Source organism: Sinomonas terrae, assembly GCF_022539255.1.
GTDB classification, from domain to species: Bacteria; Actinomycetota; Actinomycetes; order Actinomycetales; family Micrococcaceae; genus Sinomonas; species Sinomonas terrae.
On the sequence record NZ_JAKZBV010000001.1, the window covers coordinates 4,389,528 to 4,444,803 of the forward strand.

At 69.0% G+C, this 55,276-nt stretch carries 55 protein-coding genes and 2 pseudogenes (1 of these 57 running past the window's edge); 27 read left to right on the forward strand and 30 right to left on the reverse strand.

Annotation, left to right across the window (positions count from 1 at the left end; all coding sequences use genetic code 11):
* The 8 genes in view from L0M17_RS20405 to L0M17_RS20440 are tightly spaced (at most 10 nt apart) and all read right to left on the reverse strand, a layout consistent with a single transcriptional unit that may run on beyond the window.
* Positions 1-94 carry the beginning of a MarR family winged helix-turn-helix transcriptional regulator gene (locus L0M17_RS20405; protein ID WP_241056192.1) on the reverse strand. The gene continues 425 nt to the left of window position 1, outside the view, so only the first 94 of its 519 coding nucleotides appear in the window; the start codon lies at positions 92-94; the stop codon falls past the left edge of the window.
* 10 nt (positions 95-104) lie between these two features.
* Positions 105-1,514: a cryptochrome/photolyase family protein gene (locus tag L0M17_RS20410; RefSeq protein WP_241056193.1), complete on the reverse strand. Its 1,410-nt coding sequence runs from the start codon at positions 1,512-1,514 to the stop codon at positions 105-107.
* Positions 1,511-2,401 (reverse strand): prenyltransferase, encoded by an 891-nt coding sequence (locus tag L0M17_RS20415; RefSeq protein WP_241056194.1) that lies wholly within the window; start codon positions 2,399-2,401, stop codon positions 1,511-1,513. Before L0M17_RS20415 ends, L0M17_RS20410 begins: the two co-directional genes overlap by 4 nt.
* Positions 2,398-2,739: a lycopene cyclase domain-containing protein gene (locus tag L0M17_RS20420; protein WP_241056195.1), complete on the reverse strand. Its 342-nt coding sequence runs from the start codon at positions 2,737-2,739 to the stop codon at positions 2,398-2,400. Before L0M17_RS20420 ends, L0M17_RS20415 begins: the two co-directional genes overlap by 4 nt.
* Complete coding sequence (locus L0M17_RS20425) at positions 2,736-3,053, reverse strand: lycopene cyclase domain-containing protein (RefSeq protein ID WP_241056196.1); 318 nt, start codon at positions 3,051-3,053, stop codon at positions 2,736-2,738. The genes L0M17_RS20420 and L0M17_RS20425 overlap by 4 nt, the downstream gene beginning before the upstream one ends.
* Positions 3,041-4,657 (reverse strand): phytoene desaturase family protein, encoded by a 1,617-nt coding sequence (crtI, locus tag L0M17_RS20430; RefSeq protein WP_241056197.1) that lies wholly within the window; start codon positions 4,655-4,657, stop codon positions 3,041-3,043. Before crtI ends, L0M17_RS20425 begins: the two co-directional genes overlap by 13 nt.
* On the reverse strand, positions 4,654-5,541 hold the full coding sequence (locus L0M17_RS20435; protein WP_241056198.1) for a phytoene/squalene synthase family protein: 888 nt from the start codon (positions 5,539-5,541) through the stop codon (positions 4,654-4,656). Before L0M17_RS20435 ends, crtI begins: the two co-directional genes overlap by 4 nt.
* Positions 5,541-6,590 (reverse strand): polyprenyl synthetase family protein, encoded by a 1,050-nt coding sequence (locus L0M17_RS20440; RefSeq protein WP_241056199.1) that lies wholly within the window; start codon positions 6,588-6,590, stop codon positions 5,541-5,543. The genes L0M17_RS20435 and L0M17_RS20440 overlap by 1 nt, the downstream gene beginning before the upstream one ends.
* A gap of 74 nt (positions 6,591-6,664) precedes the next feature.
* Here L0M17_RS20440 and L0M17_RS20445 point away from each other — a divergent pair, with 74 nt between their 5' ends.
* Genes L0M17_RS20445 through L0M17_RS20460 form a run of 4 tightly spaced genes read left to right on the forward strand, consistent with a single transcriptional unit; the run spans position 6,665 to position 11,185 of the window.
* A complete protein-coding gene (locus L0M17_RS20445; protein WP_241056200.1) occupies positions 6,665-7,498 on the forward strand; it encodes a TspO-related membrane protein in 834 nt (277 codons plus the stop codon).
* Complete coding sequence (locus tag L0M17_RS20450; RefSeq protein WP_241056201.1) at positions 7,495-8,979, forward strand: SDR family oxidoreductase; 1,485 nt, start codon at positions 7,495-7,497, stop codon at positions 8,977-8,979. Before L0M17_RS20445 ends, L0M17_RS20450 begins: the two co-directional genes overlap by 4 nt.
* Positions 8,976-9,506, forward strand: coding sequence for an isopentenyl-diphosphate Delta-isomerase (gene idi / locus L0M17_RS20455; RefSeq protein ID WP_241056202.1), 531 nt, complete (start codon positions 8,976-8,978; stop codon positions 9,504-9,506). The genes L0M17_RS20450 and idi overlap by 4 nt, the downstream gene beginning before the upstream one ends.
* On the forward strand, positions 9,503-11,185 hold the full coding sequence (locus tag L0M17_RS20460; RefSeq protein ID WP_241056203.1) for a DHA2 family efflux MFS transporter permease subunit: 1,683 nt from the start codon (positions 9,503-9,505) through the stop codon (positions 11,183-11,185). The genes idi and L0M17_RS20460 overlap by 4 nt, the downstream gene beginning before the upstream one ends.
* On the opposite strand, the gene L0M17_RS20465 is transcribed toward L0M17_RS20460, so the two are convergent.
* On the reverse strand, positions 11,186-12,091 hold the full coding sequence (locus tag L0M17_RS20465) for a ribonuclease Z (RefSeq protein WP_241056204.1): 906 nt from the start codon (positions 12,089-12,091) through the stop codon (positions 11,186-11,188). It abuts the gene before it with no gap.
* Positions 12,092-12,125: 34 nt separating this feature from the next.
* Here L0M17_RS20465 and L0M17_RS20470 point away from each other — a divergent pair, with 34 nt between their 5' ends.
* Positions 12,126-12,815 (forward strand): histidine phosphatase family protein, encoded by a 690-nt coding sequence (locus L0M17_RS20470; protein WP_241056205.1) that lies wholly within the window; start codon positions 12,126-12,128, stop codon positions 12,813-12,815.
* Positions 12,816-12,976: 161 nt separating this feature from the next.
* On the opposite strand, the gene L0M17_RS20475 is transcribed toward L0M17_RS20470, so the two are convergent.
* Complete coding sequence (locus tag L0M17_RS20475; RefSeq protein ID WP_241056206.1) at positions 12,977-13,882, reverse strand: LysR family transcriptional regulator ArgP; 906 nt, start codon at positions 13,880-13,882, stop codon at positions 12,977-12,979.
* Between the two features lie 69 nt (positions 13,883-13,951).
* Between L0M17_RS20475 and L0M17_RS20480 the strand changes: the two genes are divergently transcribed.
* Positions 13,952-14,557, forward strand: a complete 606-nt coding sequence (locus L0M17_RS20480) for a LysE/ArgO family amino acid transporter (protein WP_241056207.1) — start codon at positions 13,952-13,954, stop codon at positions 14,555-14,557.
* A gap of 53 nt (positions 14,558-14,610) precedes the next feature.
* Entirely contained in the window at positions 14,611-15,825 is a 1,215-nt protein-coding gene (locus L0M17_RS20485) for an alcohol dehydrogenase catalytic domain-containing protein (RefSeq protein WP_241056208.1), read from the forward strand.
* A gap of 13 nt (positions 15,826-15,838) precedes the next feature.
* Here the strand turns inward: L0M17_RS20485 and L0M17_RS20490 are convergent, their stop codons facing one another.
* On the reverse strand, positions 15,839-16,327 hold the full coding sequence (locus L0M17_RS20490; protein ID WP_241056209.1) for a hypothetical protein: 489 nt from the start codon (positions 16,325-16,327) through the stop codon (positions 15,839-15,841).
* 199 nt (positions 16,328-16,526) lie between these two features.
* A complete protein-coding gene (locus L0M17_RS20495) occupies positions 16,527-17,009 on the reverse strand; it encodes a MarR family winged helix-turn-helix transcriptional regulator (protein ID WP_241056210.1) in 483 nt (160 codons plus the stop codon).
* A gap of 121 nt (positions 17,010-17,130) precedes the next feature.
* Between L0M17_RS20495 and L0M17_RS20500 the strand changes: the two genes are divergently transcribed.
* Positions 17,131-19,254: a transglycosylase domain-containing protein gene (locus L0M17_RS20500; RefSeq protein ID WP_308196905.1), complete on the forward strand. Its 2,124-nt coding sequence runs from the start codon at positions 17,131-17,133 to the stop codon at positions 19,252-19,254.
* A gap of 98 nt (positions 19,255-19,352) precedes the next feature.
* Positions 19,353-20,624: a chloride channel protein gene (locus tag L0M17_RS20505; protein WP_241056212.1), complete on the forward strand. Its 1,272-nt coding sequence runs from the start codon at positions 19,353-19,355 to the stop codon at positions 20,622-20,624.
* Positions 20,625-20,640: 16 nt separating this feature from the next.
* Here L0M17_RS20505 and L0M17_RS20510 read toward each other — a convergent pair whose 3' ends face one another.
* Both L0M17_RS20510 and L0M17_RS20515 read right to left on the reverse strand, forming a co-directional pair.
* Positions 20,641-22,293, reverse strand: coding sequence for a flavin monoamine oxidase family protein (locus L0M17_RS20510; protein ID WP_241056522.1), 1,653 nt, complete (start codon positions 22,291-22,293; stop codon positions 20,641-20,643).
* Between the two features lie 65 nt (positions 22,294-22,358).
* Positions 22,359-23,831 carry an APC family permease gene (locus tag L0M17_RS20515; protein WP_241056213.1) on the reverse strand — a complete coding sequence of 491 codons (1,473 nt, stop codon included), beginning with the start codon at positions 23,829-23,831 and terminating at the stop codon, positions 22,359-22,361.
* Between the two features lie 64 nt (positions 23,832-23,895).
* Here L0M17_RS20515 and L0M17_RS20520 point away from each other — a divergent pair, with 64 nt between their 5' ends.
* The gene (locus tag L0M17_RS20520; RefSeq protein WP_241056214.1) at positions 23,896-25,539 is read left to right on the forward strand and encodes a PucR family transcriptional regulator; all 1,644 of its coding nucleotides are present in this window, start codon (positions 23,896-23,898) and stop codon (positions 25,537-25,539) included.
* A 333-nt stretch (positions 25,540-25,872) separates the two neighbouring features.
* Here the strand turns inward: L0M17_RS20520 and L0M17_RS23065 are convergent.
* From L0M17_RS23065 to L0M17_RS20540, 4 genes and pseudogenes are all read right to left on the reverse strand, one after another.
* Positions 25,873-26,134 (reverse strand): annotated as a pseudogene (locus L0M17_RS23065) (HNH endonuclease); the annotation flags it as partial.
* Positions 26,135-26,327: 193 nt separating this feature from the next.
* Positions 26,328-27,683, reverse strand: a pseudogene (locus L0M17_RS20530) (DUF222 domain-containing protein); the annotation flags it as partial.
* A 159-nt stretch (positions 27,684-27,842) separates the two neighbouring features.
* Positions 27,843-28,688: a carbon-nitrogen hydrolase family protein gene (locus L0M17_RS20535; RefSeq protein ID WP_241056215.1), complete on the reverse strand. Its 846-nt coding sequence runs from the start codon at positions 28,686-28,688 to the stop codon at positions 27,843-27,845.
* A 113-nt stretch (positions 28,689-28,801) separates the two neighbouring features.
* Positions 28,802-29,272 carry a MarR family transcriptional regulator gene (locus L0M17_RS20540; protein ID WP_241056216.1) on the reverse strand — a complete coding sequence of 157 codons (471 nt, stop codon included), beginning with the start codon at positions 29,270-29,272 and terminating at the stop codon, positions 28,802-28,804.
* A 49-nt stretch (positions 29,273-29,321) separates the two neighbouring features.
* Between L0M17_RS20540 and L0M17_RS20545 the strand changes: the two genes are divergently transcribed.
* The 3 genes from L0M17_RS20545 (at position 29,322) to L0M17_RS20555 (ending at position 32,980) form a co-directional block, all read left to right on the forward strand.
* Positions 29,322-30,413: a substrate-binding domain-containing protein gene (locus L0M17_RS20545; RefSeq protein WP_241056217.1), complete on the forward strand. Its 1,092-nt coding sequence runs from the start codon at positions 29,322-29,324 to the stop codon at positions 30,411-30,413.
* An 82-nt stretch (positions 30,414-30,495) separates the two neighbouring features.
* Positions 30,496-31,974 (forward strand): APC family permease, encoded by a 1,479-nt coding sequence (locus L0M17_RS20550; protein WP_241056218.1) that lies wholly within the window; start codon positions 30,496-30,498, stop codon positions 31,972-31,974.
* Between the two features lies 1 nt (position 31,975).
* Positions 31,976-32,980 carry an acetamidase/formamidase family protein gene (locus L0M17_RS20555; protein ID WP_241056219.1) on the forward strand — a complete coding sequence of 335 codons (1,005 nt, stop codon included), beginning with the start codon at positions 31,976-31,978 and terminating at the stop codon, positions 32,978-32,980.
* Positions 32,981-32,985: 5 nt separating this feature from the next.
* On the opposite strand, the gene L0M17_RS20560 is transcribed toward L0M17_RS20555, so the two are convergent.
* Complete coding sequence (locus L0M17_RS20560) at positions 32,986-34,071, reverse strand: lactonase family protein (RefSeq protein ID WP_241056220.1); 1,086 nt, start codon at positions 34,069-34,071, stop codon at positions 32,986-32,988.
* A 197-nt stretch (positions 34,072-34,268) separates the two neighbouring features.
* On the opposite strand from L0M17_RS20560, the gene L0M17_RS20565 reads away from it, so the two are divergent.
* The 3 genes from L0M17_RS20565 (at position 34,269) to L0M17_RS20575 (ending at position 35,274) form a co-directional block, all read left to right on the forward strand.
* Positions 34,269-34,475: a twin-arginine translocase TatA/TatE family subunit gene (locus L0M17_RS20565; RefSeq protein WP_241056221.1), complete on the forward strand. Its 207-nt coding sequence runs from the start codon at positions 34,269-34,271 to the stop codon at positions 34,473-34,475.
* 269 nt (positions 34,476-34,744) lie between these two features.
* Positions 34,745-34,954: an antitoxin MazE family protein gene (locus tag L0M17_RS20570; RefSeq protein WP_241056222.1), complete on the forward strand. Its 210-nt coding sequence runs from the start codon at positions 34,745-34,747 to the stop codon at positions 34,952-34,954.
* Positions 34,951-35,274: a type II toxin-antitoxin system PemK/MazF family toxin gene (locus L0M17_RS20575; RefSeq protein WP_241056223.1), complete on the forward strand. Its 324-nt coding sequence runs from the start codon at positions 34,951-34,953 to the stop codon at positions 35,272-35,274. Before L0M17_RS20570 ends, L0M17_RS20575 begins: the two co-directional genes overlap by 4 nt.
* 291 nt (positions 35,275-35,565) lie before the next feature.
* Here the strand turns inward: L0M17_RS20575 and L0M17_RS20580 are convergent, their stop codons facing one another.
* From L0M17_RS20580 to L0M17_RS20590, 3 genes are read right to left on the reverse strand one after another with little or no spacing between them, the layout of a single operon-like run.
* On the reverse strand, positions 35,566-36,360 hold the full coding sequence (locus L0M17_RS20580; protein WP_241056224.1) for a carbon-nitrogen hydrolase family protein: 795 nt from the start codon (positions 36,358-36,360) through the stop codon (positions 35,566-35,568).
* 17 nt (positions 36,361-36,377) lie between these two features.
* Complete coding sequence (locus tag L0M17_RS20585) at positions 36,378-37,724, reverse strand: APC family permease (protein WP_241056225.1); 1,347 nt, start codon at positions 37,722-37,724, stop codon at positions 36,378-36,380.
* Positions 37,721-38,647 (reverse strand): carbon-nitrogen hydrolase family protein, encoded by a 927-nt coding sequence (locus L0M17_RS20590; RefSeq protein ID WP_241056226.1) that lies wholly within the window; start codon positions 38,645-38,647, stop codon positions 37,721-37,723. The genes L0M17_RS20585 and L0M17_RS20590 overlap by 4 nt, the downstream gene beginning before the upstream one ends.
* 114 nt (positions 38,648-38,761) lie before the next feature.
* Between L0M17_RS20590 and L0M17_RS20595 the strand changes: the two genes are divergently transcribed.
* A complete protein-coding gene (locus L0M17_RS20595) occupies positions 38,762-39,475 on the forward strand; it encodes a FadR/GntR family transcriptional regulator (protein ID WP_241056227.1) in 714 nt (237 codons plus the stop codon).
* Between the two features lie 10 nt (positions 39,476-39,485).
* Here L0M17_RS20595 and L0M17_RS20600 read toward each other — a convergent pair whose 3' ends face one another.
* On the reverse strand, positions 39,486-41,213 hold the full coding sequence (locus tag L0M17_RS20600; protein WP_241056228.1) for a cytochrome c biogenesis protein CcdA: 1,728 nt from the start codon (positions 41,211-41,213) through the stop codon (positions 39,486-39,488).
* Between the two features lie 127 nt (positions 41,214-41,340).
* Here L0M17_RS20600 and L0M17_RS20605 point away from each other — a divergent pair, with 127 nt between their 5' ends.
* The 3 genes from L0M17_RS20605 (at position 41,341) to L0M17_RS20615 (ending at position 43,563) form a co-directional block, all read left to right on the forward strand.
* On the forward strand, positions 41,341-42,021 hold the full coding sequence (locus L0M17_RS20605) for a fasciclin domain-containing protein (RefSeq protein WP_241056229.1): 681 nt from the start codon (positions 41,341-41,343) through the stop codon (positions 42,019-42,021).
* Positions 42,022-42,137: 116 nt separating this feature from the next.
* Positions 42,138-42,716 carry an ECF RNA polymerase sigma factor SigK gene (sigK, locus tag L0M17_RS20610; protein WP_241056230.1) on the forward strand — a complete coding sequence of 193 codons (579 nt, stop codon included), beginning with the start codon at positions 42,138-42,140 and terminating at the stop codon, positions 42,714-42,716.
* The gene (locus L0M17_RS20615) at positions 42,709-43,563 is read left to right on the forward strand and encodes an anti-sigma factor (protein ID WP_241056231.1); all 855 of its coding nucleotides are present in this window, start codon (positions 42,709-42,711) and stop codon (positions 43,561-43,563) included. Before sigK ends, L0M17_RS20615 begins: the two co-directional genes overlap by 8 nt.
* Before the next feature lie 10 nt (positions 43,564-43,573).
* Here L0M17_RS20615 and L0M17_RS20620 read toward each other — a convergent pair whose 3' ends face one another.
* From L0M17_RS20620 to L0M17_RS22805, 3 genes are read right to left on the reverse strand one after another with little or no spacing between them, the layout of a single operon-like run.
* Complete coding sequence (locus L0M17_RS20620; protein ID WP_241056232.1) at positions 43,574-43,888, reverse strand: hypothetical protein; 315 nt, start codon at positions 43,886-43,888, stop codon at positions 43,574-43,576.
* Positions 43,889-43,896: 8 nt separating this feature from the next.
* Positions 43,897-44,616 (reverse strand): GAF and ANTAR domain-containing protein, encoded by a 720-nt coding sequence (locus L0M17_RS20625; protein ID WP_241056233.1) that lies wholly within the window; start codon positions 44,614-44,616, stop codon positions 43,897-43,899.
* 9 nt (positions 44,617-44,625) lie between these two features.
* Positions 44,626-45,216, reverse strand: a complete 591-nt coding sequence (locus L0M17_RS22805) for an ANTAR domain-containing protein (protein ID WP_372498079.1) — start codon at positions 45,214-45,216, stop codon at positions 44,626-44,628.
* A 436-nt stretch (positions 45,217-45,652) separates the two neighbouring features.
* On the opposite strand from L0M17_RS22805, the gene L0M17_RS20635 reads away from it, so the two are divergent.
* The 6 genes from L0M17_RS20635 (at position 45,653) to L0M17_RS20660 (ending at position 50,735) form a co-directional block, all read left to right on the forward strand.
* On the forward strand, positions 45,653-46,219 hold the full coding sequence (locus L0M17_RS20635) for a TetR/AcrR family transcriptional regulator (protein WP_241056235.1): 567 nt from the start codon (positions 45,653-45,655) through the stop codon (positions 46,217-46,219).
* Between the two features lie 184 nt (positions 46,220-46,403).
* Positions 46,404-47,753 (forward strand): aldehyde dehydrogenase family protein, encoded by a 1,350-nt coding sequence (locus L0M17_RS20640; protein WP_372498080.1) that lies wholly within the window; start codon positions 46,404-46,406, stop codon positions 47,751-47,753.
* A 359-nt stretch (positions 47,754-48,112) separates the two neighbouring features.
* Positions 48,113-48,571 carry a DUF6789 family protein gene (locus L0M17_RS20645; protein ID WP_241056236.1) on the forward strand — a complete coding sequence of 153 codons (459 nt, stop codon included), beginning with the start codon at positions 48,113-48,115 and terminating at the stop codon, positions 48,569-48,571.
* Positions 48,572-48,656: 85 nt separating this feature from the next.
* The gene (locus L0M17_RS20650; protein ID WP_241056237.1) at positions 48,657-49,070 is read left to right on the forward strand and encodes an SRPBCC family protein; all 414 of its coding nucleotides are present in this window, start codon (positions 48,657-48,659) and stop codon (positions 49,068-49,070) included.
* Positions 49,071-49,095: 25 nt separating this feature from the next.
* Positions 49,096-50,304, forward strand: a complete 1,209-nt coding sequence (locus L0M17_RS20655) for a serine/threonine-protein kinase (RefSeq protein WP_241056238.1) — start codon at positions 49,096-49,098, stop codon at positions 50,302-50,304.
* Positions 50,301-50,735: a hypothetical protein gene (locus L0M17_RS20660; protein WP_241056239.1), complete on the forward strand. Its 435-nt coding sequence runs from the start codon at positions 50,301-50,303 to the stop codon at positions 50,733-50,735. The genes L0M17_RS20655 and L0M17_RS20660 overlap by 4 nt, the downstream gene beginning before the upstream one ends.
* Before the next feature lie 3 nt (positions 50,736-50,738).
* Here the strand turns inward: L0M17_RS20660 and L0M17_RS20665 are convergent, their stop codons facing one another.
* The gene (locus L0M17_RS20665) at positions 50,739-51,257 is read right to left on the reverse strand and encodes an SRPBCC domain-containing protein (protein WP_241056240.1); all 519 of its coding nucleotides are present in this window, start codon (positions 51,255-51,257) and stop codon (positions 50,739-50,741) included.
* 34 nt (positions 51,258-51,291) lie between these two features.
* Positions 51,292-52,113 (reverse strand): oxidoreductase, encoded by an 822-nt coding sequence (locus L0M17_RS20670; protein WP_241056241.1) that lies wholly within the window; start codon positions 52,111-52,113, stop codon positions 51,292-51,294.
* Positions 52,114-52,174: 61 nt separating this feature from the next.
* On the opposite strand from L0M17_RS20670, the gene L0M17_RS20675 reads away from it, so the two are divergent.
* Positions 52,175-53,404 carry an aminotransferase class I/II-fold pyridoxal phosphate-dependent enzyme gene (locus L0M17_RS20675; protein ID WP_241056242.1) on the forward strand — a complete coding sequence of 410 codons (1,230 nt, stop codon included), beginning with the start codon at positions 52,175-52,177 and terminating at the stop codon, positions 53,402-53,404.
* On the opposite strand, the gene L0M17_RS20680 is transcribed toward L0M17_RS20675, so the two are convergent.
* Together L0M17_RS20680 and L0M17_RS20685 are read right to left on the reverse strand one after the other, a co-directional pair.
* Positions 53,401-53,811 carry an RNA-binding S4 domain-containing protein gene (locus tag L0M17_RS20680; RefSeq protein WP_241056243.1) on the reverse strand — a complete coding sequence of 137 codons (411 nt, stop codon included), beginning with the start codon at positions 53,809-53,811 and terminating at the stop codon, positions 53,401-53,403. The genes L0M17_RS20675 and L0M17_RS20680 overlap by 4 nt on opposite strands.
* Before the next feature lie 268 nt (positions 53,812-54,079).
* Positions 54,080-54,706, reverse strand: coding sequence for a uracil-DNA glycosylase (locus L0M17_RS20685; protein ID WP_372498081.1), 627 nt, complete (start codon positions 54,704-54,706; stop codon positions 54,080-54,082).
* Positions 54,707-55,276 lie beyond the last annotated feature (570 nt).

Sequence of the window (55,276 nt, forward strand, 5' to 3'; positions counted from 1 at the left end):
TCGTGAACTTCTGGAGCAGGAACAGCAGCTCGAAACCCGGCGATGAGCGCAATGCATCGCGGTTCTCGGGGTCGGGGCGCGGCTCGTCTGGCACGCCGAACATTCTAGGGCCGCCCACTCGATGAACCGTTCCGAGGCAGGGACCGGAAGGCCTCGAGCGCGGCTGCGCGCGACTTCTTGAGGTCCACGCACGCCTCCGGGTACTCCGGCGTTCCGAGCTCGGGGATCCAGCGCCGCGTATACGTCCCGTCCGGATCGTGCACCTTCTCCTGGGTGAGCGGGTTGAAGATCCGGAAGAACGGCGAGGCGTCCGCTCCGCAGCCCGCCGCCCACTGCCAGTTGAACGGATTGGATGCCGGATCGGCGTCGACGAGCGTGTCCCAGAACCACTGCTCGCCCAGCCTCCAGTCGATGCCGAGGTTCTTCACGAGCAGGCTCGCCGAGACCATGCGAACGCGGTTGTGCATCCATCCCGTCGCCCAGAGCTCGCGCTGGCCTGCGTCCACGAGGGGCAAGCCAGTCGTCCCGCGCCGCCAGCGCGCCAGGAGCGCGGCTTGCTCCCCGCCGTCGCCCATCGACCCGCCGTCGCCCGCCGACCACCACGGGTACGCGTCGAATTCCCGCCGCAGGTTGACGGTCGCAAGATCCGGATGGTGGTAGAGCTGGTGCCAAGCGAACTCACGCCAGCCCAGCTCCGACGCGAAGGCTGCGCTGCCCTCGGGAGCCTCGCGGCGCCGTCGTCCGATCGCGTGCCACACCTCGAACGGGCTCACATGGCCCCAGCGCAGATACGGCGAGAGGCGGCTCGTCCCGGCCAGTCCCGGCCGCTCGCGGTCCTCCGAGTAGTCGGTCAGGGCGGCGTCCGCGAACTCCTCGAGCAGCTCATGCGCGGCGTGCGGCCCCGGGGTCCACGCCTCGGTGAGGGGGCCAGACCAGTCAGGGTCCCCGGGGAGAAGGCCCCACTGCTCGAGACTGTCTCCCCGGGGAGTCTCCTCCGGCGCCCGCTGCCCCTCGGGAGCGGGCAGGGGGTGACGGAATTCGCGGGAGCTGAGCTCCTTCCAGAATGGCGTGAAGACTTTGTAGGGTCCACCTTGGCGCGTGGTGAGTTCCCACGGCTCGTGCAGGAGCGAGGCCTGATGGCTCTCGGCCCGCCGTCCCGAAGAGCGGGCAATCTGCTTCACTGCCGCGTCGGCGCGCCGCTCCCCTGCCCCGTAGCGGCGGTTCCAGAAGAGTCCCCCGGCCCCGGCTTCCGCTGCGACGGCGGGGACGACGGCGGCCGCGGGCCCGCGTCGCAAGACCAGCGGCACGCCGATCCGGCCGAGCTCCTCCCGGAGGGCCACGAGCGCGTAGTGGAGCCACCAGCGGGCGGCTCCGCCCAGCGGACGGATGCCCGGGGACTCCTCGTCGAGCACGTAGAGCGCGAACGTGGGCCCGGCGTCCATCGCGGCATGGAGCGCCGGGTTGTCGGCGGTCCGCAGGTCGTCGCGGAACCAGACCACGGAAGGTGAGCTCATAGGCCCAGCCCGATCGCGATGAGGACGAGAGTCACGAGGAATCCTGTCAGGTAGTTGAGCCAGAGGAAGCGGCGCCATCCAGCACGAGCGCGGCCGGATTCCGCGTCACTCACCTTCAGGAACGGAGCCGCGTTCGCGGCGTAGGGGAGCACAAGCAGGCCGGCCCATCTGCCCAGCCCTTCCGAGCCGAGCAGCAGAAGCGCGCCTGCCGCAAGGTAGCAGACGACGGCGAAACGCACCGTCGCGCGGGCGCCGAACAGGGTCGCGACCGAGGCGATGCGGGCCTCGCGGTCGGGAACGATGTCCTGCACCGCGCCAAAGGCATGGCTCGCAACGCCCCACGCGAAGAACGCACCGAGGGCCGCGAGCACGCCGGACGAGGGCCGGGCCCCCGCGAGGGCGAGCCCGTATACGGCGGGCGAGACGAAGTGCGTACTCGACGTGAGCGAATCCAGGACCGGCCGCTCCTTGAACCGGAGCACGGGCACGCTGTAGGCGGCGACGGCGAAGAGCGAGAGCGCGAGCGCCGCCCAACTGCCCGGCGACCCGCCGAGCACCAGCAGAGCAACGAACGGCACGCACGATCCCCACACGAGCCAGAGCGTGGCGAGGTGCAGCGACGGGTCGAGCACGCCGCCCTCGGCGCCGCCCTTGCGGGGGTTCCGGAGATCTGACTCGTAGTCGAAGACGTCGTTGGTGCCGTACATCGCCGCGTTGTACGGTACGAGGAAGAACACCGTCCCCACGAGCAGGCGCCAGTCGAGGCTCCGGCTCGAGAGGAAGTAGGCGGCCGCGAAGGGATACGCCGTGTTGACCCACGAGAGCGGGCGGGACGAGACCACGACGGCGGCGATCAGGCCGCGCGGTGCGGGCAGGGCGAGAGTCATCCGACCTCCTTTCTGAGCCAGCGCCAGAGCGCCGGGAGCACGACGGCGGCCGCGAGCGGGTACGCGAAATCCTCGATCGGCGCGAGACCGACGAGGACCCCGCTGAACGTCCCAGACCGATAGCCGAAGAGTCCGACGGCGATCATGACGCTGTCGAAGACCGCCGTGAGCACCATGAGGGCGGCGCCGGCGGCGAGCAGGGGGCGCCAGAAGGGTCTGCGCCGGAGGGGGTGGGTCGCCTGGAGTTTCTGTACCCGAAACTTCCCGGCCCTGAGCATCGCGGCGAGCGCGAGCAACGCGAGCGCGAGGAAGACGACGTCGACGAGAGGGTACGTCACGAGCCCCGCCTTCCCGGCAGGACGCGCTCGGCCCCCGTGAACAGCAGCATGGTCGCGTAGCAGAAGAACGCGAGGAAGAAGGGTTCCTCGAGGGGGAGTTCGGGCGCGAGCATGACGCCGGTCGCGAGGGGCGAGGGAGCGTGCTCGAAGACGCCCGCGGCGATTCCGGCAGCGTCCCACGCGAGGAAGAAGACGACACCGGCCGCGAGCACGAGGGCGCCCGCGCGTGGGGCGCGCCAGAGGAAGAGTCGGAAGCGGCGGTCGAGGACGGCAAGGCAGGCGGCCCCGACCAGCAGGCAGCTCAGGTAGGCCATGGCACCTCCAGCGACTTGGCCTCCACGAGACCCGCAGGCCCCGGCAGGCGGTCTCCCCGGACCCGCTTCAGGACGAGCTCGGCACTGATGAGGCACATCGGGACGCCGATCCCGGGCCGCACGGACGCACCGGCATAGAGCAGCCCCGAGACGGTCCGGCTCGCGTTTGCCGGCCGGAACATCGCGCTCTGCCCGAGGGTGTGGGCGAGTCCGAGGGCGCCGCCGCGCCAGGCGTTGAAATCGGCCGCGAAGTCTGCAGGGCCAATGGTCCGCCGAACCACCACGCGACGAGCGAGGTCGGGAATGCGGGCCCACTCGGACACTTGTCGGATCGCGGCGTCCCCGACGGCCTCCACGGCTGGGGAGCCGGAACCGTCCACGCCCCCGCGCCCCCACTCGGGCTTCGCGGGCGCGGGCACGAGGACGAACAGGCTCTCGTCTCCGGCCGGGGCCGCGTGCGGATCGGTTGCGCTCGTCCGCGACACGTAGAGCGAGGTCGCCTCCGCGAGGTGCAGGCCGGCGGTGATGCGGCGGAAGTTGTCCCGCCAGTCCCTCACGAAGAACAGGTTGTGATGGGCAAGCTCAGGCAGCCGGCCGCGGATGCCGAGGCACGCGAGGACCGCGGCCGGCCCGGGGTCGCGGCGCGACCACGCCTCCTCCGAGTGCGAGCGGAGAGCGGCCGGAAGGAGCTCAGTCTCGAGGTGGTGGAGGTCGGCCGCCCCCACCACGACGTCAGCGTCCAGACGACGCCCGCGCCCGCCGTCGTCCGTCCATTCGACGCCCGCGACCCGGACTCCGCCCGCAAACTCCCCCGTGACGATCCGCCGGGCCCGCGCCCCGAGGCAGACGTCGACGCCGGCCCCGCGCGCGAGCCGCTCCATCGCGTCCACGAGCGCCGCAAAGCCGCCCCTTGGATACAGGACGCCTTGCCCGAGGTCGAGGTGGCTCATGAGCTGGTACAACGCGGGGGCGCGGAACGGCGTCGTGCCCAGGAAGACCGCGGGATAGCCGAGGATCTGCCGCTCCCGCGGGTCGCGGAACCGGCGCGCGATGCGTCCGTCGAGCGTCTGGGTGAGGAGAGCGGCGAGCCGGGGCAGCCGGCGGAGGATGTCAGGACTCGCGAGGCCCCGGAGCGAGGAGAAGTCGTCGTAGAGGAAGCGTTGGGTGGCGACGCGATAGGCGTCCTCCGCCTCGTCGAGATATTGCGCGAGCCGAGCACCCGAGCCTGGGTCGAGAGACTCGAAGAGTGCGACGGCGCCCTCACGGCTCGCGGGAACGTCCACCGGGCTTGCCTCGCCCTCGAAGAACGTCCGGTACCCCGGATCCAAGCGCACGAGGTCGAGTTCGGCGGCCGCGCTCGTGCCCATGAGGCGGAACCAGTGGTCGATGACCTCGGGCATGAGGTACCAGGAGGGCCCGGTATCGAACCGGAAACCTCCCGCCTCCCACCGGCCCGCACGCCCACCGAGGGAATCCTGCTGCTCGAGCAGGTGAACAGCGTGGCCGTCCCTGGCGAGCAGGGCGGCCGTCGCGAGCCCCGCGATGCCCCCGCCGATGACGACGACGGTGCGCGCCTTCCCGGACCGTCCGGCGGGCCGCGTCATGCCGCCCTCCCCGGCACCCTGCCGAGCAGCGCCGCGGCTGCGAGGCGTGCCTTGGTGGCCGTCGGAACGCTCACGCGCGTCGTCGGGAGCAGCTCGGCTGGGCAGGCGTCGATCCGGTCGGCGAGCTCGGAGAAGATCGCGTGGGCGAGCGCGACGGCTCGCCGCGACGAATCGGGGAGCAGGCGAACCCCGGGAAGCGAGGCCGCAAGATCTGCCCTCAGGTCCGCGACAAGGGCCGCCTTCTGCAGCTCGTGCAGGTGCCCCGGGTCTACCCCAGGGAAGTACTGGCGTCCCAGCTGCGCGGCGTCCTGGCCGAGGTCCCGCAGGAAGTTGACCTTCTGGAACGCGGCCCCGAGGCGGCGGGCGGACTCTGCCATGACCGCGCGTTCGGCCGGCGTCGAAGCGGCGTCGGCGAGGAAGGCGCGCAGGCACATCAGCCCCACGACTTCGGCGGAACCGTAGATGTACTCGCCCAGGGAATCGCCAGAGTGGGCGTGCGGATCGCAGTCGCGCCGCATCGAGGCGAAGAACGGTGTGACGAGGTCGCGGCCGATCCCGGCTCGTCTGGCCGTCTGGACGAAGGCGTGGACCACGAGGTTCGTGCTGTAGCCGAGCGTGAGCGCGGCGTAGGTCTCCCCCTCGAGGGTGTCGAGCTGTTCGAGCACCGCGGGGGCCGCGAGCCCGGCTCCCGTCGCCGCGCCGTCGACCACCTCGTCCGCAAGGCGGACGAGCGCGTAGATGTTCTCGATCTCCGGCCTCAGCTGCGGGGCGAGGAGCCGGCACGCGAGCCCGAAGGAGGTCGAATAGCGGCGGATGACGACGGCGGAGCTCGCCGTCGCGGCGGCCGTGTAGCGGCTGAGCGGGGAGGCAATCGCGTAGGACATCAGCTCTCCCGGTGGAGGACGTGGTTGCAGATGCGCGTGAGCTCGGAACGGAGGGCCGGGGGCAGGTCTGCCCGCGCGGCCTCGTCGAGGGCCTCCGTGACGAGGGAGTGGGCGAGGTTCAGGGCGTGACCCCGCGCCCCCGCCTTGTCGAGGATCTCGCGGACGCGTTCGGGCTGCTGGCCGATGAGCGCCTCGTCGCGGGCGAACGCAGTCAGGACCGTGAGCTTTCCCTCTCGAAGGTCTGAGGTCGTCGGCTTGCCTGTCTGCCGTTCGTCGCCGAAGGTCCCGAGGACGTCGTCGATGACCTGATAGGCGACGCCGATGAGCGTCCCGACGCGTCCGACGGCGTCGACCTCCTCCCGCGCCGCGCCCGCCAGGATCGCTCCCGCCCGGAGCGGCGCTTCGAAGGAGTAGACGGCGGTTTTCAGGCGCTCCATTTCGAGGACCTCGTCGACGCTGCCGTCCCCGCTCGACAGGCCGGCGCCCCCCGACAGGAGGACGTCGGCAAGTTCGCCCGCCGCGGCATCGGCGATGGCCCGGTGGAAGACTCCGGCGAGGCTGTCGCGGACGGACGCGACCGTCGTCGCCCGCTCGAGCACACGGAGCGACGCGGCGAGGAGCAGGTCCCCGGCGATGAGCGCGACGGACGCGCCGATGTGCTCGGCCTCGGAAGGCGGCAGGCCGCGGCGGAGGCCGTGTTCCCGGTAGATGCCGGCGACGTTGGGGCGGCCTCGGCGCACGAAGTCGCGGTCGATGACGTCGTCGTGCAGGAGAAGCGCCGCATGCAGGAACTCGAAGGCGGCGCCCACGGCGGCGCAGGCCTCGGCGGAGTCGCCTCCGAATGACGTGTAGGCGACGCAGGCCAGCTGAGGCCGGACCCGCTTCCCGCCATCGAGTGACCGGGCAACGTGGAACCACAGCTCCTGGGCACGGCCCCTGGGCGCCGCCGCCCGCTCGGAGGCGCAGAATTCCGCGAGCAACTCCTCGACGCGCGGCGCCACGCTTGCCCACCTCGGCTTCGCAGCTGTCTGGGTGGCTGTTGCGATCATCGTCGCCTCCTTGATATCTCGATAATCGAGAAATATGATGATCGAGAAATCTAGGCCTGTCTAGAGGGGACAGCGTGAAAGCCCAAGAGACCCACCCGCACTCGGCCGTGCTCCCGGCCGTGCTGACCGCCGCTTCGGCTGGCGTCGCCCTTGTGCTGGCCGCCGTCGGGAGCGGCGCCTTCGGCGGAACCCCCGTCAACGACGCCGCTGGAGGCTACTTCTCAAGCACCGCGACGCCCGTTGCGCCCGGCGTTCCCGCCTTCTCGATCTGGAGCGTCATCTACGCGGGCCTCCTCGCCTATGGCGTGTGGCAACTGCTGCCCGCCGCGCGCATCAGCCGGCGTCAGGCCTCGATCCGCCCCTGGGCCGCCGCATCCATGCTCCTGAACGCGGCATGGCTCTGGGTGGTCCAGCTCGGCTCGGTCCCCGCTAGTCTCGGAGTCATGGTGGCTCTCCTGGCCGTCCTGTGCCGGATCTTCGAGGTCGCACGGGCGCACGCCCCGGAGTCGAGAACCGAGGCTATCGTGAGCGACGGAACGTTCGGCCTGTACCTCGGGTGGATCTGCGTGGCCACGATCGCGAACGTGGCCGCCGTCCTCGCGTGGGCGGGTCTCGTGCTGCCCGCCGAGCCGACGTCCGTCGTCGTCCTCTGCCTCGGCGCGCTCGTCGGGATAGCGCTGGCCTTCCGGGGCGCGTGGGCCGCGCTCCTGGCGATCGCGTGGGGCCTCGCGTGGATCGCCGTCGCGCGCGCCGCCGGCCCGCTCGTCCTTCCCGCGACCGCGCTCACGGCCGGGACCGCTGCGGTGGCCGTGCTCGCGGCGGGGCTGCTCCTCGCCGGCCGCGGCAAGATGAGGATGCGCAGGATGAGAATGCGCAGGATGAGAATGCGCAGAATGGAGCACGCATGAGCCGCCTCATTGCCGTCACCGGCGCCACCGGCTACATCGGCGGCCGCCTCGTTCCGCGCCTCCTCGAGGCGGGCCACCGGATCCGCGTTTTGGCCCGCAACCCGAAGAAGCTGCGCGACGTCCCCTGGGGGGACGAGGTCGACGTCGTCGAAGGGAGCCTCGAAGACCGCGGCGCCGTCGAGGCGCTGTGCGAGGGGGCCGACGTCGTCTACTACCTGGTGCACTCCATGGGCGCGAACAGCGGCGCCAAGGGAAGCGGCGACTTCGCCCGGACCGAGCAGGCCGGGGCCAAGGCCCTCGCGCGCGCCGCCGCGAAGGCCGGGGTCTCGCGCCTCGTGTACCTGAGCGGCCTCAACCCGGGCGAGCGGCTGAGCCGACACCTGCAGTCCCGGTCCGAGGTGGGGCGCATCCTCCTCGAATCGGGGGTGCCGACCGTGGTCCTCCAGGCCGGGCTCGTGATCGGCTCCGGCTCGGCCAGCTTCGAAATGGTGCGGCATCTCACCGACGTCCTCCCCGTCATGCCAGCGCCGCGCTGGGTCCTCAACCGCGTCCAGCCCATCGCGGTCCGCGACGCTCTGTACTACCTCGAGAAGGCTGCCGAGCTCCCGGAGGACGTGAACCGGACCTTCGACATCGGCGGCCCGGATGTCCTCACGTACGCGGACATGATGCGGGGCTACGCGCGCGTGGCCGGGATCCGCGCGCCGCTCATTCTGCCGCTGCCCGTCCTCACCCCGTGGCTCGCTGCGCAGTGGGTCAACCTCGTGACCCCCATCCCGAGGGCCCTCGCGATCCCGCTCATCGAGTCGCTCCAGAACGACTGCGTCGTGCGCGATGCGGGCATCAGCGAGCACATCCCGGAGCCCGAGAGCGGGCTGACGGGCTACAAACGGGCGGTCGAGCTCGCGCTCGCGAAGATCAAGCGCGGCGAGGTCGAGACGACGTGGGCCGGCTCGACGGCGGTCGAGGCACCCTCCGACCCCCTCCCGAGCGACCCCGAATGGGCCGGGAGCACAGTCTTCAAGGACACCCGGACGCACTACACGTCCGCACCCCCGGAGCGACTGTGGGAGGTCATCGAAAGCATCGGCGGGGAGAACGGCTGGTACTCGTTCCCCCTCGCGTGGGCCGTGCGGGGTCGGATGGACAAGCTCGCGGGCGGCGTGGGCCTGCGGCGGGGGCGGCGCGACCCGCGGCGGCTCCAGCTCGGCGACGCGCTCGACTGGTGGCGCGTCGAGGCCCTCGATCGCGGGCGCCTGCTCCGGCTGCGGGCCGAGATGCGCGTACCGGGGCGGGCCTGGCTCGAGATGACGGTCTCGCCGCGCGGCTCGGGAAGCCTGTACTTCCAGCGCGCCGTCTTCCTGCCGAAAGGCCTCGCGGGGCGGCTCTACTGGGCCTCGATCGTCCCGTTCCACGACATCGTTTTCAAGGGCATGGCCGAGCGGATCACCGCGGCCGCAGAGAGCAGGGGGCTGGCATGACACTCGACTACACCCTCGTACAGTTGGTGGACGACGACGGCACGCCCCTCAGGACCGTGCCCAAGGCGAGCGTCCACGGGACGGAGACCCCGCTGCACCTCGCGTTCTCGTGCCACGTCGAGGACGGTGAGGGCCGGGTTCTCGTCACGCGGCGGGCGCTGACGAAGGCCACGTGGCCGGGCGTCTGGACGAACTCGTTCTGCGGCCACCCTGCCCCGGGCGAGCCGGTCGAGGACGCCGTGCGGCGCAGGGCCCGCGAGGAGCTCGGGCTCGAAATCGAGGCGCTCACCCCGATCCTCCCGGACTTCCGCTACCGCGCGGTCGACGCGTCCGGCCTCGTCGAGAACGAGATCTGCCCGGTGTTCCGCGCTCAGGCGGTCGGCGAGCCCGCGCCGTCGTCCGACGAGGTGTGCGAGTGGGAGTGGACGACACCCGAGCGGCTGCGCGCCGCCGTCGTCGCCGCCCCCTACGCGTTCAGCCCCTGGCTCCGCCTCCAGCTCCAGCAGCTCGGCTTGGCGTCGTTGTGAACGCCGCCGAAGGCGGACGACGGCGCTGGGTGGGCCTCGTCGTCATCAGCCTCGCCGTCTCGCTCATCATCGTCGACTCCACGATCGTGAACGTTGCGATCCCCTCGATCGTGAAGGACCTCGGGATCGACTCGACGGGCGTCCAGTGGGTCCAGGAGTCCTACACGCTCGTCTTCGCCGCCCTCCTGCTCGTGTTCGGGACCCTCGGGGACCGCTACGGGCGCCGTCTCATCCTCATCGTCGGCGTCGCGGTCTTCGCTCTCTCCTCGATCGCGGCCGCGAGCGCGCCATCGGGCGAGATCCTCGTCGCCGCGCGTTTCGTCCAGGGGGTCGGCGGGGCGATGGTGCTGCCCTCGACCCTGTCCCTCATCAACGCGGGCTTCGCCGGATCCGAGCGCGCCGTCGCGTTCGCCGTCTGGGGCTCGACGATCGGTGGGATGACCGCCGTCGGCCCCCTCCTCGGCGGTTGGCTCACGAGCGCCTACTCGTGGCGGTGGGCGTTCGGGATCAATATCCCGCTCGGCGTCGTCATCGTCGCGGGGACGCTCTTGGCGGTCCGGGAGTCCCGCGACGACGCGCGCCGGAGGCTGGATCCGGTGGGCGCCGTCCTCTCGGTCGTCGCGTCGGCGTCGCTCGTGTTCGCGCTCATCGAGGGCCGGAACTACGGGTGGTGGGCGGTGGACCACCGGCCGCGGCTCGGCTCCTGGGAGTGGCCGGGCAGCCTTTCGCCGATCCCGCTCGCGTTCGGGGTCGCGCTGCTGGCGATCCTCGCGTGCGTCCTGTGGGCTCTGGCGCGGGAGCAGCGCGGCCTGGGCAGCATGTTCGCGATCGAGCTGCTCCGGATCCGCTCGTTCCGGAACGGCAACCTCGCCGCGATGATCGTCTCGCTCGGGGAGTTCGGCATCATCCTCGCGCTTCCGATCTGGCTGCAGAACGTGCTCGGCTTCACCGCCCTCGGCACTGGCTTCATCCTGCTCGCCCTCGCCCTCGGCTCTTTCGGAGCGAGCGGCCTCGCGGGGGCCTTCAGTGGCAGGGTGCGGCCTATCGTCGTGGTGCGCGTCGGGCTCGGCGCGGAGATCGTCGGGGTGGCCGGCCTCGGCGTCGTGATCCGGCCCGACACTCCGTGGGCCGCCCTCGTGCCGTTCCTGTTCGTCTATGGGTTTGGGGTGGGGCTCGCGACCGCCCAGCTCACCGGGGTGATCCTGACCGACGTCCCCGTCAGCGCGAGCGGCCAGGCCTCCGGCACCCAGAGCACGTCGCGGCAGATCGGTTCAGCGCTCGGGATCGCGGTGCTCGGGACGGTCCTCTTCTCCTCGGCCTCCGGGCTCCTCTCGAGTGCGTTGGACAGCCGAGGCATTCCGGCCGCCGAGCGCGACGGGCTCGTCTCCGCCGTCGTCGACAGCTCCGGAGCCGCGATCTCCCAGCTCGCCGCGGCCCCTGCCACGGCTGCCGTCGCCGTCGACGCGAAGGCGGCCTTCTCGGAGGGGACGCGCTACGCCGCATGGTCCGCGGCAGCATTCCTCGTCGTCGGCCTCGCGGCGACGCTCTCACTCGGAGGCCCACTCGTGGGCCGCAGCGACGAGGTCACGGACGAAGCGTCGGAAACTCACCAGCTTCTAGCGGCCCCCCACGGCGTGGCGCACGACGACGGCGGCGAGTCGCGCCGTCGTCGTCCCTGATCATGGTGAGACTCCAACACTGCCCGCCCGCCGCTTCGGGAACCCAAAGCGGTCCAGGTCCTGTGCGGCGCGGACGACGGCGGAGCCGGCCTTCCGCCGAGCCTGCGCTTCCAGCTCGGTCACCTCGGGATAGCGGGACGAGAAGTGGGTGAGGACGAGGTTCCGGGCCCTTGACTTGCCGGCAAGCTCGCCCGCCTGACCCGCGGTGAGGTGCCGGTACTGCTCGGCGAGGGCGCCGTCGTCGTCGCTGAAGGTGCTCTCGGCGACGAGGAGGTCCGCCCCCTCCGCGAGTTGCTCCGCGCCCTCGCACTGGGCTGTGTCCATGACGAACGCGAAGCTCTGCCCGCGCCGCGGCACGCTCACGTCCTCGAGCCGCACGCCGCCGAGCTGGCCCTCGCGCTGGAGCCGCCCAACGTCGGGCCCCGCGATCCCCGCGGCGGCGAGCCGCTCCGGCACGAGCGATCGGCCGTCCGGCTCGGACAGCCGGTAGCCGTACGTCTCGATGCGGTGCTTGAGCGGCTGGACCTCGAGGCCGGGAGCGATCTCGCCCGGAGAATCGTGCGGCACGAGGCGGAGGTCGACGCCGGGCGACGAGATGGCGACGAGCGCCCGCACCATGAGGTCGCCGGACGCGGGGTAGTGCAGGTGGACGGGGTGCTCGACGCGGTCGAGGGCCATGCGCGAGAGCACGCCCGGGAGGCCGTAGCAGTGGTCGCCGTGGACGTGCGTGAGGCAGATGCGGGTGACGTCCGTACCGGCGACGCCGGCGTGGATCATCTGCCGCTGCGTCCCCTCGCCCGGGTCGAACAGGAGTCCCTCGCCGTCCCAACGCAGGAGGTACCCGTTGTGGTTGCGGGTCCGGGTCGGGACCTGGGAGGCCGTGCCGAGGACCACGAGTTCGCGCATGCTGCCTAGAGTATGCGCCGCCTAGACTGGCGAGGTGCGCCTGCTTCTCATCCGCCACGGACAGACCCCTTCGAACGTCCGCGGCGCGCTCGACACCGCCTTCCCCGGCGCCGGACTCACGCCCCTCGGCGAGGCCCAGGCCCGCGCGGTCCCGGACGCGCTCGCGCAGGAGCGGATCGCCGCCGTCTACGCCTCGCCCCTCGTCCGGACGCAGCTCACCGCGGGGCCACTCGGGGAGACGTTGGGCGCGGACGTCCGCGTCCAGCCCGGGCTCGAGGAGATTTCCGCCGGTGGGCTCGAGATGCGCAGCGACCCCGAGGCCGTGGAGTCGTACGGCGAGTGCCTCGTCGCGTGGATGCGCGGGGAACTGGAGCGGCCGATGTCAGGGGGCCCGACCGGCAGGGACTTCCTCGCTCGCTACGACTCCGCAGTCCGGGAGATCGCGGGCGCTCACCTCGGGAGCGATACCGTTGCCCTGTTCAGCCACGGCGCCGCCATCCGTGTGTACGGGGCCGTCATCTCGGGGATGGAGGGCGACGCGGCGGCCGAGCTCATGATCATGAACACCGGCATGTGCGTGCTCGAGGGCAGTCCGGAGTCGGGCTGGGTGCTGGAGGAATGGCGGAGCGAGCCGCTCGGCGGCCTCGAACTCGAGGACCTCACTGCCCACGACGTCACCGGCGAGAGCGCCGACGAAGCGGCCCACGAGCCCCACCACCCCTAGCCCCACCCCAAGCCGTCTCGGGTACAGATAATCCCTGCCAGGTCCGTCTCGGGTACAGATAATCCCCCGTCCATCAGGATTATCTGTACCCGAATCCCCTCAGGGCTGGAATACCTGTACCCGAAACATCTCAGGGAGGGATTATCTGTACCCGAGACGTCTTAGGGGGTGAGGCCGCGGGCGGCGGCGCGGACGACGGCGCGCGTCACCTCCTCGAGGCCCGGCGAGTCGAGCGTCCACACCTGCCAGTAGAGGCGCAGCTCCTCCGACCACGCGGGGTCGAGCTCCACGAGGGCGCCCTCGGGGTCCTGCTGGTCCGGGACCATGCCCCAGCCGAGCCCGGCGTGGACGGATTCGACGTACTGCACCGAGTCGGGAATGAAGTGCTGCGGAGGCGCCGCCTCAGGTGCGACGCGTGCGAGGAGGGCGAGCTGGTGGCTGTCCTTGCGGTCGTACTGCATGACGGGGGCGACGGCGAGCGCAGCCGGGGTGGGTCCCTCGGGGAACCAGCGGTCCACGAACTCCTTCGAGGCCTTCGCCCGGTAGACCATCGAGCCGAGCGGGCGGACGGTGCACCCCTGCACAGGCCGCGGTTCGGCGGTGACGGCAGCAACGGCGTCGCCCGAGCGGAGGAGGTCCGCGGTGGCGTGCTCGTCGTCGCGCAGCAGCTCGAGGGCGACCCGTCCGCCGAGGGCAATCTCGCGGATGGCGGCAGGAAGCCAGGTCGCGATCGAGTCGGCGTTGCCAACGATCGGTACCCGCAGCCGCTCGGCGCTCGGGCGAGGCGCGCCGTCGTCGTCCGCTTCGCTCGGTTCCCGGCCGCGGAGGGCCAGGACCGCCTCGTCGGCGAGGAGGAGCAGCTGGCGGGCCGAGCGCAGGAGCTGCTCCCCCGCCGGGGTGGGGCGGACGGGCTTGAGGCGCCGGACGAGGACGCTCCCCACGGACCGCTCGAGCGCCTTGATCCGCTGGCTCACCGCGGAGGGGGTGAGCCTGAGCTCGCCTGCCGCTGCCTCGAAGGTCTCGTTGTCGACGACGGCGGCGAGTGCCCTGAGCTGGTCCAGTTCCATGAAGATATTCTAATGTGGATACAAAAATAGTAAATTGATCTTCAGAAGGCCGAGACGTACCGTCGAAGAGTGACCCCCTTCCTCACCGGCCTCGGAGCCAGCCTCGGCCTCATCGTCGCCATCGGCGCCCAGAACGCGTTCCTCCTGCGTCAGGGGATCAAGCGTGAGGGCGTCCTGCCGGTCGTCCTCGTGTGCCTCGCGAGCGACGCCATCCTGATCTTCGCGGGAGTCGCGGGAATCGGGGCCCTGATCCAGAGCGCTCCGGCTCTCCTCGTCGTCATCCGCTGGGTGGGAGCCGCGTTCCTCCTCACCTACGCCGCGTTCGCCGCCAAGCGCGCGCTGCATCCGGGGATCCTCGAGGCGGCTACTTCTCCGCGCGGCATGACGGCGTGGACCGCTGTGCTCACGGCGGCCGGGATCACATGGCTCAACCCGCACGTGTACCTGGACACCCTCGTGCTGCTCGGATCGCTCGCGAACGCCCAAGGCAGCCCGGGCAAGTGGCTCTTCGGCATCGGCGCCGCCACGGGAAGCGCCCTGTGGTTCCCGCTCATCGGCTTCGGGGCCCGCGGGTTGCGGGGCTTCTTCGCCAAGCCCGCGTCGTGGCGGATCCTCGACGGCTGCGTCGCCGTGCTCATGCTCGGCCTTGCGGTGGTCCTCGCGTCCGAGAGCTGAGTCACGCCTCCTCGATTCGTTTGCGCCTGGGGAAGGGGAGGTAGTAGGCACGCATGAAGGCAGTGGTCTGGCACGGCATAGGCGACATCCGACTCGACGAGGTTCCCGAACCCTCCCTCCAAAGCCCGCACGACGCGATCGTCCGCATCACGCGCTCGGCAATCTGCGGAACCGACCTGCATCTCGTCCGCGGAACGATGGCGGGAATGCAGGAAGGCACGATCCTCGGGCACGAAGCCGTAGGAATAGTGACCGCTGTCGGCGACGCTGTCCGGGGTTTCAGCGCCGGCGACCGTGTCCTCATCAATTCGACCATTTCCTGCGGTGCCTGCCGCTACTGCCGGATGGGCAAATCGGCCCAGTGCGACGTCGCCAACCCGAACGGCCCGCAGGCGGGGACGAGCTTCTTCGGGGGCCCCGCGATGACTGGGCCCGTGGATGGGCTCCAAGCCGAGTACGCGCGGATTCCGTGGGCGCAGAACACGATGCATCCGCTCCCGGAGAACGTCTCAGACGAGCAGGCGATCCTCCTCTCGGACATCTTCCCGACGGGCTGGTTCGGCGCCGAACTCGCGGGCGTTCGGCGCGGCGACGTGGTCGTGGTCTTCGGCGCGGGGATCGTGGGACAGTTCGCGGCCGCCTCCGCCTTCAAGCAGGGCGCGGGGCGGGTCATAGTTGTCGACGGCGAGGAGACCCGTCTTGCGGCAGCCCTCTCCCAGAACTGCGAAATCGTGAACTTCAACACCGAGGACCCCGTGCAGACGATCATGGACCTCACGAACGGGATCGGCGCGGATGCCGTCATTGACGCCGTTGGCGTCGACGCCGAGCGCCCCAAGCAGGGTCCAGCTGCGGTCTCACCGGATGAGGGGGCGAAGTTCGACGGCGAGGTGCAGCAGATTGCCCCGGATGCAGCTCCGCACGACGGACAGTGGAAGCCGGGCGATGGCCCTTCCCAAGTCGCCCGCTGGGCGGTCGAGGTGGTCGCGAAATGCGGCCGGATCGGCATCATCGGTGTGTACTCGCCGACGGTCGAGACGTACCCGATAGGGAAGGCGATGAACAAGAACCTGACCGTCCGCATGGGCAACTGCGACCACCACTCGGTCACCCCGCCGCTCATCGACATGGTCGCGGCCCGGCAATTCGATCCGACGGCGCTCATCACCGAGCACGAGCCGATCGATTCCGCGATCGAGGCCTACGAGGCCTTCGACCGCCGTGAAGCCGGGTGGATCAAGGTCGAGCTCACACCCGCAGGGAGCTAGCCGCCCGGGGGAGTTAGACGGCCGCCTCGAACGCGGGGACGCTCAGCCGGTACGAGGGCAGCGACCACAGCCGCCGCGCCGCGAAGTCCTCAACGAGTTCCGCGAGTCCGACCGTCAGCCCGAGCGACGGGTCGGGAGCGAAGAGGAATGGCGTGATCCCGGCGTCGGCGAGGGCGTCCTCGGCAGCCTCCCGGTAGGTCACGCCCAGGCGCGGGTCGTACGTCGGCAGCTCCCCGTCGAGCCACACCACGCGGTCGAGCCCGCGGAGCGTCACGAAGTCGATGACGGCGTCGATCTTCCACCAGCCGCTCTCGACCCCTTCGGGCGGAAGGAAGCAGGCTTGCGGCAGCAGCCCGATGACGCGCGCCTGCTCGCGGCTGCTCTGCCGCCAGAACAGAGCCCGCTCATCGGCCACGGCACTCATCCTCCACAGGGCCGCGGCGCCGCCCCCGCGCGACGCGCCGAGTCGGCGAGCGTCGGCCACGAGCCCAAGTCCACCCATCCTCAGGTCCCCTTCTCCAGCGCATATAGGATCCCATCATTGGACAGGTCTATTCCGCCTGTAAAGAGCGAATATATGTGCGAATCGAAGCCCATGGAGGGGCACGAGTTCACTTCTTCGCGCGCCCGAGGTCCCGGACGGGGAAATCTCCGACGCCAACGGAGGCTCCTGGACATCGGATATCGGGGCCCGAAACCGCCTACGAGACCTGCTCGGCGCCGGCCTCCTCCTGTGCCTCGAGCTGTGCGGCCAACGCCTGCAGCGCAGGGAGTGCCTGGTCGATCGCGTGACGGCTCTCGGCGCTGAGCCCCTCAAGGGCCCGGCGGATGCGCCGTTCGTTGGCCTGTTGCCAAGAGAGCAGGCGCTCCCGGCCGTCGGCGGTGAGATTGAGGACGACGGCGCGCCGGTCGCTTTCGTGGGCATGGCGCTCGAGGAGGCCGGACGTGACCATCTGCTGCACGAGGTTGCTCACAGTGTTCCGCGCCAAGTGCTGCCGCACGGCCAGCTCGCTCACCCCGAGGCCGGGCTCCTCCGCGAGACGTTGGAGCAATTCGACCTGCGCCATCGGCAGGGACTCCCAGGGCAGTTCCTCACGAACGCTCGCACGGAGCGTCCTCCGGAGACGCGTGATGACATCGGTCAGAGACCACGCGTCGCCTGCCCCACGGGCACCTGAAGTCATTCTTCAAGCCTAGACGAGATGGCCCCTACCGAGACCAGTTCTGTTACGGAACATCTTCGCTCTCAGGTTTCACCGATTCAGGCTCGATACCATTCGCGATATGGCCCCACGTAGGAAACCGTTGATCGACACGACCACAGCCCTGGGGAGGGTGCTTGCCTTCTTCAGCATCAGCGCTGTCTGCGGCATCCTCGTGGCCGGTCTCATGTCGCCCGCCGTCGCTCTGACGAGCGCCGCGGCCAACGGCTCCGTGCAGTTCTTCAACAGCCTTCCGAGCGACCTTACGGTAACGCCTCCATCGCAGTCCACGCGGATCCTCGCGGCCGACGGCTCGACGATCGGGACGGTCTTCACCGAGAACCGGACCGACGTCCCGCTGAGCCAGATGTCGATGAACATGCGGAACGCCATCGTGGCCATCGAGGACTACCGCTTCTACCAGCACGGTGGCATCGACCCGATGGGCATCCTCCGCGCGGTCACGATCGACGCAGGGGGTGCCCGGCAGGGCGCCTCGACTCTGACCCAGCAGTATGTGACGAACGTGCTCAATGAGGACCTCGTCACCCAGGGCAAGAGTGCGGACGTCGTCCTCAACGGGCAGAAGGGCGTGGGCGACAAGCTGCGCGAGATGAAGCTCGCCATCGCCCTCGAGAAGCAGTACTCGAAAGACCAGATCCTCCAGGGCTACCTCAACATCGTCCCGTTCAGCGGCAACGCCTACGGGGTCGAGGCCGCGAGCCAGTACTTCTTCTCGGAGGACGCCAGCGCCCTGACGATCCCACAGGCCGCGCTCCTCGCGGGCCTCGTCAATGGCCCCGGGTACTACGACCCCACCACGTACCCGGACAGGGCCGTCTCACGCCGCAACCTCGTGCTCGACGCGATGCTCACGCACGGCTACATCAACCAGGCCCAGCACGACGCGGCGGTCAAGACCCCGCTCCAGCTCAAGCTCAACCCGCCGAAGCAGGGCTGCCCGTACTCAACGACGCCGTACTTCTGTGACTACGTTCTGCATCAGGTCGAGAACGACCCTGCCTACGGCGCGACTCCCCAGGACCGCGTCCAGAGGGTCATGAGCGGCGGCCTCACGATCAAGACGACGCTCGATCCCCGCCTGCAGGCTCCCGCCCAGCAGCAGGTCGATGCGACCGCGGGCGCAAACCCCGACAAATGGGGCGCCTCCCTCGTGACGGTCCAACCCGGCACGGGAAAGATCGTGGCGATGGCGCAGAACACGCGAATGCTCGGGGGCCAGGGGAGCGGCTTCGTCACGACCTACAACTTCAACGTCGACAGCGCCGATGCGAGTGGCAATCCCCTCGGCGGCGTGGGCGGCATGCAGCCCGGCTCGACCATGAAACCGGTCACCCTCGCAGCATGGCTGAACGAGGGCAAGCCCACCAACCAGATCGTCAACGCCGCGCAGCGGGTGTACCCCTTGAACTACCCGTGGAGAGACACGTGCGCCAAGGTCACCGGGGCGTACGACGACGCCGAGGTCGGCTTGGGTGCCGCGAACGACCTTCAGAACGATGAGCCCAACTGGTACTACCCGATGAGCGTGCGGGAGGGCATCACCCAGTCGATCAACACCGCGACCTTTGCCTCCGCTGCCGGCCTCAACGACTTCTGCGACATCCAGCGCGCCGCTGACGCCCTCGGCATGCACAACGGCGCGGGCAACGGCCAGAAGCTCGACCTCTCTATCCTCGGCAACCTCCTCGGCGGAATGAACGTCGCGCCGCTCACGATGGCCAACGCGTTCGCGACGTTCGCCGCTGACGGAACGTACTGCACACCGATCTCCATCACAGAGGTCGACGATGCCCAGGGCAAGAAGATCGGCGGCCAGAACCAGAGCTGCCAGACCAACGCCCTCAAACCGGGCGTGGCCCAGGCTGCGACGAACGTCCTCCAGGACGTCATCACGAAGGGTTCCGGCCTGCTCATCCCCCAGAAGCTCGGCGTCCCGGACGCGGCCAAGACGGGTACCAACCAGTACAACAACCAGACGTGGGTCGTCGGGTACACGAGGGGCCTTTCGACGGCGTCCTTCTTCGGGGATCCCTTCAACGCAACTGCTCGCCTCGGCCGTGACATCACGGTCAACGGGCAGTACTACCCGGTCGTCGACGGCGCCTACATCGCCGGTCCCCAGTGGGCGAAGTACATGCAGCAGGTTGTGGGCTACTACGACCACGGCAACTTCGATCCGCCGCCCCAGAATCTCATCGGCTGAATCTAGTTCTGGCCCAGATGTAGTTCTGGCCTAGATGTAGTTCTGGCCTAGAATAGATCTATGCCAGAACAGTTCTGTTGCGGAGTCCGGAGCGGACCGTGAGCCCCACGACGGCTGCAAGCACTTCGAAGCTCCGGAGTGAGGGCGCGTGGCTCGTGCGCCTGACTCTTGTGACGCTTCTCGTGGGGCTCGGCGCCGGGGTGGTCGGTATCGCCGTCGACCTCGCGCTCCAGCTCCTCCAGCATCTGGCCTTCGGCTACTCGAGCGGGTCCCTGCTCGAAGGCGTGACCCAAGCCCCGCCCTGGCGACGTTTCGCGTCGCTCGTCGCGGCCGGCGTCGTCGGCGGTGTCGGTTGGTGGGCCCTCCGGAGGTGGGGGTCCCACGTTGTCTCGGTCGAACGCGCTGCCAAGGGGACTCCCATGCCGCTCAAGACGACCATCGCGAACGCGGCCCTTCAGATCGGCATCGTGGGCCTCGGAGCGTCGATCGGCCGTGAGGCCGCCCCTCGCGAGCTCGGTGCCCTGTTCGCCGACAAGGTCACTCGGGCAGCCGGCCTGAGCGAGCGTGAGGCGAAAATCCTCGTCGCGTGCGGAGCCGGTGCCGGGCTCGCCGCCGTCTACAACGTGCCGTTCGGCGGCGCGCTCTTCGTCGTGGAAATCCTCCTCGCCGAGGTGAGCTTCGCCACGCTGCTCCCCGCGTTCGCGGCCTCGGCCCTCGCCGCAGCGGTGGCCCGCGTCGTCGTGCCCGTCTCGCCAATGTATGCGCTGCCGCATGTCGCGGTGACTCCCCAGCTCGTCGGATGGGCCGTCGTCGCCGGTCCCCTCATCGGTCTGGCCGCGTCCGGCTTCGTCCGCGTCACCCGGATCGCGGCCTCGACAAAGCCTCGCGGACGGGCCATCCTCTGGGCGATGCCGCTCATCTTCGCGGGAGTCGGCGCCATCTCGCTCTTCCTGCCCGAGGTTCTGGGCAACGGCAAGGCGGCGGCCCAAACGGTGTTCAGCGGAACCGCACCGCTCGCCGTCGTCACCCTCCTGCTCATCGCCAAGACGGCGACGACGGTGGGCACCATCAAGGCAGGCGCTGCCGGCGGGACCCTCACCCCTTCCGTCGCCATCGGGGCGATGCTCGGCATCGCCCTCGGCAGCGTCGTGAACCTCGTCATGCCCGGGACGTCGACGGCTGCCTTCGCGTTCGTCGGCGCCGCAGCGTTCTTGGCCAGCACGATGCGCGCGCCGATGACCGGCCTGATCCTCGTCACCGAGTTCACCGGTCAGGGTCCAGAGCTCCTCGTTCCCGGGATGGCAGCGATCGCCGGGGCCCTCGCCGTCGTCTACTTCCTCGAGCGGACCCGGCTCTCTGACATCGCCTGATCTAATCCATCCTGATCTAACCCAGCCGCACCGGGCCCCATTCGCGCAGGGCTTCGCCGGGTCCGGGGTTCTCGGTGGCCGAGGACCCGCCGAGGTGCCTGACGACTCCCCAGACGGCATTCAGCGCCGTGGTCACGGCACCCTCGGCCCAGCCGGCGGTCCAGGAGATGTCGTCGCCGGCGAGGAAGATGCCGCGGTGCTCGGCGTCGAGGGCGGACTGATCGAAGTGCGTGTAGAGCCTCTCCTGATACCGATAGTGGCCGGGAAGATTGGCCTTGAAGGCCCCCATGAAGTTGGGATCCGCCTCCCACGAGACCGTGATCGGCTGTCCGATGATGTGGCTCCGGATGTCGGTCTCGGGATAGATCTTCTCGAGCGAGTGCAGCATGAGCTCCACTCGCTGTTCGGCGTCGAGCGCGAGCCACTTGAGGGCGTCGTCGTTCCACGTGTAGGAGAGCAGGATGACGGCGGGCTGGTCGGGTCCGTTGTCAAGGAGGTAGGTGGCGCGGTTGAGGCGGTCGGTGAGGGTCATGGACATGACCTCGCGCCCTTCGGCGTCCCGCTCCTTCCAGAACGGCCGGTCGACCATGACGAAGGTCTTGGACGACTGCATGTAGTGCGAGCGTTCGATCGCCGTCCAGTGCTCGGCCGGGAACAGGCCCTCTTCCGTGTCGATCCGGGTGGAGAGGAGCCACGATTGGCACGTTGCGACGACGGCGGGATAGCTCCGCTGCCGCCCCCAGGTCTCGGTCACCGTGATCGGTGCGCTCTCCCCGGCCGGAGTGGCGGGGCTGTGGGCGCGCGCGATCTTCGCGACCGCTCCCCTCGGCGAGCCACCGTGGAGCGACGCGAGAGTGGTGCCGGCGGGCCAGTGCGCCATCCCCGATGGGGAGTGGTGCCACAGGGCCTGCGGGAGCCGCTGGGCGCCTCCGACGATGAGCCGATGCTGGTCGTCGGCGTCGGTGTAGACGACACGGAGGATCTCGAGGATCGAGTTGGGGAAGTCCGTGTCCCAGCCACCGGTCCCGAAGCCGACTTGGCCGAAGGCCTCCCGGTGGGCGAAGCCGGCGTCCTTGAAAGCCTTGCTGTTCGCGATGAAGCCGTAGAACGTCTCCTCGTCGAGCTCCTCGACAAGGCGGTCCCAGAGTTCCTTGATCCTGCGGGCGTCTCGCGTGCGGATTGCTACCTGCATCTGCTCGAAGTGCGCCTCGTCGCGCAACGCCGCCTTCCAAGCCGCGGCAACCTCGTGGAAGAACGCCGGAAGGTCCGCGGCGGTCTCGGCGTAGAACTTCCTGCCCGCGAGCTCGATCACGGTGCTCGAGGTGACGGACGAGAGGGGGTTGGGAAACTCCCTCGTCTCGAGGCCGAGGAGGTCGATGTAGTGGTACAGCGCTCGGCCCGATTCCGGGAAGCGCATCCCGCCCAAGTCCGCGGTGATCCCCTCAGCGCTCGGGAAGGACGCGGTCCTGAGCCGACCGCCGACCTGATCGGCCTCGTAGACGACAGGTTTGAGGCCAAGCTTCATGAGCTCGTAGGCCGTGACGAGGCCGGAGAGCCCGGCGCCGACGACTGCCACCTCGGTCCCGTACAGCTCCTCGGGAACGCTTCCCAGCCCTGCCGGGTGCTTGAGGTACAGGTCGTAGCTGAACGGAAAGTCGGGGTTCAGCATGGTCAGGCGAGCGGACGACGGGGCGTTCTCGCCTTCGAATGAATCTGCCGAATGGGCTGCCATGGTCATGCGTGGGCCTCCTCGTACTCCGTCTCAACGAGTTTTCCAATGCGAGAGTTGCGGCGGCCGTAGGCGAAGTAGAGGACGATCCCCACGGCCATCCACGCACCGAAGACTGCCCAGGTGATGCCGTCCAGATTCGCCATGAGGAAGACGCAGGCCAGGGCGCCGAGGATGGGGACGACTGGGTACAGCGGGACGCGGTAGGTGCGGTTCAGGGACGGCCTCGTGCGCCGGAGGATGATCACGGCGATGTTGACGAGCGCGAACGCGAACAGCGTGCCGATGCTCGTCGCATCCGCGAGCGCGCCGAGCGGAACGAGCGCCGCGGTGACCGCGACGAGAACGCCGACGATCCAGGTCCCGGCCACGGGAGTGTGCGTGCGAGGAGAAACGCGGCCGAACACTGCCGGGACGAGGCCGTCGCGGGACATCGTGAGCAGGATGCGGGTCTGCCCGTAGAGCACTGTGAGGACAACCGAGCAGATCGCGAGGACGGCGCCGACCGCGAACACGACGGCGATCCAGGCCTGGCCCGTGATCTCGTCCAGGATCTGCACGAGGGCGGCCTCGCTGTTGCCGAACCACTGCCAGTCCTTGGCGCCGACGGCGGCGACCGCGACGAGGACGTAGAGCGTGGTGACGATCAGCATCGAGAGCAGGATTGCGCGCGGCATGTCCCTCTTCGGGTTCCGGGCTTCCTCCCCCGCTGTCGAAGCGGCGTCGAAGCCGATGTAGGAGAAGAAGACCTTCGAGGCGGCGGCGCCCACCCCGGCGGCGCCCATCGGCATGAGCGGCGCGAAGTGGCCCGCGTTGAAGGCCGTGAAGGCCACCGCGCAGAAGAAGACGAGGATCACGATCTTCACCGCCACGATGGCCGTGTTGACTATCGCGCTCTCCTTGGCGCCGCGCACCAGGAGGACGGTGGCGAGGAGTACGACGACGAGGGCGGGTACGTTGACCAGACCCCCCGAGCCCGGGGGCTGGGAGAGGGCGTCAGGCAACTGGACGCCGACGACGGAAAGGGTCTCGTTGACGTACTGGCCCGCGCCGACGGCGACTGCGGCGACCGAGACCGCGTATTCCAGCACGAGGCACCAGCCGCAGACCCACGCGGTGCCTTCCCCCATGGTCGCGTAGGAGTAGGAGTAGCTCGAACCGGCCACAGGGACCATGCCGGCCATCTCTGCATAGCTCACTGCGGAAAGCAGTGCAGCGACGCCGGCGATGACAAAGGAGATCCACACGGCGGGACCGGCCACGGGAACGGCTTGGCCCAGGATGACGAGGATCCCGGTTCCGAGGGTCGCGCCTACGCTGATCATTGTCAGCTGCAGGACTCCGAGGCTTCGACGGAGTGAGCCGCCGCCGCCTCCCTCGGCGGCCTCTGATTCCATCGTCGTGATCGACTTGCGGCGGAGGAGCTGGCGGCCGAGTCTCGTCTTCGAGTCTTCGCGCGCCTCAGTCAAGGTGCTCATGAGACAACGCTAAGGGTGTGAGAAAGCTCTCAGCGCTGTGCAAAATGACCTAGAATGATCGTTCGTGGGATCAAATGCACCCGACGTTGAGTCGCCGAGCCTCACCGTTTCCAGCTTTCTCAGTCAGCTGCCTGAGGACGTGCGGGTTCTGCACGACGCCGGAGACCAGCTCCTGCGATGGGTCGAGCCGAGCGACCTCGCAGACCCTACCCCTTATCTCGTCGACCACGAGCTGCTCCTGACCTCCGGCCTTCCCCTTCGGAACTCGGGGCCGGACCCTATCGATGCCGACGCCTTCGTGCGGCGGCTCGTCGCGGCTCAGGTCTCGGCACTGGGCTTCGGGCTCGAGCCGTACTTCAGCCAGGTCCCGGAAGAACTCGTCGAAGCCTGCTCGCGGCACGGACTCACGCTGTGGGAGATTCCGCACTCGCTGCCGTTCGCGGCGATCGGGCTGGCCTTCTCCCGCCTCCTCGAATCCGAGAACGCTCGGAGGCTACGCGACGTCGCCGACATGAGTCGCCAGCTCCTGCGATCGGTGCTGGGCGAGCGGCCCGAACAGGACCTCCTCGACGCACTTTCGCGGCGCGTCGGCGCAAGGCTCGAACTGTATGGTGCGCGCGGCCAGCTCCGCTTCACTGCGGGCGCCCGGAGCAAGGGGGCCTTGAGCGGTCATTCGAGCGCGCACGCCGCCGAGGACGCAGTGGCCGAACTGCTCTCCACAACTCTCGCGAGCTCCGCTCCACGAGTTGAGCACCGGGGCCTCGAGACAGGCGAGGTGGTCGCTTTCCCGTTGCGCAGCGGACGCCCACGGAATCGGATGCCTGAGACCACGCTCGGCGCTCTTCTCCTCGTGCTCCCGCGCGCCCTCTCACCCACCGAGCACAGCATCGTTACGACAGCAGTCGGGCTCCTCGAGGTCCTTGCGCGCCAACGCACGGCCGGAGACCTCTCGCCGAGCCAGCTCGCCACGGCCCTCTTGCTCGGCTCAGATGCTTTCCCCAGGCAGCTCGCCGAGAAGCTCCTCGCCGAGGGCGTCGGCGGCCCTCGGCGGGCGCCGCTGCGCGTCGTCGTCGGGGCCCGAGCGGAGCGGGAACCCGACAGGCAATCCGACAGGCAAGAGACCAGCAGGCAGGAAGGGAGCCCGGACGGCCTCGAGGCGATACCAGAGGTCCTGCAGTGGCGGCGCCTGTGGGACACCAAGCTCGTGGTCCACGAGGGTCAGCACCTGTTTGCCCTCACGAGGGTCCATCCTTCGGAGGAATCGTTCGCGACTACGCGAAAGGCGGGATACGTCGTCGCTGTGAGTTCCGCCGCTAGGGACGGCTCCGCAGCGGCCGGCTCCTTCTCGGAGTTGCGCGAACAGGCGCTCGCATTGCTGCCCCGCGCCCTCGACGAAGGCCGGAGCATCAGCGCTGACGAGGCCCCGCCGTCGTTCTTGGGACTCCTCGCCCCGGAAGCCGGCCGGCTTCTCGCGAGGGAGCTCTTGGGCCCGCTCAGCGAGGGCGGTGCGGCGCGCGCCGAGCTTCTCCTCCGCGTGCTCCGAGCGTGGCTGGGCGCCAATGGTTCGTGGGACGCCTCTGCATCGGCTCTGGGCCTTCACCGTAATAGCGTTCGACGACACATCAGCGTGATATCAGACCTCCTGGGCAAGGACCTACAGGACGCAGGTGTCCGCGCCGAGCTCTGGCTGGCGCTCCAGTTCGTCTAGGTGCTTCGCCAGAGCTCAGGCGGACGGCTCGGATGGCAAGCCTCCGGCAGGGCGCCCATGAGGGGCGCTCCCAACCGATCCATTCAGCCAAGCCAGTGTCAGGCGCGCATGACTTCGTCTGGTGGCCGATCCCTGTCATCTCGCCCCAAGGGACTGTCATCCTGTCGCCCCAAGGGACCGTCATCCGGTCGTCCCAAGGGACAGTTGTGCGCATGGAGCCGGGGAGTTTGGGTGGTGGTGAGTAGTATTCGTGGCCGGTCGGGGTGACGGTGAGGATGTCGCCCCGGGTCCCCTCGGGCCGGGTGCCGTCGGGGTCTTCGCACCCGACGACGTGCCGTTCCCAGCCGGGGGATTCCTTGGCGTGGTTGCACGCCTCGCACAGGCCCTGCCCGTTCTCCACGCTCGTCTCCCCGCCCGAGGCGACCGGGACCACGTGGTCGATGTGCCGGATCGGGGCCTCGCAGTACGGGGTCCGGCAGGCCTGGTCCCGGGTCTGGATGAACTCCGCCAGGGCCCTCGGGAAGCGGCGCAGCCGGGAGTCCATCGCGGCGAGCTCCCCCGTGCCGGGATCGAGGTAGAGACGCCGCAGCCACACCCCCGCCAACGACGCAGCACCCCCAGAACGCCCACCACCGGCAGGCAGGCCACCAGGGCCGTCGGCAGGAACCGCCGCCGGACCCCGGGGCGACCCCGAAGCCGCGGCGGCCGCGCTCTCCGAAGGGTCGGCGGCCGCAGTCTCCGAAGGGTCGGCGGCCGCGCCCGTCCGCGGCTGCGCCCGCGGGCGTCCGGGCGGTCCCGGCTGTGGTTCCGGCCGCGGCCGTCCGGGCGGTTCCGGTCGCGGTGGCGGCGACCATCGCGCGGGCGTGCCCGGCGGGGATCCTGCCGTAGCCCTGGAGCAGGGCCGGCTCCCGTCCGGCGCCGAAGAGGGAGGAGTCGGTCATGACCAGCCCCACCCGCAGCGGCACCGCGTCGGCGTGCTCCTGCCCGGTGACGCGCTCGACCAGGGTGTCCGCGGCGACCTGCCCCGCCGTCCTCGAGTCCCCGGCCGCGCGTGCGCCGGCCCCCGCCGCGCGCAGGGCCCCGGCGACGGCGGCGGCTTGGGCGGCGGGGAGGATCGCGGTGAGCTGGGCCATCGCGTCCGGCAGCCGCCGCAGGGTCACCCGCCGACCCTGCCCCGCCCGCCTCGCCCGGGCCGCGGCGGCCCGGTCGTCCACCGCGTCGACCGCGGCGCGCACCGCGTCCTGGACCCCCCGGTCGCCCAGGCCCTCCAGCCGGCGCGGGTGCCCGGCCAGGGCCTCGTCCACCGCCGCCCGCTCCGCCGGGGAGAGGACCTCGACCCCCTCCGCGACCCACACCGCACGGTCCTCGCTCAGCTGCCCGGCGGACAGGGCCCCCAGCGTGCACGGCAGGTCGGCCACGAGCCGCCTCGCCGCGGCCAGCAGCCTGGCCCCCCGGGCCGGGGAGACCCTCCGGGCCAGGGCGATCTGCGCCGACGCCGAACGCTCCCCCGCCCTCGCCGCGGCCCGCCCCGTCCGGGACTCCAGGGCCGCGGCCCGGGGGTCCATCCCCGCCTCGCACAGGAGCGCGAACTCCACCTGCACCCTGGCCTGCTCCGCCGCCGCGGCCGCCTTGAGCCGCTCCAGCGCATCCAGCCGGTCGATCAGCCCCGGACCATCCAGATCCCCCAACAGGCCGGGCAGCCCCAGCCGGGCGAGGAACGACACGACCTCCGAATTCGACGGCCCACCCACCGGACGGGCCACCAGAGCACCCAGCGCGCTCCGCCAATCCTCCACAGGAGCACTGCCCTCAACGAGCGCACCATCGTCCAAAGGAGCACCCGGAAGTCCGGCACGCGCAGCGGGTGCGGGAGACTCGGCGCGTGCCTCCGCGGCGCGGGTCGGCGCCGCGGCGGAATCAAGAGACGCCTCGAGGGAGGGCGGTGTTTCCGAGGATGGAACGAGCTGTGTTTCCGAGGAGGGAAGACGAGGGGAACCACGCAACGCGGCGGAATCGCCTGTATCCGAGGGAGCCGTAGACGTGGAAGCACCAGCGGCCGCCGAACCACCTGAACGTGCCGAACCCCCCGAACGAGCCGAACAGGTCGGATCGCCTCCACGAAGCCAGTCCCCCACCCCCACCATGGCCTCAGTCTATCGAAGACCTATTCGAAAAGCAAACACGTGCTCAAACAAATCTTCGATGACGTGCGGCGATGATGTGAGAGCCCAGCTACTGGGACCCCGGTCGCAGAGCAAACAGCGGCGTCTGCAGAGCTCGTCGGGGGGCGGGGATCTGAGGGGTCAGGCTCTGGAATCGAAATCCTCAGTGCCCCATTCGCGGTAGATCTCTGGGCTGCGGTCGTGCAGGTACGGCACGTCCCTCCTAGCCGCCTCGACGCGCTTCGGGTCGAGGTCGGCGAACAGCAACTCCGCGCCCTTCCCGGCCTGAGCGTGCAGGTCTCCGAAGGGATCGGCGACGACGCTTCCCCCCGACAGCGCGAAACCGTCCTCGACGCCGGAATGATTCGCGTAGGCCACGTAGAGCTGGCTTTCGAGCGCACGCGTGGGGATCAGCCGCTGAGGAATCCTGTCGTATCCCGTCCCCAAGGCCGTCGGGACGAGGAGCGCCTGCGCCCCCCGGAGCGCCGCCGCACGGGCGGTCTCGGGAAACTCGATGTCGTAGCAAACGGCGATCCCGAGTCGCATCCCGCAGAAGTCGACGACGACGGGCGGCGCCGTACCCGGGGTGAAGACCTCCCGCTCCTCCGGCCCAAAGAGGTGCACCTTGACGTAGTGGGCGAGGAGTCTGCCGTCCGCTCCGGCGAGGCTCGCCGTGATGCGCCACCGGCCGTCGTGGCTTTCGGGAAGGTCATCGCCCTGAGGAGGGCCTAGCTCGGGCAGGCTGTAGAGCAGTCCAATCTCGTGACGGCGTGCAATGTCCAGCAGCGGCTGTGCGATGCCAGGGAGCTTTCCTGGGTCCAGTTCTTCCCTCAGGCGGTAGGGCGCATAACCCACGGGGAATAGTTCGGGAGTCACGAGGAGGTCGGCGCCGCCCTCTCGCGCCAAGCCAGCAGCCGCTTCGATGGCGGAAAGGTTTGCATCGACGTCGAGCACGGCCGACTCCCCTTGCATGAGTCCGAGACGCATCGGCCCCTCCTCTACTCGAGTGGAGGCTTCAGATTAGCGGGGGCAAGGACGAGAAGACTGTGGATGATTTGCACCAGACACAACCGTTTGAGGGGCGAATCGTCCTGAGATCGTCAGGCTGGCTGCACGCGGTGAACGCCAAGGCGCTCGGCAGTGCCCTCGACGGCCGCGGCCAAGGCTTGGGCGTTCTCGGCACCGATCAGAGTGCACGTGGCCGACTCCCATGCAGCGACAATCGTGTTCATGCGCGCGAGCCTTCCCGCCCCGTGATCGGAGAGCCGGACAGTGATGCGGCGTCGGTCGTTCGGCGTCGGGAGACGGTAGACGGACGCATTGTCCTCCAGCGCATCGACAATCCTGCTGAGGGATGCGTTGGGCAGGCCCGAGGAGGCCGCGAGATCGCCCATGCTCGGCGCCTCCAGCTGAGAGACCAGCTGCAGGATCCGCCACTGCTCGACGCTGGCGCCTTCTTCGCTCAGGGCAAGGGCGAGGCCCTCGAGCATGCGTGCTCCGACGCCGGAGAGGGTAACGATGACTTGCGACAGGGATACGCTGTGTTCGCTGTCCCCCGGTAAGGCGGGCATGGCATCCTCCTCGATCGCCCCAGCCATTTCGATGCGGCAGGACCCTTCTGTGACCCCACCCGTCAGCCTAGTGCTTCCGAGCACGCTGATGCTCCGCGGCCCCATGCCGGGAACGCTCGGCATCGGGCTGCTTGCGCCGCTCTCAGGCGTCATGGGCATAGCCGGGCCATCGATCCTCAATTGTGCCCAGCTGGCTGCAGAGTACGTCGCCGAGCGTACCGGCTTCCATCCCGAACTCGTACCGATCGACGCCGGGCAGCGCCCTGCCGAGGTGGCGCGGGCTGTCCGACAACTCCTCGACTCCAGGGTGGTCCAAGGCCTTGTCGGAGCGCACACTTCCGACGTGCGGGTCGCGGTCTCGAGAGTCGTTCCCCAAGAAGTGCCCTATATCTTCACTCCGCCGCACGAGACGGGGTCTGGTAGGCCAGGCACGGTGTTCACCGGCTCGGCACCGCAGCTCCAGCTGAGGCATCCCCTCGAATGGACCATCCGGCACCACTCGGTGCGCCGGTGGGCGCTAGTCGGCGGCGACTACGTGTGGCCCCGACAAGTGCACAGTGAGGCGCGCCGGATCCTCCGAGCCCTCGGGCAGGAGATCGTCCTGGACCGGTTCGTTGGCCTGGGATCCGTGGACCCCGAGCGCCTCGTGGACGAGGCCCGGAGGAGCAGGGCAGAGGCGATCTTGGTCTCGCTCGTCGGCCGCGACGGGATCACCTTCCATCGCGGGGCCGCCGAGTACGGAGCCGACAGGCAGTTCGTGCGCCTCTGCACGGCACTCGACGAGAACTGCCTTCTCGCCATCGGTGGAGACAGCACGGGGATGCTCTATTCCGCGATGCCCTCCTTCATCCTCCAGCAGGACGACGAACACCAGAACTTCCTCGAGCTCTATCTGCGACGCTTCGGAGTGACCGCCCCGCTCCCGGCGTCGTACGCCGAAGGGTGCTACGACGGCGTGCTGCTGCTAGCCGAACTCTGGATGAGCGATCTCTTGGATTCCATGCCCCCGGTGCACGCCGCCCTGAGCCTTGCCGCGGCGTCGAAACGTCCGGGACGCGCCGTCGTCGGCCGCTCCCCCGGGGGACGGCTGGCGCGTGCAGAAGGCACGGAGCTAGTGGTCATCGATCAGGTGAGCATGTAGCATCAAGTTATTTCCATCTGGAAATAACTTGGACACCGCGGACGCAGCGGTCCGTGGCCGAGCATTGGACGACTCAACGGCGATGAACTCAGAACCTCGTCAACCTTATGACGCCCCGGCCCTTCCCGCGAACATCGAGGGCGCCGGCGCCGCGACCGGCACGGACATCGGCACCGGCATCGAAGAATTCGGCTACCGCCAGGAACTCAAGCGCACGCTGAAGTTCTCCGACCTCCTGGTCTACGGTCTGATCTTCATGGTGCCAATCGCCCCCTTCGCGATTTTCGGCAGCGTCTTCCAAGCCTCCGGCGGCATGGTCGCCATGGCGTACATCGTCGGCATGCTCGCCATGATGTGCACGGCAAACTCGTACGCACAGATGGTCCAGGCATTCCCGATGTCGGGCTCCGTCTACACGTACGTGGGGCGCGGAATCACCCGCATCCTCGGATTCGTAGCGGGCTGGATGATCCTCCTGGACTACATCCTCATTCCCGCCCTCCTCTACTTAGCGGCCGCCATCGCCATGAACGGCATGATTCCCGCGATCCCCCTGTGGGCATGGCTCGTCGCATTCGTGCTGCTCAACACCCTCATCAACTATCTCGGCATCGAGTTCACGGCGAAGGTCAACAAGATCATGCTCGTGCTCGAACTCATCGTGCTCGCGATCTTCCTCGTCATCGGATTCGTTGCGGTTGCCAACGGCCAGGGCACGTTCAGCTTCGACGCCTTCTTCAACCCGCACACCTTCGACCCGTCGCTCATCTTCGGCGCTGTCTCGATCGCTGTGCTCTCGTTCCTCGGCTTCGACGGCATCTCGACGCTCGCCGAGGAGAATGCCGGCTCGACCAAGTCCCTCGGCCGCTCGATGATCGCATCCCTCCTGCTCGTGGGCGTGCTCTTCGTCGTCCAGACCTGGGTCGCCTCGATGCTCGTGCACGATCCCGCAGGGCTCCTCGCCAACGGCGATCCGAATGGGACCGCCTTCTACGACGCCGCGAAGAACGCCGGCGGCGCGTTCCTGTTCATCCTCACTGCCGCGGCGACCGCCGTCGCGTGGGGCTTCGCGAACGCCCTCGTCGCCCAGGCGGCAACGTCGCGCCTCCTGTTCGCAATGGCACGCGACCGCCAGCTTCCGGCGTTCCTCAGCCGCGTTCACCCGAAGCGTGGCGTGCCGGTCAACGCGACCTTCCTGGTCGCGGCCATCTCGCTCGTGCTCGGCCTCTACCTCGTGACGCAGCCGAACGGCCTCACCGAGATCTCGACGCTCGTCAACTTCGGCGCTCTCACCGCGTTCTCGCTGCTGAACATCGCCGTCGTCTGGTGGTTCGTAATTCGTCAGAAGTCGCGCCGCTGGTTCGTTCACCTCGTTCTGCCGCTCCTCGGTCTCGCGATCCTCGTGGCCGTCATCATCAACGCCAACATCGCCGCGCAGGTGCTCGGTGTCCTCTGGCTCGTCATCGGCCTGATCCTGGCGTTCTTCCTGCTCAAGGCAGGGCGCATGACTGACCCTTCGGCTGCAGCCACCTCCCCCATCGACGAAAAGGAGGTTCGCTGACATGGCGATCCACACGCTCAAGCCCACCCCGGAGCAGTACTCCTACGTCTTCGGAGGGTCAAAGCCTCTCCTGAGCGTCAAGCCCGGGGACATCGTGGAGGTCAGCACCGAGGACTGCTACGGCGGACGGGTGAACTCCCCGGACGATCTGCCGAGCGAGGTCGTCCCGTTCGCCGAGCTGAATCCCGTCTCCGGGCCGATCGAGGTGGAGGGGGCCGAGGTCGGGGACGTCCTGGCGGTGCACTTCATCTCGATCGTCCCAGCACGCCCCTACGCGGTCTCCAGCACCTTCCCCCACTTCGGCGCGCTGACCCCGACGCACGAGACTTCCATGCTCTCCGCTCCCCTCGAGGAGCGCGTCTGGTTCTACGACATCGATCTCGACTCGTGGACGGCCACCTTCCGGGCGCGGAACTCCGACTACGAGCTCTCCCTTCCGCTCGATCCGATGCACGGGACCGTCGGCGTCGCCCCCGCGAGCGGTGAGGTCCGCCTCGTCGTGACGCCCTCGACCCACGGCGGCAACATGGACACCCCCGAGGTCCGGGCCGGGACCACCCTCTACCTGCCCGTGAACGTACCCGGGGCGATGCTCTCGCTCGGTGACGGCCACGCGCGGCAGGGCGAGGGCGAGGTGTGCGGCACTGGGCTGGAATCGGCCATGAACAGCGTGATCGCCGTCGACGTCGTCAAGGACGGGGCGCTGAGCTGGCCGCGCCTCGAGGACGACGAATACATCATGAGTACCGGCTCGGTCCGTCCGCTCGAGGACGCCTACCGGATCAGCCAGACCGACCTCATCGGGTGGGCCTCCGAGCTGACCGGCCTGGACACGCTCGACGCCTACCAGCTCGTGAGCCAGCTCGGCCTCGCCCCGGCGGCCAACGTCTGCGACCCGAACTACACGATGCTCGCGAAGCTGCCCAAGTGGGCCTTGAAGTCCGCCGAGGCGTACGGCGGCGTGCACCGTCGCCTCCGCGCCGCGGCGGAGGACTACAGCGCCTAAGGAAATCACATGACCCGACAGCACTCGATCGCGAGCGGCCCAGCGCTCGTCTCGGACCTCGCCCCCGGCGTGAGCCGCCCGTCGTCTCCGATCCAGTAGGACGAGATGTGGTCGGACGCCTCGCCGCACACGAGGAGGAATCGACCCGACGGGTCGATCGCGCTCCCGCACGGCTGCGCCTCGGTCGAGGTCCGGGACACGAATTCGAGCGTCCCGTCGTCCTTCACGGCGAAGCCCGAGATCGTGCTCGTCGAGCGCTCCGTCGTGTAGAGGAAGCGATCGTCGGGGGTGAGGCGGAGGTCCGCCGCCCACACAACGCCGGTACCGGGATCGGGCGTGCTCGCCGAACGCACGGGGCCCGGCGCCAGGCCGAGCCCCTCGACGGCCGAGATCCGCTGGAGGAGTTCGAGGCCGCCCGATTCGGCGTCCCTCGCGTACACGGCGATCTCCCCCGTGAGCTCATGCACCACGTAGGCGCGGTCGCCTGCCTTGTTGAGGCGCAGGTATCGCGGTCCCGAGCCGCGCTGCGCGGCGACCGACCCGCTAGGGGTGATCGCGCCGTCGTCCGCTCGGGTTGCGCCATCGTCGTCCGCTTTGAACCAGCTCACTCGGTCGTCTCCCAGCGACGTCGCGTAGACGAAACGACCGTCCGGGCTGAAGGCGACGCAGTGCGTATTGGCGCCCGTGTCATAGCGGGCGGACTTCCCGCTGTTCGCTCCGGGGAGCGGCACCCTGTCGAGCCGCCCGTCTCCATAGGACGCGCTGAAGAGGCTGCGGCCATCCGGTCCGAGCGCCACGAAGCAGGCCGACGCCGGGAGGTCGCGGGCCGCGCCTTGGGCCACTGCGCCCGTCGGGTCGAGCGAGAGGGCGACGGCGCGCGGTCCGCTTCCGTCGGTCCCCCCACCATTGCACGCGGCGTACGCCGTGCCCTGCGGACCCAGCGCGAGAGCGGCCACGCCGGGGAGGCCCTCCGTGCGCGCGAGCGGCTTGAGCGCTCCCGATCCGGCGTCGAGCTCAAGGAGGTCGACGGCGCCGGCCCCCGTGCAAGCGACGAGGACGAAGGTGCGCTGGGCCAGGCTCTGCTCAGTCAAGGATCCGCCTTTCTGCAACGCCTCGCCTGCGCGAGGACAACTACGGGGTCCATACCCCGCTGCTCGGGGGTGACACGTGGGCCCCGCTCCCTGAACCTAGGTCCCCGGACCCCTTGCCTTTCGCCTCCGAGGTTCCTAGGCTCCTATGAGTCGGGAAACCGTTTTCTCGGTAGCCTGTTTCGAAAGGAAACCCTCCCTTGGCACGACTCTTCGAAGAACCCTGGGTCATCGGCATCATCATCCTCGCGGCGCTGCTCCTCTTCGGGGCACCCAAACTGCCGGGCATCGCTCGAAGCGTGGGCCAGTCCCTCCGCATCTTCAAGACCGAGGTGAAGCAGTTCAAGGAGGAGGCCTCCCCGGCGGACATCACAGCCTCCATGAGAACCGCCGAACCGCAAGACTGAGGGAGACGGCGGCGAGAGCGGTCATCTGGAAGAACCTCCCCGCCGAGGGAGTATGCCTGTGGGTGATGAGGCATGAAGGCCGTCTCGGGCAGGTCTCCTCGACGCTCGGGGAGTACCGGTACGACACCGTCAACGTCTCCTCGGGGACCGGAGATCGGTGTCGGTGAGCCTCGGAATGTCCCGGGCGACGTTCTACCGGCGCTCACGGGCGCTCGTCGTTCTCGCCTCCAGCCCTCGCCCCCGCCGCTGTTACATGTAACAATGGTGGCATGGCTGATGTGAAGGACCGCGTGGGAGAGCACCGGCGCCGGATGCGCGAGCAGGGCTTCCGACCGATCCAGGTCTGGGTTCCGGACACCCGCGCCGCAGGCTTCCGGGACGAGGCGCACCGGCAGGCGGCCACGGTCGCAGCCGCGGACGCGGGCACCGACGACCAGGACTTCATCGAGGCCGTCTCCGCGCCCTGGGACGAGGATTGATCCGCGGCGAGATCTGGACTGTGGCCGGCGGAGTCTACGCGAGCAAGCCCCGGCCCGCCCTTGTCATCCAGGACGACCGCTACGACGCAACCGACTCGGTAACCGTCCTTCCCCTCACGTCGCACCTGGTCGAGGCGCCGCTGCTGCGGATACCCGTACAGCCCTCCGAGCTCTCCGGGCTCCAGCGCGAAAGCCAGGTCATGATCGACAAGCTCACCACCGTGCGCCGCTCCAACGTCCAGTCCCGCATCGGACGGCTCGCCCCGACCCAGCTGGCAGCGGTCGAGCGGGCGCTGCTGGTTTTCCTCGGCATCGCCTAACCAACCGAGGCCGGCCATCCGCCCTCGACCCTCCGTCTTCCCGCCTGATCGGCGCCGGACACACCCAAGGCTCAGCCTCTTCGCGGGACCGGGAGTGCCGCCAGAAAAAGGGAAAGCCCCTCGCGAGAGGGGCTTTCGACGGATTGGACACTTGGTGCTGAGTATCGGTCGTCTCTGACGTGCTCCTCCTCCCCCGGCCAGACAAGGCCGATAACGGCTTTGGCAGTAAAAGATGCTAATAAAGGCCGGGGCTGCCTGTCTAGACCGATAGTCCCTCTGGTGTGGCCGCCCTCAGTCCTTGAAGGAAGGCATCCGGCGCTGCTCGGCTACAGGGAACTCGAGCCGCGTCGACGGGATGCGGGCAAGGTCCAGGTCTGCGACGACGACGCCGGGGTCGGAGCCGAGCAGGGCGAGCACGTCGCCCTGCGGATCGATGAGGAGACTGCTGCCGATCGAGATGGGGGGAGCCTGGCAGGAGCCGGCCACGAAGACAGCGTTGTCGATGGCCCGGGCAGCGGAAAGTGTGCGCCACTGCTCTGTCTTGAGCTCTCCCGGCACCCACGACGCGCCGAGCGCGAGCACCTGCGCGCCGGCGTCCACCAACGCGGCGGCGAGCTCCGGGAAGCGCAGGTCGTAGCAGGTCATGAGCCCGAAGGTGACCCCTCCGGCGTCGAACGTCACGGGCTGCGCGAGGGGAGCCGGGGAGATGAAGTCGGATTCGCGCTGTCCCTGAGCATCGAAGAGGTGGATCTTGCGGTAGGCCGCGACGAGCCCGCCATCGGGTGCGAACGCCGCGAGCGTGTTGTAAGGCCGGTCCGATGCCGGGCTGGCCTCCACCACCCCCGCCACGAGCGTGATGCCGTGACGGCGGGCGATGGAGGCCAGTTCCGAGCAGACGGGACCGTCGAGCGGCTGGGCCGCGCGGGCGAAGGTCTCGTCGAGGCGCTTCTTCTCGTACGTCGCGTATTCGGGGAACAGGACCACCTCGGCTCCGAGCCCCGCCGCCTCTTCCGAGAGCCGTGCAATCTCGGCAAGGTTCGCCGCGACATCATCGGTGGAGGCGGGCTGGGCGACGGCGACGCGCACGGTGGGGTTCCTCTCGGTCAGACGAGTGCTGCCTCAGCAGTCTGCATCTCCGGCGGCGCCTTGCGGAAACCGCGCGTGATGGTGGCGAGCACGAGGACCCCGACCACGAGCCATGAGAGGCCCAGGGTGAGCGCGTTCGAGTCGAGCTGTGAGAGCAGGTACGCGCAGACGATCGTCCCGACCCCCGGCACCAGCAGGTAGCTCACGCGATTGAGCCGGACACCGCGCTTGGTCTCGCGGAAGTAGTGGAAGATGACCGAGACGTTGACGAGGGTGAACGCCGTAAACGCACCGAAGTTGATGAACGAGGTCGACGTCGAGACGTCCAGGAACATGGCAATCAGCCCGACAGCGCCCGTGATGGCGATGTTGATGACCGGGGTGCGGAAGCGCGGGTTGAGGCGACCGAAGAGCTTCTTCGGCAGGACCGAATCACGCCCCATCGCGTACATGAGGCGGGACGCGCTCGCCTGGGCTGCGATTCCCGAGGCGAACTGGGCCACGACCATGCCCGCGAGGAACACCGCGGCGAAGAGGTTCCCACCGATCTGGACGGCGATCTCAGTCGCGGCCGAGTCGACGTTGGCGAAGTCGCCGCCCGGGTGCACGAGCTGTGCGGCGTAGGAGACGACGATGAAGATCCCGCCGCCGATGAGCGCGACGAGCATGATCGCGCGTGGCACGGTCTTCTGCGGCTCGAAGGTCTCCTCGGTGAGGGTGGTGACGGCGTCGAAGCCGAGGAAGGAGTACGCGGCGATCGCGGCGCCAGCGGTGATCGGCCCGAAGCCGGTGCCCGGATTGGCGAATGGGGTCACGCTGAAGAGGCTCCCGGAGCCGTGCGGGCCCATGATCGAGCCGATGGAGAGCACGACGAACACGAGGATGACGAGCATCTGGAACGCCATGAGGAGGAAGTTGGCCTTGTCGGCGACCTTGATGCCGAGCACGTTGAGCGCCGTTGTGAGGACGATGTAGGAGATGATCCAGACCGGCATCGGGACGCTGGGGAACGCCGAGCCGAGGTATGAGGCGCCGATGAGCCAGATCACCATGGGAAGGAACATGTAGTCCAGGAGCATCGCCCAGCCCACGAGGAAGCCCACCCGGGAGTCGATCGACTTCCGCACGTACGTGTACGCGGATCCGGACACCGGGTGCGCCACGGACATGCGCCCGTAGCTGTGCGCCGTGAACAGCATCGCGACGAGGGCCACGAGATAGGCCGAGGGGGTCGCCCCCGCCGTCGTCTGGGCGATGACGCCGAAGATGCCGAGGACGATGAGCGGCGCGAGATACGCGAGCCCGAAGAGGACGAGCGACGGGAGCCGCAGCGTCCGGGTGAGGGTTGCCGACGAATCGGTCATGAAACGCTCCTGACTGTGGCGGGGACCACGTCTACGTGGCCGGTGGTTGGCGATGAGCCGGTGGCTGGGGATGAGAAGGTCGAGGGCTGCCACGTCCGGGGGTCGATCCGGCCGCCGTAGACGGGAAGCTGGATGGCGGGTTCGCCGGGCCGGAACTGAGACCACATGCGGTTGACGCCTGCGGTCCCGTGCGCGCGCACACGGTCGACGGCGGCCAGGTCGAGGTCCGCGGCGAGGAGCATCGGTTCCGCGTCGGGAGCCTCGGCGATGACGCCCCCTTCGGGGTCGACAATGAGGCTCTGACCCATCCCGGTGGGCCCGGCGCAGTTGACGCTCACCACGAAGACCTGATTGACGATCGCGTTCGCGCGGGCAAGCACGAGCTCTTGGGCGCGGTCCGCCGTCGTCGTCTTCACGACGTTGAGGATCACCTCGGCGCCCATCCACGAGAGCTGCCTCGTGGTCTCGGGGAACCACGCGTCGTAGCAGATGTTGAGGCCCACGCGGCCGATCCCGTCGAGGTCGAGGACGGCGAAGCGGTCGCCCGGCACGTACGGCTCGTGCGGACGCCAGGGGAAGATCTTGCGGTAGCTGCCCGCGAGCCTTCCCTCAGGCGAGAGGACGATCTGCGTGTTGAACAGCTCGCCGTGCTCGCCGAGTTCGCACACGCTCCCGGGCGCGAGCCATACGCCGAGCTCGGATGCGAGCGAGGCCAAGGCCTCGACCCGGGGTCCGTCCAGCGGCTCGGCGGCGCCCCGGAGGGCTTCCTCGCGCTGGAGGTCCGGATAGCCGTCGCCGAACAGGTGGAGCTCGGGGAAGGCGAGGAGCTTGGCCTCCGGGTGCCGCTCAAGCGCTCGGCGCGCTTCGTCGGCGAAGCCGTCGAGCGGTGCCCCGATGAGCTGCGGCGGCGCTTGGACGACCACAAGGGGAAGATGACGTTGCAAGGCGGACCTCGTCTTTCGGTGTGACGTCAGCCATAATAGATCAAGCTGATCCATTAAAAGAAAGCCGGCCTCTTCGAGGAACAGGAGCCTGAATTGACGCTCATCGACGACGCCTCGCTCACGGGCATCGAACGGCGTAGCGCGATCGACGCCGTGCGCATGAGGATCGGCGTCGCGATCCGGCTGGGACTCCTCAAACCCGGCGAGCGGCTTCCAGACAAGGAGGAGGTAGCGCTCGGTCTTTCCGTGAGTCCCATGACCGCCCGCCGCGCGCTCGCCTCGCTAGCGGACGACGGCGTCGTCGTCCGTCTTCGCGGACGTGGCGGAGGCACTTTTGTCGCCGAGGATCCCCCCGCGGAAGTCCTACGGGGCCTCACGATGCCGGCGTCCGAATTCTCACAGATCCATCGGCTGATCGACCGGCGGATGCTCTTCGAGACCTCCGTCGGGCACTTCGCCGCCCTCAATGCAAGCGAGGAGCAGCTCTGGGAGCTCGAAGCACTCACCGCGCGGATGGCGGCGACGAGTGGGTGGGCCGAGTACCACCAGGCCGACGCAGCCTTCCACGAGCTTGTGGGGCAGGCGTCGGGTCTGGGCGCCGCCGTCGAGGAGTACCAGCACTCGCTCGACGAGCTCTACGCCTTCTTCGTGCCCTACCCGATCGAGCAACTGCACGTCGCCAATCGCGACCATGCCGCGCTCACTGAGGCGTTCCACGCCAAAGATGCCGTTGCCGCCGCAGCCGTCTCCCGCAAGCACGTCGAGACGCTCCACCGGACGATGGTGGTGGGGCTGCTGACGGAGTGAAGGCGCCCGCTTACCCAAACGTGAACGAATAGAGCTCCAGACCTGGGCTGGCAGTCACCTCGAGGGTCCCCGTCTGCGTGCTCGGAGCGTCGAGCAGGAGATACGAGCGTGGGGTCCCAGATACGGTGATGGTCTTCTGCCCCGCCGGGCCGCGGACCGTGAGCGTCCCGCTCCCGCCGAGGACAGCTTCGACCTTACGGGCGTGGAAATCCAACCGCACCCGGGACGGTGGCTGGGACGGGCCATTCGACGCGGGGGCCACGATGCGCTGCGTATCGAGCGCCCAGGGCCCGGCCAGGGCAAACGAGTCCGGCCGCTGCGCCTGGGGATAGGAGAAGTTGCCCGGCCCCGCCGAATAAGGCTGGGCACCCGCATAGTTCACCTGCTTGGCGACGCCGAGGAACGTCTCCGGGGTGGTGCTTCCCGGAACGGGCGCGGTGTCCTTGCCCTCGACCGGCTGCGGGAGCGAGATGCCGGGCCGGGCCTGTGCGAGCAACTGCCGCACGAGGGATTCAGTGGTCTGGTAGCCCCCCTCGCCCTGCTGGATGTGCCGGACAGTGCCGTTGGCGTCGATGAGGTACTGAGCGGGCCAGAACCTGTTCCGGTACGCGGTCCACGTCCCGTACGAGTTGTCCATCGCAACGGGGTAGTCGATGCCGTGCTCGGCGATCCCCGCCTGAACGTTGCCCTGCACCCGCTCGAATGCGTACTCGGGCGTGTGGATCCCGATCACCTCGAGCCCATCGGACTTGTACGTGTCGTTGAGCTGGACGATGTGCGGCAGTGAGCGCTGGCAGTTGATGCACGAGTACGCCCAGAAGTCGATCAGCACCACCTTCCCTCGCAGCTGGCTGAGGGTGAGCGGCTGCGAACCGAGCCATGCCGTGACGTCGTGGAGGGCCGGTGCTGGGCCGCAGTCCTGAAGGGCGGTCGCGTTCTGCGTGCATCGGTCGAGGCCGCGGTTCTCATCGGTCACGAGGCCGCCGAGGTCGAGGGGGTTGCCGGCCGAGGGGGCAAGGCGGTCCTGAAGCCCCGCAGTGTAATCGGGGATGAGGCGCTGGACGGCGGCCGGGAGGTCGAGGGCCAGCCCGGCGGCGAGCGCGATCATGAGTACGCCGGCGGTGATGCGGATGGCGCGCTGGCGGCGCCGGAATGACTTCAGCCGCTCTGCAAGCCCGCGGCCGGCGAGGGCGAAGAACAGCAGCGGGACCGAGACACCCAGTGCGAACGAGAGCGTCAGGGCGATCGTCTCCGGCCCGATCCTCCCCGTGGCCCCCGAGACCGTGATGGCCGCCAGAACCGGCCCCGCGCACGGGACGAACACGGCCCCGAGGGCCAGCCCTAGGCCGAGGCCGCCTCGCCGCGCGTCGACTCTGCGCGCAGGAATCCAGGAGAAGGGCTTCTCGAGCAGCTCCTCGACGCGCGGAATCATGAGTCCAAGTCCAACGGCAGCGAGGACCCCGATCCCGGCCCACCGGAAGAAGTCCTGCGGGAGGCCGAGAAGTCCGAGTACAAGCGAGCCGAGCAGGGTGAACGCGCTGAAGCTCAGTACGAGTCCCGCGATCACTTGGTAGGGCCGCCATCGCGAGGCCTTCCGGGCTGGAACGGACGACGGCGCCCCGGGGCGCGCGCTGTCGAGCCCACCGGAGACGAAGATCACCGGCAGAACCGGGAGGATGCACGGCGAAATGCCGGTGATGAGGCCACCGAGGAAGCCGATGAGGATGTTCGCGCCCATGCCCTCGGTTCGAAGTGCCTACCCGAACCGGATTGGCCGCATTCCAATCCGCTCCCGCACCTGCTCCGAACCTCATGTGCAACCCCGGCGGACCGGCGGGGGAATCCGATGAAACAGGAGTGAAGCCATGAAGAGCATCCAGCGCACCTCGGCCGTCGTCGGCCTCGCCGCCCTCACGGCCCTTGGCCTTGCCGCGTGCGGGGGGTCGACGGCGGCGAGCGGGGGTTCGTCGTCGTCCGCAACCAGTTCGCCGAGCGCGATGAGCAGCCCGATGTCGCCCATGGCCTCCGCCTCGGCCTCGGCAGACCCAGCAGCCGGCCTGGTCGGGCCCGGCTGCGCCTCGTACGCACAGTCGAACCCCAGCGGCCCCGCCTCGGTCCAGGGGATGGCGGCAGATCCGGTTGCCGTCGCTGCATCGAACAATCCGATGCTGACCACCCTCGTCTCGGCCGTCTCCGGCAAGCTCAACCCCAAGGTCAACCTCGTCGACACGCTCGACTCGAGCCAGTTCACGGTCTTCGCTCCCGTCGACTCCGCCTTCGCCAAGATCGACTCGAACACGCTCGGCAGCCTCAAGACAGACGACGCGACGCTTAAGAAGATCCTGACCTATCACGTCGTCGCGGGGCAGATCGAGCCGTCGTCGATCGATGGAGACCACACGACCGTCGAGGGCCAGAAGCTCACGGTCACCGGATCGGGCAACAGCCTCAAGGTCAACGGCGCCAACGTCATCTGCGGCGGCGTGCACACGGCCAACGCCACGGTGTACCTGATCGATTCGGTCCTCATGCCTCCGGCCAACTAACCCCAGCCGTAGCGAAGCCCGCGCGAGCGCCGTCCGGCCCCGAACCGGGCGGCGCCTGCTCCCGTATCCGCCGAGCCTAGGGAGTCCCAGTGCCCAGACGTGAGACAGTTGTCTTCATGCCGGACCGAGACGCGGGCAGTGCCGCTGCCCCCGACATCGACGTGCTCATGGCCCGGGTCGCGGCGGGCGATCAGGAGGCCTTCGGGCGCCTCTACGACGCGCTGGCCCCGCTCGTGCATGGGCTCGTGCTGCGTGTCGTCCGGGACCCCGCCCAGAGCGAGGAAGTGACCCAGGAGGTCTTCCTCGAGGTCTGGCAGCAGGCCAAGCGCTTCGACGCCGACCGGGGCCGGGCCCGCGCCTGGATCACGGTCATGGCCCACCGCCGCGCCGTCGACCGGGTCCGCGCGGCCCAGGCCTCCGCGGACAGGGACCTCCGCGAGGGGGCCAAGGACTTCCGGGAGAGCTACGACGACGTGGAGCACCGCGTCGAGGTGGCCCTCGAGAGCGAACGGGTGCACAGGGCGCTCGAGTCCCTCACCGAGGTCCAGCGCCAGGCGATCCGCCTGGCCTACTACGGCGGCTACACCTACGGCGAAGTGGCCGACGCCCTGGGGCTTCCCCTCGGCACCGTGAAGACCAGAATCCGCGACGGCATGATCCGTCTCCGAGACGTGTTGGGAGTGAGCCATGGATGACCAGCTGCACCTGCTGACCGGCGTCTACGCGCTCAACGCGCTCGACGGCGAGGAGCGGGGCCGCTTCGAGGACGGCCTCCCGTTCGGGCATCCGACGGCCCAGGAGGCACGCGAGCTGAGCGAGACCGCCGCGCTGCTCGCCGCAGGGACGACCCCGGTCGCCCCGCCGCCCGCGCTGAAGGAACGGCTCATGGCCCAGATCGCCCTCACGCCGCAGGCCGAGGTAGCGCCCGAACCCGTGCACGACGAGCCCGTGCAGGAAGAGCCCGTGCACGAAGAGGCACCCGGCCGCCTCGGGGAGGGCCGTCGTCGTGTCTTCCCGACGAGCGCACGGTCCTTCCCAACGAGCGCACGGTCCTTCCCGACGAGCGCACGGTGGCTCGCTGCTGCCGCCGCCGTGCTCCTCCTGGCCGCCGGCGGTGCCGGAGTGTGGGGGTTCCAGCAGCAGCAGGAGCGGGACCAGGCGGTCCAGGCCCTCGCCGCGGCCCAGGGCTCGCGCTCCGCCGTGATGGACAGGATCCTCTCCGCACCGGACGGGAAGGTCCAGGAGGTCGCCGCACCCGGGGGCGCGACCATGCTGATCGCGCACTCGAAAGACGCCGGGGTCGCCGGCGTGGTGACGATCGGGATGGCGCCTCCGCCCCAGGGCAAGGCCTACGAGCTCTGGCTCATCGACCCGGCCGGTGCCGCGAAGCCCGCAGGCCTCGTCAAGGCAGGAGACGGCTCGACCTGGAACGAGCTCTCCGGGGGCCTGGGCAACGCCGCCTACCTCGGCGTGACGGTCGAACCGGCCGGCGGATCGCCTCACCCCACGACCAAGCCGATCCTGCTCCAGAGCCTGGCCTGAGGTCTTCGGACTATTTGTCCTCGGACTCGTCCTGCCTCTCGTGGGCCTTGCCGTCTCCGTCTGCGTCGACCCCGCCGCTGTAGGGGGCCCTTCGAACGCTCGGCTTTTCATCGATGAGCTCGTTCACGGCATGGGAAATAAGGTCGCGCTGCAGTTCGGGAAGGACGAGCAGGCCGTTGAGATACGCGTCCACCTCGTACTCGCCCGCGTTTCCGGTGAGGCTGAAGTACCGCAGCCAGACCTGTCCAATCGTCAGCCCGGCTTCATCCATGGCCTGACGGGTAAGTCTCCACTGCCTCTCTACCTCATTGCTGCCGGTGTCCATCCTCGTCCTCAGAGAACAGAGCGCCCGGTGACAAGGTCCTGGGCGATATCTCGAAGGGCCCGCTGCTTGAGCCGTGAAAGGGACACGATCCGCAAGAGCGCGTCGTCGGGGCTGAGGCGCTCCCTCTCCATCAGAATCCCTGTTGCCATGTTAATCGCGTCGCGGTCGGAGACGGCCTCGGACATCGAAGCACTGGCCCGCTCCGCTGCATCCCTCGCCTGCACGTTGGCGAGCATCACCGCAGCCGGGCGCGCGAGCATCTCCAAGATCCGAACGTCGCGATCAGTGAACGTCCCCGGCCTGTCCGAGTAGACCTTGAGGGCGCCGATCGGTGTTCCGCCCGTCGTCAATGGCGAGCTGAGCGCAGAGCGCAGCCCGAGAACCGAGACGGCCCGCGTCCACAGAGGCCACCGCGTCTCGGTCTCGATGTCCTCGATCACCTGGGTCCTGTCCTCGGCCCACGCACTCAGGCAGAGCCCCTGCCCTATCTCGTACTGCAGACGGTCCGCCTCCAACACCACCTCATCGGTGGCCCCAGTGCTGGTCTTGTGGCCGCGGGGATCGATAAGGGTCGCACCGGCGCCCGAGGCGTGCGGCATCGCCTCCTTTGCAGCTTGCGCAAGGGACTGGACAGCGTCCTCAGCGGACTCCCGGGTCAGCAGAAGATCCGCCAGCCGGGCGGTCAGCTCCGCAAGTTCCTGCGCGAGCGGAAGATCGGTCCTCGTCATCGTTGCCCCTCAGTCAAAATGGGTGGCCGGATCGACCTCGCCGAACCGGGCCAAGATCTGGGACGCAACGTCCCGAAGCTTGACGTTCCGCCCGATCGCAGCGCGCCGCAAGATCTCCACTGCCTGCTCTTGGGTGCACCCTGATTGGGCCATGATCACTCCCGAAGCGAGATTGATCGCCGTCCTCGACTCGAGGGCCGCCTTCAAGTCAGAGGATCGCTCCAGCTCGTTCTCCAGCCTTACAGCGAGGCGCACGGAGGACGCGGCCAAATCGGCGAACGCCTCGACACTTGCCTTGGCCTCGTTGTCGAAGGCCCCGGGTTCATCCGCGTAGCAATTCAGGGCGGCCTGAGCACCGAGATCGAGGACGATGGGGACCGCGAGGATCGATCGAATTCCCGATTCCAGAGCGGGACCCCGATACACGGGCCATCGTTGCTCGTGAACCAGATCTGGTACGTCGATGACCGTGCCGTCTTCAACGCCGTCATGCAGGGGCCTTCTCCACTTGAATACTGGAGGTCGTCCAGACCCACGGCGAACTCTTCGCTGAAGCCGACGGTTGCCCAGCGCCGCTCGCGGAGCACAGTGACGCTGCAGTAGGCAGTCCCTCGCCGGGACAGCTCCTGGGCCGCCACCTGGGTCAGGCGGAAGAGGAAAGACTTGAGGTCCGGGCTCTCCAGGAGGATGCCTTGCAGCTCAGCCACATCGAACCTCGTCCATTCCGAACGCATGTTCCGCCAGCCTCCCCTGCCTCCAGAATGCGACCAATTAACCCCTAAAAAGAACGCTACACCCCTCGGCGTACGAGAGCCCTTCCCCGCTCACGTAGACAGAAACATCTGCGTAGCCTTAGCCTCAGAGAAGGAGCGGAAGGAGCCTGCTCCCTCTGGAACCTTCGTTGGCACGGGCGGTCGTTCACCGCCTCTGACCTAACGGGAGCCCCGGAAGGCCCGGCCCCAACCATGATCGTCACAGCGCTCCCCTCCTCGGCAGCCACCTCTCCGCATGCACGCCTTGACCTCGAGGCGGGCTCATGAGGGAGCAGATTCTCAGGGCGTGCTTCGAGCTCTTTGCTCGGCAGGGTATCCGCCGAACCGGTGTGGAGGACCTTGTCGCATACGCCGGGGTCGCCAAGTCCACCTTCTACAGCTATGTGCCCTCGAAAGAGGAAGCCGCTCTCGCTTACCTCAAGCACCTCTACCGGCGGTGGGCGACAGCGCTCGAAATGTCGGTCGCCGCTCGCGGTGAAGGTCCGCAGTCGCTGCTGGGCGTCCTCGACGCACTGGACACGCTGTGCGGGAAGGACAGCGACGGAGGCCCACACGCCTCTCTGGTCCGGGTCCTCGCCGAGTTCGGCCCCAACGACCCTCTGGGCCGCGCGAGCATTGAGCTCTCCACGCGGCTAACAGGCCAGATCGCCGGGATGGCCGAGGCCGCAGGCCTCAGCGAGCCCGACGAATTCGCGAGGGACTATCGGTTGCTGCTGGACGGCGTCCTCCTCTCCTTCACCGAGGGCAGTACCCGGGCGATGAACGACGCCGAAGCGCTCGCCACATCACTCATCAGGCACCACCTCGCGCGGAAGGAAGTACGGGCGTAGGCCACCTCTGCACCGGATGACAACCATCGCTCACGCGAAGACAAGCCTCCGCAAGCCGCTGCCTCCGAGACTGGACGGGACCAACAGCGGACTCGATGTGGAGGTTTCGATGGACACGACTCTGGAGCAGACCGTTTCCCTGCTCGATGCGATCGCCCCGGCTGCGGGCGAGCCGGGACGGGAGATGTTCGACCCGGCCACCGGCGAGCTGGTGGGCGTGGCCCCGCTGCACGGGCTCGCGGAGCTCGAGGCCGGGGTCGCCGCGGCGCAGGCCGCCCAGCCCGCCTGGGCCGCGGCGGGGCACGCGGCCCGCTCGGCGGCACTGAACGCGGCGGCCGACGCCGTCGAGGCCAGCGCCGAGGAGCTCGCCCGGATCCTCTCCCGCGAGCAGGGCAAGCCGCTCAACGGCCCCAACGCCCGCTTCGAAGTCGGCGCCTGCGCCGCCTGGCTCCGCTCCGCCGCCGCCACGCCCCTCGAGCCCGAGACCGTCGTCGACGACGGGACCACCAAGGCCGTCCTGCACTACCGGCCCATCGGGATCGTCGGCGCGATCGGGCCGTGGAACTGGCCCATGATGATCACCGTCTGGCAGATCGCCCCCGCCCTGCGCATGGGCAACGCCGCCATCGTCAAGCCCTCCGGCTACACGCCCCTGTCGGTCCTGGCCCTCATCAGGGTCATCAACACCGCCCTCCCCGAAGGCCTCTTGAGCGTGGTGGCCGGGAACCGGACCGTCGGCTCCGCTCTGGCCGAGCACCCCGCGATCGGCAAGGTCATGTTCACCGGCTCCACCGCCACCGGCAAGGCCATCATCCGCTCCTCCGCCGAGACCGTGAAGCGCCTGACCCTCGAGCTCGGCGGCAACGACGCCGGCATCGTCCTACCCGACGCCGACCCCAAGGCGATCGCCGAGGGCGTCTTCTGGGGCGCGTTCATCAACACCGGCCAGACCTGCGCCGCCCTCAAGCGCCTCTACGTCCACGCCGACATCTACGACGCCGTCTGCGACGCCCTCACCGACTACGCAAAGAACGTCCCCATGGGCCTGGGCCTGGACGAGCAGAACGTCCTAGGCCCCCTGCAGAACGCCTCCCAGTACGGGATCGTCAAGGACCTCGTCGAGGCCGCCAAGGCCTCCGGCGCCCGCGTCCTCCTCGGCGGCAACCCCGACGAGAACCAGCCCGGCCACTTCTACCCCACCACCCTCGTGGCCGACATCGACAACACCAACCCCCTCGTCGCCGAGGAGCAGTTCGGACCCGCCCTCCCCATCGTCAAGTACACCGACGTGGAGGAGGCCGTGGCGATGGCCAACGCCCTCGAGGTCGGCCTCGGCGCCTCCGTCTGGGCCACCGACCGCGACAAGGCCCGCGAAGTCGCCGCCCGCCTCGAGGCCGGCACCGTCTGGATCAACGCCCACGGCCTCGTCGACCCCCGCATCCCCTTCGGCGGAGCCAAGCAGTCCGGCTACGGCCTCGAATTCGGCGTCGAAGGCCTCAAGCACCTCGGCCAGCCCCAGGTCATCAACGGCTAACCCCCACCCCTCCCCCACCGTTTCGGGTACAGATAATCCACCCCAAGCCCAACTCGGGTACAGATAATCCACCCCAGGACCAACTCGGGTACAGATAATCCACCCCAAGCCCAACTCGGGTACAGATATCCGCAAGCCGCCCTGATTATCTGTACCCGAAACAAAGGCGAGGACGACGACGTACGGCAGCGTGCGCCGTCGTCCTCCTCTTTTCGGCCCTCTTCTTTCCGGCGCCTTTCCGGCGCCTTTCCGGCGCCTTTCTGGCGCCACGCCCCCGCCAGCGTGCGCAAGCCGGTTGAGGCAGACGCAGGCGGGTAGTGCGCGTGTGAGAAGGGTGGTCAAGCGGAGGGCGACGAACAATGGGACTCATACGGCGGGCGATCCGCGGCGCTAGTGCAGGAGTCGCAGCTACGGCGGCGATGACGACGGTCTTCGGCGCTGCGGGCGCTTCTGGCCTGATCCACCGCCAGCCCCCGGAGAAAATCGTCCGGACCCTCTTCCCCTCCCTCCCGACTACGGGCAAGGAAGCTCTCGCCCTCGCATCCCATGTTGGCTACGGGATGAGCGGCGGAGCCCTCTACTCGTGCCTCGTCCCATTCCGCTTCCAGGATCCGGGCACCGGCACAGTGTTCGGTGCGATGGTCTGGCTGGCCGGATACGAAGGATGGCTCCCCGCCATGGACATCCTCCCGCCGGCTCACGAGGACCGGCCCGGGAGGGCGGCGAACGTCTTCATAGCCCACCTCGTCTACGGCTGGACGCTGGGTTGGGCTGCGAGACGCTTGCGCGAGAAGCGGGAGTCGAAGAACCCGGCCTGACTCCGGAATCGAGAGAGCGCCTCCTCTTCGCGACCCTCCGCCCGAATGAAAGGGCTCGCGAGGTCGTGAGGTTTACGCTCGCCATATGTCAGAGTTCCGCCACCTGACCACTCCCATTGCCTTGCCTGCCGGCGACGTCGCCGCCTTCGCGGGCAACCCTGCCAACCTCCCGCTCTGGGCCGAGGGGCTCGCCGGCGGCATCCGAGCCGAGGGCGAGCGCTGGGTCGCCTCGTCCCCAATGGGCGACGTCGAAGTCAGCTTTGTCGGCGATGTCGCCGAGGGAATCCTCGACCACGAGGTCACCCTTCCGACGGGTGCGACCGTCCTCAATCAGTTCCGGATCCTGCACGATGGCCCGCACAGCCTTGCGGTCTTCCACCTTCGCCGCGAGACGGGCGTCACCGATGAGCAATTCGAGGCCGACGCCGCAGCGGTCCAACGCGATCTCGACACCCTCCGATCCGTGCTCGAGCACGGATCGGACGGGGTGGTCGACTAGGCTGGACTGAGAGAAAAGTCCGGTGATGGAGGGGCAGATCGTGGCCGAGAGCGACACCGGGCTCAAGCGCTCCCTCATGGGCGGCCGGTACCGCCTCCTCGAGGTCGCCGGCAGCGGAGCGATGGCAACCGTCTACCGGGCGCGCGACGAGGTCCTCGGCCGGATTGTCGGCGTAAAGGTCTTCCGAGCGCACTCCCCCGATCCCCGCAGCGACCGGCGTCGCCGCGGCGAGATGGAAGTCCTCGCCCGCCTCAACCACCCGAGCCTCGTCCGCCTCTACGACGTCGGGACCGAGACAAGCGCCGACGGCAAGGCTCAGGTCACGTACCTCGTCATGGAGTTCCTCGAGGGAACCGATCTGCGCCAGCGCCTCCGCCAGGGTCCCCTCAGCGGCAAGGAGGTGCAGCGTCTCGGCGCCGATCTGGCGAGCGCCCTCGCCTACATCCACGCCCTCGATATCGTGCACCGCGACATCAAGCCCGCGAATGTCATCGTGCCGGACCCGGCCGTCGCCGTCGGGCCGCGCCGCCCGGCCAAGCTCACCGACTTCGGGATCGCGCGCGTCATCGACGCGACCCGTGTCACCCAGACGAACACGACGATCGGCACCGCTCACTACCTGAGCCCTGAGCAGGCACGGGGAGAAGTCGTGGGGCCGCCCTCGGACGTCTATTCGCTCGGGCTCGTGCTTCTGGAGGCCCTGACCGGCCACATCGAGTATCCGGGCAGCGCGGTCGAGTCCGCCGTCGCCCGTCTCCTCCGCGAACCGCGCGTGCCGGCAGAACTCGGCGCGCCCTGGACCACGCTCCTGCCGTGGATGATGGCGAAGGAACCGTCCGAGCGGCCGACGCCGATCCAGGTCGCCCAGACGCTTGAGGCGGCCGCCAACGCCGCTGTAGGCGCGCCCGAACCCGCGGGGTCCATGCCCACCGAGGTCATCCCGCCGCCTTCAGCGGGAGCGAACGACGGCGCGACTCGGCTTCTGCCCGCAGGTCCCCCGCCGAAGCCTCCCCAGGCGCCGTCTGCTTCGCCTCGTCCGGCCCCGCTGCTCCGCCGCCCGTTCGTGTGGGTGGCTGCCGCCGTCGTCGTCCTTGCACTCATCACGGTGATCCCGCTCGCTCTGCGGACGGCACCGCCGAACTCCGGGCCTACGCCGATCGCGCCCGGATCGCCCCACATCCCGGGCCCGCTCGGGAGCCACATCGCCCAGCTCGAACGGAGTGTCAGACCGTGATCGTAAGCCGCCAGCGCCTCGTGCTCGCTGCCGCAGCCGCCTGCCTCGCCGCGGCAACGCTCGCGGGCTGCGCCCAGAAGGCGTCCGACATGGACACCGGAGTTGCCGCGGACCTCCAGTCGGCGGCCCAGAACGTGCGCGCGGAGGCGGCCGCTGGCCATTACGGCCAAGCACTGCAGGAACTCGCGGACATCGAGCGCCAGGCGAACGAGGCCGCCGCTCAGGGCAAGCTCAGTGCGGCCCGGAAGCAGGACGTGCTGACCGCCGTTGCGCTCGTCAGGACTGACCTTGAGACGGCCTCGGGCTCGCACAGCACCCCGTCGCCGAGCGCCTCGACCGCGAGTTCCTCGCCAAGCACGAGCGAATCATCGAAGGCCAAGAAGAAGGACGAGCCGAAGGATTCGTCGAAGGGCCAAGACCAGAACAACTAACGCCTAGCCCTGTCCCGGGATTGGCGCCCCGAAGGGGAGGCCCTCGCGGATGTAGCCGTCATACAGGGGTTGCCATGCGAGGGCGCCCGCCCTGTGCGGGCCCCCGGGCTCTCCCCCGCCGAGCTTGACCGCGAGTTCGGCGAGGCACACGTGCCAGCCAGCGGCGTTGCGGGCGGCGGCAGTGCGGTCACCGAGCCAGTTCCGCAGCGTCAGCTCCGCGTCCGTGCCCGAGCCCTGCACCACGAACTCGAGCGTGTCCTCGCCCCAATCGAAGGCCCACCGCTCGGGCGGCTCCCACGCGGTGATCCGTTCGGACGACGGCGGCATGTTCGGGTCGCCGGTCAGCGTCACGGTGTGCGTCGAGGGATCGATGACGACGGCGGAGGGGAACCAGCCGTCCAATCCTTCCGGCGTGCTCACGGCGTCCCAGACATCCTCGGCGCTCACCGGATACGAGCGGACGAAGGTGACAGAAGCACGCCCCTCTTCCTCGCTGTACTGCCCGTCGAGCTCTTCCATCATCCGGTGCCTCCGATCACGAGTGGCCGTCCCCGATTCAATGCCCGTACACGGTGCGGACGATTACGTCGAACGCCCTGTCCGGTAGCACCTTCCGCGCGGCCAGGATGGGCCACGCTCCCCCGCCGGCGGGGTAACGGGCGGCCGGGTGCTTCGACTGGACCGCCCGGACGATGGCCCGCGCCACAGCGTCCGGCGGGCTCGCGCGGCCCGGCTTGTCGACCTCGGCCAGGACTCCCGCGACCTTCCGCGCGTTGCCCTCGTAGGGGGTGCCCTCTGATCTCTCAATGAGGGACTCCCGCGCAATCGCGCTCCACTCCGAGAGGATGGGGCCCGGCTCAATCAGGACCACACGGATCCCGAACGGCTTGAGCTCGATGCGCAGCGAATCGGAGAGGCCCTCGACCGCGAACTTGGCCGCGTGGTACCAGGAGCCGAGCGGCTCGTAGAACTTGCCGCCGATCGAGGAGATGTTGACGATCGTCCCGGAGCGTCTGGCCCGCATCCCCGGCAGCACGAGCTGGGTGAGGCGAGCGAGGCCGAAGAGATTCACGTCGAATTGGCGCCGCGCCTCCGAGATCGGCACCTCTTCGAGCGCCCCGAAGGAGCCGTAGCCGGCGTTGTTGACGAGGACGTCGATCCGGCCGGCGTCGGCAATGATCCGACGGACGCCGTCGGTCATCGAATCGTCCGAGGTGACGTCCATGGAGAGGATCCGCGCGCCGAGTTCCGCGAGGCCCTGCATGCGGTCGACCCGTCGGGCCGCGGCATACACGGTGAACCCCTCTGCGATGAGTGCCCGCACGCTGGACTCGCCGATTCCGCTCGATGCGCCCGTGACGAGGGCAACCTGTTCCATGGGGCCTCACGCTACCGGAGCGTCCGGCGCTGGGACGAGGGCTTGTGCCAAGCTGGAGCCCATGAGCCTCCGATACCTCGCCGCCTCGTCCCGCTCTCAAGTTGCACCGTTTGCGGTCATGGACATCCTTGCGAGGGTTGACGAGCTTCGGGCCGCTGGACGGGACGTCGTCTCGCTGTGTGCTGGCGAGCCCTCGGGTGGGGCGCCGTCCGGCGTCTCCGCGAAGGCAGCCTCGATTCACGCCTCCGAGCGTCCCCTCACGTATACGCCCGCGCTCGGTACGGCGGAGCTGCGGGCGGCGATCGCAGGGCACTACGCCCGCTGGTACGGCCTCGAGATCGACCCCGCGCGGATCGCCGTGACCACGGGCTCATCCGGAGCGTTCGTGCTCGGCTTCCTCGCGGCCTTCGAGGCGGGGGACCGCGTCGCCCTCGCAAGGCCCGGCTACCCCGCGTACCGCAACATCCTCGCCGCACTGGGGTGCGAGGTGGTCGAAATCGACTGTGGCCCCGAGACGCGGTATCAGCCGACGCCCGAGCTGCTCGACGCCGCGGCCCGAGAGCACGGCCCGATGGCCGGCCTCATCCTCGCTTCACCGGCGAATCCGACCGGGACAATGGTGAGCCGATCCGAACTCGAAGCCATCGCCGCCTGGTGCTCGGCCAACGGGACTCGGCTCGTGAGCGACGAGATCTACCACGGCATCACCTACCCGGACGCGGTCCTCGACCAGCACAGCCCGCGCGGAGTCTGTGCCTGGGAGCTGGGCGAGGATCTCTCTCATGACACCATCGTCATCTCGAGCTTCTCCAAGTACTGGGGCATGACGGGCTGGCGCCTCGGATGGATGCTGCTTCCGGAAGAACTCGTCGGAGCCGTCGACGCCCTCGCCGGGAACGTCGCCCTCTGCCCGCCGGCACCCTCGCAGCTCGCGGCGATCGAGGCCTTCTCCCCGGCCTCCTATGCCGAAGCCGACGCCTGGGTCGCGCAATATGGGGAGACGCGGAGAGCACTTCTCGGCAACCTCGATTCACTCGGCTGGGGACCCGCAGCACCGGCCGACGGCGCGTTCTACCTCTACGCCGAGCTCGGCTCCCAGCTCGGACGCTTCGAGGACTCGCGGGCCTACTGCCGGGAGCTGCTAGAGACCGAGGGCGTCGCCATCGTCCCGGGCACAGATTTCGACGCCGCATCCGGCGGCCGCTCGGTTCGCCTCAGCTTCGCCGCGGGTTCGACCGCGGTGACGACCGCCGTCGAACGCATCCTCCGGTTCCAGGGCGGCGCGGCCTAGTCCTCCCGCTGGCCGCGCAGCCTCTCCATGTCGCGGCGGTCCTTCTTGGTGGGGCGCCCGGCGCCCCTGTCCCGCTGGGGAAGGCCCAAGAACGGCGCGGGCGGCCGCTCTGGCGTGTGATCGGTGTAGCAGCGGGAGGCAGCCTCTGCCCCGACGCGCTTGGCGATCAGGACGTGTACCTCGAGGATGCGCTCGAATCCGGGCTGCCGGACGCGGATCGTGTCCCCGGGGACGACGGTCTGGGAGGCCTTGACCGGGTTCCCGTTGAGCCTCACGTGACCTGCCCGGCACGCCGCCGTGGCGGCGGATCGCGTCTTGTACGCGCGCACGGCCCACAGCCAGGAGTCGATGCGGACGGCTGCCGCGGGCGAGGAACCAGAGGAAGCAGGAGCGTGCGAAAAGGCCATGGTGCGCAGCAGTCTAGCGGCGTATCGTCAGCTCATGGGGGGACGACCTTGAGGAGCTGATATGCCGGACAAGCAGCCACATCAGAGCGAACACAAGAAGCCGTCGAAGTCCATCAAGGAGCAGCGTGCAGTCAAGAAGGCTAAACGCCAAGTAGCTCTCGACTCCGACGCCGTCGCGCATCTGCGCAAACCGCGGACCCGCTAACCGACCCGCCCTCCGGCCTCAGCCCGGAGGGCGGGCCTTTTTCTTGTATGCCTTTCGGGGTATCTAGGCCCGGCGGATCTGGAGGCCGGCGCGGGCCATCGCGTCCGCGTACGCCTTGCCCATCTCGATGAGCCACTCCGTCTGGCGCTCCTTCGACCCGGCGAAGGCCCGGCCGTGGAGCGAACGCGCCTTGTAGACCTTGAGCCCACGGCGCCAGATGAGCGGATTGCTCGTCTTGAGGAGCATCTGCGCGAGGCGGTTCGCCTCGGGGCCGTGCGCCACGATCGCCGACGCGCGGGGCAGCAGCTTGAGCAGCGCGAGAAGCGGCTTGAGCCCGGCTTGGACCTGATCCGGCGTCAGCTTTCCGTTCGCCTCGCCCGGGGTGAACCAGGGGTGCGTGTTCCACGGCATGATCCACTCAGGACGGAGGCCGAGCTGGTATTGCAGCCCTAGGAGCCGGGTCGCCGCGGCGTCGTCCCCCGCCCACACGAAGCCTTGGGGGCTGGCCTCGCCCGTGTTCGAGAAGAGGCTCAGGATCTGGCACTCCTCGACCGAATGCATCGGGTCGACATAGGGGACCTCAAAGCCCGGACGGAGCTTCCGCAGAAACTCGACGTGCTCCGTCACGGGCGCGATCGCGGGCGCCCAGAGCGGGTCGGTCACCTCGAGGACGTCACGGACGACGGCGATCTGCGGCTCGGGTGCGTCCGTCGCCTCTGCCTGCGCCGATGCCTGTGCCCCTGCCTCTGCGAGGCCTTCCGCGGCATCGGGCTGAGCGACCTCCTCGCCCTCGGGCTCAGCGACGTTCTTGGCCTCGGCGAGCTTCTTGGCCTCCTCGAGACGGTCGGTGGCGGCCCGAGCGAGCTCGTCTGCCTCGGTCGAGCGGGCGAGCGCGAGCTGGGCGGCCTCTTCTGCCGCGGAAGCCTCTGCAGCTGCCGCCTTCGCCGCCGCTGCCTTTGCGACCGCCTCGGAGACGGCGCGCCTGGCGGCGCTCCCCGCTGAATCAGCGGCGACCCGAGCTCGTGCCGCCGCTTCAGAGAGAGCGGCGATCGTTGGGTCGACCTGAGGACGGGCAGCCGGGGGTGCCGGGTTCTCAGGAACTGCGTCCTGAGAGGCGACTACGTCAACGGCGCGGGCAGAAGCAACAACCGGGGCAGAAGCAATAGGGGCGGAAGCCACCGCGGGGGACAACTTGGGCTCAGCGGCCGACGCCCTCGAGGTCGACATCTTGGTCGCCGGGGACTTCCGTGATGCAGGCTT

What these genes read in the sequence shown, in the direction of transcription:
- L0M17_RS20410 (WP_241056193.1), bottom strand. Translation starts at nt 1,514, where the DNA reads ATGAGCTCACCTTCCGTGGTCTGGTTCCGCGACGACCTGCGGACCGCC.
- L0M17_RS20415 (WP_241056194.1), bottom strand. Translation starts at nt 2,401, where the DNA reads ATGACTCTCGCCCTGCCCGCACCGCGCGGCCTGATCGCCGCCGTCGTG.
- L0M17_RS20425 (WP_241056196.1), bottom strand. Translation starts at nt 3,053, where the DNA reads ATGGCCTACCTGAGCTGCCTGCTGGTCGGGGCCGCCTGCCTTGCCGTC.
- crtI (WP_241056197.1), bottom strand. Translation starts at nt 4,657, where the DNA reads ATGACGCGGCCCGCCGGACGGTCCGGGAAGGCGCGCACCGTCGTCGTC.
- L0M17_RS20435 (WP_241056198.1), bottom strand. Translation starts at nt 5,541, where the DNA reads ATGTCCTACGCGATTGCCTCCCCGCTCAGCCGCTACACGGCCGCCGCG.
- L0M17_RS20440 (WP_241056199.1), bottom strand. Translation starts at nt 6,590, where the DNA reads ATGATCGCAACAGCCACCCAGACAGCTGCGAAGCCGAGGTGGGCAAGC.
- L0M17_RS20450 (WP_241056201.1), top strand. Translation starts at nt 7,495, where the DNA reads ATGAGCCGCCTCATTGCCGTCACCGGCGCCACCGGCTACATCGGCGGC.
- idi (WP_241056202.1), top strand. Translation starts at nt 8,976, where the DNA reads ATGACACTCGACTACACCCTCGTACAGTTGGTGGACGACGACGGCACG.
- L0M17_RS20465 (WP_241056204.1), bottom strand. Translation starts at nt 12,091, where the DNA reads ATGCGCGAACTCGTGGTCCTCGGCACGGCCTCCCAGGTCCCGACCCGG.
- L0M17_RS20475 (WP_241056206.1), bottom strand. Translation starts at nt 13,882, where the DNA reads ATGGAACTGGACCAGCTCAGGGCACTCGCCGCCGTCGTCGACAACGAG.
- L0M17_RS20485 (WP_241056208.1), top strand. Translation starts at nt 14,611, where the DNA reads ATGAAGGCAGTGGTCTGGCACGGCATAGGCGACATCCGACTCGACGAG.
- L0M17_RS20490 (WP_241056209.1), bottom strand. Translation starts at nt 16,327, where the DNA reads ATGGGTGGACTTGGGCTCGTGGCCGACGCTCGCCGACTCGGCGCGTCG.
- L0M17_RS20495 (WP_241056210.1), bottom strand. Translation starts at nt 17,009, where the DNA reads ATGACTTCAGGTGCCCGTGGGGCAGGCGACGCGTGGTCTCTGACCGAT.
- L0M17_RS20510 (WP_241056522.1), bottom strand. Translation starts at nt 22,293, where the DNA reads ATGCTGAACCCCGACTTTCCGTTCAGCTACGACCTGTACCTCAAGCAC.
- L0M17_RS20515 (WP_241056213.1), bottom strand. Translation starts at nt 23,831, where the DNA reads ATGAGCACCTTGACTGAGGCGCGCGAAGACTCGAAGACGAGACTCGGC.
- L0M17_RS20535 (WP_241056215.1), bottom strand. Translation starts at nt 28,688, where the DNA reads ATGCGTCTCGGACTCATGCAAGGGGAGTCGGCCGTGCTCGACGTCGAT.
- L0M17_RS20540 (WP_241056216.1), bottom strand. Translation starts at nt 29,272, where the DNA reads ATGCCCGCCTTACCGGGGGACAGCGAACACAGCGTATCCCTGTCGCAA.
- L0M17_RS20550 (WP_241056218.1), top strand. Translation starts at nt 30,496, where the DNA reads ATGAACTCAGAACCTCGTCAACCTTATGACGCCCCGGCCCTTCCCGCG.
- L0M17_RS20555 (WP_241056219.1), top strand. Translation starts at nt 31,976, where the DNA reads ATGGCGATCCACACGCTCAAGCCCACCCCGGAGCAGTACTCCTACGTC.
- L0M17_RS20570 (WP_241056222.1), top strand. Translation starts at nt 34,745, where the DNA reads ATGGCTGATGTGAAGGACCGCGTGGGAGAGCACCGGCGCCGGATGCGC.
- L0M17_RS20585 (WP_241056225.1), bottom strand. Translation starts at nt 37,724, where the DNA reads ATGACCGATTCGTCGGCAACCCTCACCCGGACGCTGCGGCTCCCGTCG.
- L0M17_RS20600 (WP_241056228.1), bottom strand. Translation starts at nt 41,213, where the DNA reads ATGGGCGCGAACATCCTCATCGGCTTCCTCGGTGGCCTCATCACCGGC.
- L0M17_RS20605 (WP_241056229.1), top strand. Translation starts at nt 41,341, where the DNA reads ATGAAGAGCATCCAGCGCACCTCGGCCGTCGTCGGCCTCGCCGCCCTC.
- sigK (WP_241056230.1), top strand. Translation starts at nt 42,138, where the DNA reads ATGCCGGACCGAGACGCGGGCAGTGCCGCTGCCCCCGACATCGACGTG.
- L0M17_RS20615 (WP_241056231.1), top strand. Translation starts at nt 42,709, where the DNA reads ATGGATGACCAGCTGCACCTGCTGACCGGCGTCTACGCGCTCAACGCG.
- L0M17_RS20620 (WP_241056232.1), bottom strand. Translation starts at nt 43,888, where the DNA reads ATGGACACCGGCAGCAATGAGGTAGAGAGGCAGTGGAGACTTACCCGT.
- L0M17_RS20625 (WP_241056233.1), bottom strand. Translation starts at nt 44,616, where the DNA reads ATGACGAGGACCGATCTTCCGCTCGCGCAGGAACTTGCGGAGCTGACC.
- L0M17_RS20635 (WP_241056235.1), top strand. Translation starts at nt 45,653, where the DNA reads ATGAGGGAGCAGATTCTCAGGGCGTGCTTCGAGCTCTTTGCTCGGCAG.
- L0M17_RS20640 (WP_372498080.1), top strand. Translation starts at nt 46,404, where the DNA reads ATGTTCGACCCGGCCACCGGCGAGCTGGTGGGCGTGGCCCCGCTGCAC.
- L0M17_RS20645 (WP_241056236.1), top strand. Translation starts at nt 48,113, where the DNA reads ATGGGACTCATACGGCGGGCGATCCGCGGCGCTAGTGCAGGAGTCGCA.
- L0M17_RS20650 (WP_241056237.1), top strand. Translation starts at nt 48,657, where the DNA reads ATGTCAGAGTTCCGCCACCTGACCACTCCCATTGCCTTGCCTGCCGGC.
- L0M17_RS20655 (WP_241056238.1), top strand. Translation starts at nt 49,096, where the DNA reads ATGGAGGGGCAGATCGTGGCCGAGAGCGACACCGGGCTCAAGCGCTCC.
- L0M17_RS20665 (WP_241056240.1), bottom strand. Translation starts at nt 51,257, where the DNA reads ATGATGGAAGAGCTCGACGGGCAGTACAGCGAGGAAGAGGGGCGTGCT.
- L0M17_RS20670 (WP_241056241.1), bottom strand. Translation starts at nt 52,113, where the DNA reads ATGGAACAGGTTGCCCTCGTCACGGGCGCATCGAGCGGAATCGGCGAG.
- L0M17_RS20675 (WP_241056242.1), top strand. Translation starts at nt 52,175, where the DNA reads ATGAGCCTCCGATACCTCGCCGCCTCGTCCCGCTCTCAAGTTGCACCG.
- L0M17_RS20680 (WP_241056243.1), bottom strand. Translation starts at nt 53,811, where the DNA reads ATGGCCTTTTCGCACGCTCCTGCTTCCTCTGGTTCCTCGCCCGCGGCA.